Source organism: Alcaligenes faecalis (assembly GCF_009497775.1).
In the GTDB taxonomy this organism is placed as follows: domain Bacteria; phylum Pseudomonadota; class Gammaproteobacteria; order Burkholderiales; family Burkholderiaceae_B; genus Alcaligenes; species Alcaligenes faecalis_D.
On record NZ_CP031012.1, the window covers coordinates 344258 to 401312 of the forward strand.

At 58.6% G+C, this 57055-nt stretch carries 56 protein-coding genes (2 of these 56 cut by a window edge); 33 read left to right on the plus strand and 23 right to left on the minus strand.

The genetic code is table 11. The features are described from left to right. The 6 genes from DUD43_RS01560 to DUD43_RS01585 form a co-directional block, all read right to left on the minus strand. A protein-coding gene (locus tag DUD43_RS01560) for a 3-hydroxybutyryl-CoA dehydrogenase (RefSeq protein WP_153228857.1) crosses the window boundary here: on the minus strand, positions 1-869 show its 5' portion. The gene continues 148 nt to the left of window position 1, outside the view; the window shows 869 of its 1017 coding nt (coding positions 1-869); the start codon lies at positions 867-869; its stop codon lies beyond the left edge, outside the window. Further along, a complete protein-coding gene (locus DUD43_RS01565) occupies positions 869-1951 on the minus strand; it encodes an NAD/NADP-dependent octopine/nopaline dehydrogenase family protein (RefSeq protein WP_153228858.1) in 1083 nt (360 codons plus the stop codon). The genes DUD43_RS01560 and DUD43_RS01565 overlap by 1 nt, the downstream gene beginning before the upstream one ends. 164 nt (positions 1952-2115) lie before the next feature. Next, positions 2116-2895, minus strand: coding sequence for an alpha/beta hydrolase (locus tag DUD43_RS01570; RefSeq protein ID WP_153228859.1), 780 nt, complete (start codon positions 2893-2895; stop codon positions 2116-2118). 6 nt (positions 2896-2901) lie between these two features. Next, positions 2902-4035: an ABC transporter substrate-binding protein gene (locus DUD43_RS01575; protein ID WP_153228860.1), complete on the minus strand. Its 1134-nt coding sequence runs from the start codon at positions 4033-4035 to the stop codon at positions 2902-2904. 13 nt (positions 4036-4048) lie between these two features. Continuing rightward, a complete protein-coding gene (locus tag DUD43_RS01580) occupies positions 4049-4834 on the minus strand; it encodes an ABC transporter ATP-binding protein (RefSeq protein WP_153228861.1) in 786 nt (261 codons plus the stop codon). A gap of 3 nt (positions 4835-4837) precedes the next feature. Beyond that, positions 4838-5890 carry a FecCD family ABC transporter permease gene (locus tag DUD43_RS01585; RefSeq protein WP_153228862.1) on the minus strand — a complete coding sequence of 351 codons (1053 nt, stop codon included), beginning with the start codon at positions 5888-5890 and terminating at the stop codon, positions 4838-4840. 98 nt (positions 5891-5988) lie between these two features. Between DUD43_RS01585 and DUD43_RS01590 the strand changes: the two genes are divergently transcribed. The 3 genes from DUD43_RS01590 to DUD43_RS01600 all read left to right on the plus strand — a co-directional run bounded on the left by DUD43_RS01590 (position 5989) and on the right by DUD43_RS01600 (position 11461). Beyond that, entirely contained in the window at positions 5989-6729 is a 741-nt protein-coding gene (locus tag DUD43_RS01590; RefSeq protein ID WP_228125869.1) for an alpha/beta hydrolase, read from the plus strand. Between the two features lie 157 nt (positions 6730-6886). After that, a complete protein-coding gene (locus tag DUD43_RS19160) occupies positions 6887-10087 on the plus strand; it encodes a helicase-related protein (protein ID WP_228125870.1) in 3201 nt (1066 codons plus the stop codon). A gap of 180 nt (positions 10088-10267) precedes the next feature. Continuing rightward, a complete protein-coding gene (locus DUD43_RS01600; protein ID WP_153228864.1) occupies positions 10268-11461 on the plus strand; it encodes a multidrug effflux MFS transporter in 1194 nt (397 codons plus the stop codon). Between the two features lie 6 nt (positions 11462-11467). Here DUD43_RS01600 and DUD43_RS01605 read toward each other — a convergent pair whose 3' ends face one another. After that, entirely contained in the window at positions 11468-12037 is a 570-nt protein-coding gene (locus DUD43_RS01605) for a DMT family transporter (RefSeq protein WP_153228865.1), read from the minus strand. A gap of 89 nt (positions 12038-12126) precedes the next feature. On the opposite strand from DUD43_RS01605, the gene DUD43_RS01610 reads away from it, so the two are divergent. Next, positions 12127-13023 carry a LysR family transcriptional regulator gene (locus tag DUD43_RS01610; protein WP_153231509.1) on the plus strand — a complete coding sequence of 299 codons (897 nt, stop codon included), beginning with the start codon at positions 12127-12129 and terminating at the stop codon, positions 13021-13023. Between the two features lie 169 nt (positions 13024-13192). Beyond that, positions 13193-14167, plus strand: a complete 975-nt coding sequence (locus tag DUD43_RS01615) for a FecR family protein (RefSeq protein WP_153228866.1) — start codon at positions 13193-13195, stop codon at positions 14165-14167. 33 nt (positions 14168-14200) lie between these two features. Here the strand turns inward: DUD43_RS01615 and DUD43_RS01620 are convergent, their stop codons facing one another. From DUD43_RS01620 to DUD43_RS01630, 3 genes are all read right to left on the minus strand, one after another. Continuing rightward, on the minus strand, positions 14201-15760 hold the full coding sequence (locus DUD43_RS01620) for a TerC family protein (RefSeq protein ID WP_153228867.1): 1560 nt from the start codon (positions 15758-15760) through the stop codon (positions 14201-14203). 71 nt (positions 15761-15831) lie between these two features. Continuing rightward, complete coding sequence (locus tag DUD43_RS01625; RefSeq protein ID WP_153228868.1) at positions 15832-16182, minus strand: hypothetical protein; 351 nt, start codon at positions 16180-16182, stop codon at positions 15832-15834. A gap of 145 nt (positions 16183-16327) precedes the next feature. After that, positions 16328-17191 carry a pirin family protein gene (locus tag DUD43_RS01630; RefSeq protein ID WP_153228869.1) on the minus strand — a complete coding sequence of 288 codons (864 nt, stop codon included), beginning with the start codon at positions 17189-17191 and terminating at the stop codon, positions 16328-16330. Between the two features lie 191 nt (positions 17192-17382). Here DUD43_RS01630 and DUD43_RS01635 point away from each other — a divergent pair, with 191 nt between their 5' ends. The 4 genes from DUD43_RS01635 to DUD43_RS19080 are packed head-to-tail and all read left to right on the plus strand — an operon-like array spanning position 17383 to position 21886. Then, complete coding sequence (locus DUD43_RS01635) at positions 17383-18120, plus strand: sterol desaturase family protein (protein ID WP_153228870.1); 738 nt, start codon at positions 17383-17385, stop codon at positions 18118-18120. Further along, positions 18117-19031, plus strand: coding sequence for a fatty acid desaturase (locus tag DUD43_RS01640; RefSeq protein WP_153228871.1), 915 nt, complete (start codon positions 18117-18119; stop codon positions 19029-19031). The genes DUD43_RS01635 and DUD43_RS01640 overlap by 4 nt, the downstream gene beginning before the upstream one ends. 14 nt (positions 19032-19045) lie before the next feature. Continuing rightward, positions 19046-20956 carry a beta-ketoacyl-ACP synthase III gene (locus tag DUD43_RS01645; RefSeq protein ID WP_153228872.1) on the plus strand — a complete coding sequence of 637 codons (1911 nt, stop codon included), beginning with the start codon at positions 19046-19048 and terminating at the stop codon, positions 20954-20956. A gap of 3 nt (positions 20957-20959) precedes the next feature. After that, positions 20960-21886 carry a DUF6999 family protein gene (locus tag DUD43_RS19080; protein WP_194273429.1) on the plus strand — a complete coding sequence of 309 codons (927 nt, stop codon included), beginning with the start codon at positions 20960-20962 and terminating at the stop codon, positions 21884-21886. A gap of 115 nt (positions 21887-22001) precedes the next feature. Here DUD43_RS19080 and DUD43_RS01660 read toward each other — a convergent pair whose 3' ends face one another. Both DUD43_RS01660 and DUD43_RS01665 read right to left on the minus strand, forming a co-directional pair. Continuing rightward, complete coding sequence (locus tag DUD43_RS01660; RefSeq protein ID WP_153228875.1) at positions 22002-22295, minus strand: DUF1330 domain-containing protein; 294 nt, start codon at positions 22293-22295, stop codon at positions 22002-22004. Positions 22296-22312: 17 nt separating this feature from the next. After that, positions 22313-23155, minus strand: coding sequence for a branched-chain amino acid aminotransferase (locus tag DUD43_RS01665; protein WP_153228876.1), 843 nt, complete (start codon positions 23153-23155; stop codon positions 22313-22315). A 108-nt stretch (positions 23156-23263) separates the two neighbouring features. Here DUD43_RS01665 and DUD43_RS01670 point away from each other — a divergent pair, with 108 nt between their 5' ends. Further along, the gene (locus DUD43_RS01670; protein ID WP_153228877.1) at positions 23264-24184 is read left to right on the plus strand and encodes a LysR family transcriptional regulator; all 921 of its coding nucleotides are present in this window, start codon (positions 23264-23266) and stop codon (positions 24182-24184) included. Positions 24185-24270: 86 nt separating this feature from the next. Here the strand turns inward: DUD43_RS01670 and DUD43_RS01675 are convergent, their stop codons facing one another. Both DUD43_RS01675 and DUD43_RS01680 read right to left on the minus strand, forming a co-directional pair. Continuing rightward, positions 24271-24762: a GNAT family N-acetyltransferase gene (locus DUD43_RS01675; protein WP_153228878.1), complete on the minus strand. Its 492-nt coding sequence runs from the start codon at positions 24760-24762 to the stop codon at positions 24271-24273. A gap of 36 nt (positions 24763-24798) precedes the next feature. Further along, positions 24799-25902, minus strand: a complete 1104-nt coding sequence (locus DUD43_RS01680; protein ID WP_153228879.1) for a DUF418 domain-containing protein — start codon at positions 25900-25902, stop codon at positions 24799-24801. A 78-nt stretch (positions 25903-25980) separates the two neighbouring features. On the opposite strand from DUD43_RS01680, the gene DUD43_RS01685 reads away from it, so the two are divergent. From DUD43_RS01685 to DUD43_RS01705, 5 genes are all read left to right on the plus strand, one after another. Further along, positions 25981-26592 (plus strand): TetR/AcrR family transcriptional regulator, encoded by a 612-nt coding sequence (locus DUD43_RS01685; protein WP_153228880.1) that lies wholly within the window; start codon positions 25981-25983, stop codon positions 26590-26592. A 72-nt stretch (positions 26593-26664) separates the two neighbouring features. Further along, positions 26665-27279, plus strand: coding sequence for a GrpB family protein (locus tag DUD43_RS01690; RefSeq protein ID WP_153228881.1), 615 nt, complete (start codon positions 26665-26667; stop codon positions 27277-27279). Positions 27280-27344: 65 nt separating this feature from the next. Next, the gene (locus tag DUD43_RS01695) at positions 27345-27782 is read left to right on the plus strand and encodes an acetyltransferase (RefSeq protein ID WP_153228882.1); all 438 of its coding nucleotides are present in this window, start codon (positions 27345-27347) and stop codon (positions 27780-27782) included. Positions 27783-27860: 78 nt separating this feature from the next. Further along, positions 27861-28631: an APH(3')-II family aminoglycoside O-phosphotransferase gene (locus DUD43_RS01700; RefSeq protein ID WP_153228883.1), complete on the plus strand. Its 771-nt coding sequence runs from the start codon at positions 27861-27863 to the stop codon at positions 28629-28631. Between the two features lie 125 nt (positions 28632-28756). Next, the gene (locus DUD43_RS01705; protein ID WP_153228884.1) at positions 28757-29506 is read left to right on the plus strand and encodes a GNAT family N-acetyltransferase; all 750 of its coding nucleotides are present in this window, start codon (positions 28757-28759) and stop codon (positions 29504-29506) included. Positions 29507-29713: 207 nt separating this feature from the next. Here DUD43_RS01705 and DUD43_RS01710 read toward each other — a convergent pair whose 3' ends face one another. From DUD43_RS01710 to DUD43_RS01750, 9 genes are all read right to left on the minus strand, one after another. Then, the gene (locus DUD43_RS01710; protein WP_153228885.1) at positions 29714-30484 is read right to left on the minus strand and encodes a 2-keto-4-pentenoate hydratase; all 771 of its coding nucleotides are present in this window, start codon (positions 30482-30484) and stop codon (positions 29714-29716) included. A 6-nt stretch (positions 30485-30490) separates the two neighbouring features. Continuing rightward, entirely contained in the window at positions 30491-31156 is a 666-nt protein-coding gene (locus DUD43_RS01715) for an aspartate/glutamate racemase family protein (RefSeq protein WP_153228886.1), read from the minus strand. Between the two features lie 7 nt (positions 31157-31163). Beyond that, positions 31164-31802 carry a flavin reductase family protein gene (locus tag DUD43_RS01720; RefSeq protein ID WP_153228887.1) on the minus strand — a complete coding sequence of 213 codons (639 nt, stop codon included), beginning with the start codon at positions 31800-31802 and terminating at the stop codon, positions 31164-31166. 1 nt (position 31803) lies between these two features. Beyond that, the gene (locus DUD43_RS01725; RefSeq protein ID WP_153228888.1) at positions 31804-33066 is read right to left on the minus strand and encodes a Zn-dependent hydrolase; all 1263 of its coding nucleotides are present in this window, start codon (positions 33064-33066) and stop codon (positions 31804-31806) included. Further along, the gene (locus DUD43_RS01730; protein ID WP_108728256.1) at positions 33063-34430 is read right to left on the minus strand and encodes a dihydroorotase; all 1368 of its coding nucleotides are present in this window, start codon (positions 34428-34430) and stop codon (positions 33063-33065) included. The genes DUD43_RS01725 and DUD43_RS01730 overlap by 4 nt, the downstream gene beginning before the upstream one ends. Before the next feature lie 122 nt (positions 34431-34552). Further along, positions 34553-36061, minus strand: coding sequence for an amidohydrolase family protein (locus tag DUD43_RS01735; protein WP_153228889.1), 1509 nt, complete (start codon positions 36059-36061; stop codon positions 34553-34555). Between the two features lie 2 nt (positions 36062-36063). Continuing rightward, positions 36064-36882 carry an ABC transporter permease gene (locus DUD43_RS01740; RefSeq protein WP_153228890.1) on the minus strand — a complete coding sequence of 273 codons (819 nt, stop codon included), beginning with the start codon at positions 36880-36882 and terminating at the stop codon, positions 36064-36066. After that, on the minus strand, positions 36882-37643 hold the full coding sequence (locus DUD43_RS01745) for an ABC transporter ATP-binding protein (protein ID WP_153228891.1): 762 nt from the start codon (positions 37641-37643) through the stop codon (positions 36882-36884). Before DUD43_RS01745 ends, DUD43_RS01740 begins: the two co-directional genes overlap by 1 nt. A 67-nt stretch (positions 37644-37710) precedes the next feature. Beyond that, entirely contained in the window at positions 37711-38724 is a 1014-nt protein-coding gene (locus DUD43_RS01750; RefSeq protein ID WP_153228892.1) for an ABC transporter substrate-binding protein, read from the minus strand. 150 nt (positions 38725-38874) lie between these two features. On the opposite strand from DUD43_RS01750, the gene DUD43_RS01755 reads away from it, so the two are divergent. The 18 genes from DUD43_RS01755 to DUD43_RS01840 form a co-directional block, all read left to right on the plus strand. Then, positions 38875-39783, plus strand: a complete 909-nt coding sequence (locus tag DUD43_RS01755) for a LysR substrate-binding domain-containing protein (RefSeq protein ID WP_009462734.1) — start codon at positions 38875-38877, stop codon at positions 39781-39783. 253 nt (positions 39784-40036) lie between these two features. After that, positions 40037-40996, plus strand: a complete 960-nt coding sequence (locus DUD43_RS01760) for a substrate-binding periplasmic protein (protein ID WP_153228893.1) — start codon at positions 40037-40039, stop codon at positions 40994-40996. A gap of 87 nt (positions 40997-41083) precedes the next feature. Next, complete coding sequence (locus DUD43_RS01765) at positions 41084-41815, plus strand: amino acid ABC transporter ATP-binding protein (protein WP_259672655.1); 732 nt, start codon at positions 41084-41086, stop codon at positions 41813-41815. A gap of 8 nt (positions 41816-41823) precedes the next feature. Beyond that, complete coding sequence (locus tag DUD43_RS01770) at positions 41824-42495, plus strand: amino acid ABC transporter permease (RefSeq protein ID WP_153228894.1); 672 nt, start codon at positions 41824-41826, stop codon at positions 42493-42495. Between the two features lie 12 nt (positions 42496-42507). Continuing rightward, a complete protein-coding gene (locus DUD43_RS01775) occupies positions 42508-43176 on the plus strand; it encodes an amino acid ABC transporter permease (RefSeq protein WP_153228895.1) in 669 nt (222 codons plus the stop codon). 14 nt (positions 43177-43190) lie between these two features. Further along, positions 43191-44096, plus strand: coding sequence for a dihydrodipicolinate synthase family protein (locus tag DUD43_RS01780; RefSeq protein ID WP_153228896.1), 906 nt, complete (start codon positions 43191-43193; stop codon positions 44094-44096). An 849-nt stretch (positions 44097-44945) separates the two neighbouring features. Further along, on the plus strand, positions 44946-45503 hold the full coding sequence (locus DUD43_RS01785) for a methylated-DNA--[protein]-cysteine S-methyltransferase (protein ID WP_153228897.1): 558 nt from the start codon (positions 44946-44948) through the stop codon (positions 45501-45503). 125 nt (positions 45504-45628) lie between these two features. Then, entirely contained in the window at positions 45629-47119 is a 1491-nt protein-coding gene (locus DUD43_RS01790) for an aldehyde dehydrogenase family protein (RefSeq protein WP_153228898.1), read from the plus strand. A 64-nt stretch (positions 47120-47183) separates the two neighbouring features. Further along, positions 47184-48056: a transporter gene (locus DUD43_RS01795; protein ID WP_153228899.1), complete on the plus strand. Its 873-nt coding sequence runs from the start codon at positions 47184-47186 to the stop codon at positions 48054-48056. A 31-nt stretch (positions 48057-48087) separates the two neighbouring features. Next, positions 48088-49260 carry an amine dehydrogenase large subunit gene (locus DUD43_RS01800; protein WP_153228900.1) on the plus strand — a complete coding sequence of 391 codons (1173 nt, stop codon included), beginning with the start codon at positions 48088-48090 and terminating at the stop codon, positions 49258-49260. A gap of 1 nt (position 49261) precedes the next feature. Next, positions 49262-49804 carry a MauE/DoxX family redox-associated membrane protein gene (locus DUD43_RS01805; RefSeq protein WP_009462709.1) on the plus strand — a complete coding sequence of 181 codons (543 nt, stop codon included), beginning with the start codon at positions 49262-49264 and terminating at the stop codon, positions 49802-49804. 9 nt (positions 49805-49813) lie between these two features. Further along, entirely contained in the window at positions 49814-50455 is a 642-nt protein-coding gene (gene mauD, locus DUD43_RS01810) for a methylamine dehydrogenase accessory protein MauD (protein WP_009462707.1), read from the plus strand. After that, entirely contained in the window at positions 50439-50990 is a 552-nt protein-coding gene (locus DUD43_RS01815; RefSeq protein ID WP_153228901.1) for a methylamine dehydrogenase light chain, read from the plus strand. Before mauD ends, DUD43_RS01815 begins: the two co-directional genes overlap by 17 nt. Positions 50991-51097: 107 nt before the next feature. Next, a complete protein-coding gene (locus DUD43_RS01820; RefSeq protein ID WP_153228902.1) occupies positions 51098-51598 on the plus strand; it encodes a cytochrome C in 501 nt (166 codons plus the stop codon). Between the two features lie 119 nt (positions 51599-51717). Next, the gene (locus DUD43_RS01825) at positions 51718-52668 is read left to right on the plus strand and encodes a helix-turn-helix domain-containing protein (RefSeq protein WP_153228903.1); all 951 of its coding nucleotides are present in this window, start codon (positions 51718-51720) and stop codon (positions 52666-52668) included. A gap of 115 nt (positions 52669-52783) precedes the next feature. Next, a complete protein-coding gene (locus DUD43_RS01830) occupies positions 52784-53587 on the plus strand; it encodes a hypothetical protein (protein ID WP_153228904.1) in 804 nt (267 codons plus the stop codon). A 31-nt stretch (positions 53588-53618) separates the two neighbouring features. Continuing rightward, entirely contained in the window at positions 53619-54695 is a 1077-nt protein-coding gene (gene hemE / locus DUD43_RS01835; protein WP_153228905.1) for a uroporphyrinogen decarboxylase, read from the plus strand. 285 nt (positions 54696-54980) lie between these two features. Then, positions 54981-57055: the 5' portion of a primosomal protein N' gene (locus tag DUD43_RS01840; protein ID WP_153228906.1), read on the plus strand. The gene runs 19 nt beyond the window's last position; only the first 2075 of its 2094 coding nucleotides appear in the window; it begins with the start codon at positions 54981-54983; its stop codon lies off the right edge, out of view.

Sequence of the window (57055 nt, forward strand, 5' to 3'; positions counted from 1 at the left end):
AGACCGTTGCGTCCACTTTCCATATAACGGGTGATGATGTCGGGTACGGCGTAGCGTTCCGGGTCCAGGTTCTGCGATAGATACTGTCCGGCGTGATACAGAATGTCGTTGCCGCCGTAGTCGATGAACTCCAGTACGCCGATGCTGGCAAAGCGGAAGCCCAGGCCGTAGCGGGTGGCTTTATCAATATCAGCAGCACTGGCCACGCCTTCCTCCACCATGCGAGCGGCCTCGTTCATGATCAGGGTTTGCAGGCGTGGAACGATGAAACCGGGGTGGCAGCCACAGACCACAGGCACTTTGCCGATGGACTCCAGATTGCTTTGCAGACGACTCAAGGTCTGCTCGCTGGTGCCGGGGTGGGCGCTGATTTCCACCAGTGGAATCAGAAAAGCCGGGTTGAGCCAGTGCGCGTTCAGGAAGCGCTCGGGATGGCTCAACATGGGGGCCAGATCCGAGGCCAGCATGGTGGAGGTCGTGGAGGCGATCAGTGCATCGGGCTGGGCCAGTTCACCGATACGTCCCAGGGCGTCGGTCTTGGCTTCCCGTGTTTCGGGCACGCCTTCGTAAATCAGATCGGCCTGGCCCAGCACTTGCGCGGCGTCGCTCAAGGGGGCGACGCCGATGCAGGCCAGATAGCCATCGATCTGTTCGGCGGCGAACATGCCCAGGTCGGCCAGCTGTTCCAGCGTGGCACGCAATTCCTGGCGTATTTCGGCTTCCAGACGGGCGCTATCAGCAGGCTGACGGGGTTTGAAATCCAGTAGGGTCACGGCTTGGCCGCGCAGCGCATAGGCCAGGGCGATGCCCCGCCCCATGCGACCTGCGCCCACCGCAACGATACGTTTGATCGGGGCGGGCGCGTTCATCAGGCTCTCCCGGCTTGCAGCATCTCTTGCAGTTGCTCGCGGCTCATCTTGTCCAGACCCAGGCTGGCCAGAGTGCGTTGGCCCTGGCGCAGATCTTCACCCACGATGGCACCGGCAATCGCCAGCAAGCCCTTGGTGACGGGGGCGTCCACACCGGCCCAGTCGGCTACGGAAGCGAAGAAGGCCAGACCCAGCATGGTGTCTTCACGCATGTAGCGGTGCTCGTGCAGGTCGATCTTCTCGCGCCAGTCGCCGCTTTTTACCAGCTTGGAGTGCGAGGAACGGTCGCCATACATCCACTGGTCGTTTTCGTAGTGGTCGGACAGGGGGAAGTGCGGGGCACCGTAGCCCAGCGCTTCACGAATACGCATGCGTTCATTGTCCAGCTGCGTGGTCACGGCACGTACCGAGGGCTGAGTGCCTTCGTTATGAATATCCCAGGCCGGGAAGTGCTCCAGCGGGCCTGCGTTCATCATGATCAGTGGTGGGTGGATGATGGGGCCAGCATTCATCAGGGCACCGGACAGGGCATCTTCGCAGCGCTCCACGCTGGGGAATACCTTGCCAATCACCTCCAGGGCGTGATCGGTATTGCGTGCGGGGTACACGCCGGTAGGCAGGCGGGTGGCGCGGGTGGTGATGTTGATGACGGTATCGCCATGCTTGCGGGCCAGCCAGGGCAGGGTGCCGGTTTCAGCCCAGCTGACGTCGGCCTTGTTGCCGGTGCCGCGCACGATCTCGCTCATGATGAAGGAGCCAAAAGTGCCTGGTGGCAGGAACACGACCTGGCCGTCCGTCAGGTGGGGAGCCATGACGCGGGCAATATCGGTTTGTGCAATAGCGGGCGAAGGAATCAGCACCAGGTCGGCACCGGCGATGGCCTCGCCAATATCGGCGCAGACTTTGGCAATGGGGATGTCGCGCTCGCCCGCTTCGTCTTTCAGTGTCATGACCGGACGGTCCAGCAAGGGTTGCAGCTGAGCCGTATCACGACGCCACAAACGTACTTCGTGACCCTGTTCGCTCAAGTCTGCCGCTGCCGCGTAACAACCGTGCCCGCCACCTAATACCGCTACCTTCATATTCGTCTCCAATCTCTTTTTTTGATTTCTATGCACTTGCATATAAATACAGACTAAAAGATGTTGAGGCCTAAAACAAGAGGAGGAATGGGGGGAGTTACCCTAGGGCGGGAAAACTTGGATAGGGGCTGAAAAGGCGCAGGATGCGCGCAGAGAAAATGCGGCTAAGCCGCGCCGCAGGCCAGTTCCAGCGCCCGCAGGGTGGCTTGGGCCAGAACATGGCCGTGACCGGCTCCGGGCAGAACATGCAAGTTTGCCTGCATGCCTTGAGCTTGCAATTGCGCTTGCAGTTTTTGCATGGCGGGCAGGGTAGGCACGCCATTTTTGCGTCCTTCCGGTCCCGCTGCCTGAGCGCTAAGCGGATACCAGGCCTCGGAGGCACCGGCCAGAATATCCACCTGCACCGGCTTGCCCAACTGCTCCAGCAAGGTCCAGATCAGGGGATCGCGCCACCACAAAGAAGGGCTGGCGCACAGGTAGTGCTGGATGGGCAGACTGTGCTGGCTAAGGGCATACAGCACGAACAGACCGGCGTAGGAATGGCCGTACAGGCTGATGCGCGAACGGGTCAGTGCGGGCTCCATTCTTTGGGCCAAGGCCAGCGCCATGCGCACTTGTTCGATCATGGCGGGCGCGCCACCCGCTTGCCATTGGGGAACGCGCGGGTCTTCCCATAAACCACCGTCCGGGCCGGGCGGGGTGTAGTCCAGGGCGCGATACCGAGTGATCTGATCGCGCTCGCCCTGGTAGCCCAGCGACAGAATCGCACAGTGCTGCAAGGCGGGGTGACCGCTTTCTTCCAGCAAGGGCAAGGTCCACTGACCATCGAGCAGGCACAGCAAAGGCAGGGGGCCTTGTGCAGGCTTTTCGTCCGGCAGGCGCAGCAAGACGTGATGGGGATGGCCGCCTGCAGGCGGCAGTTCCAGTGGAAGCAGACGAGACATGAAGGCTTAGGGGGCGGGCTTCAGATCAATCATGTAGGTGCCTTCCATGGGTACGGTCAGAAAGCGCTGGTTCACCTCTTCCAGCGTTTTCAAGGCCGAGACCCCTTCAAAACGATCCGGGTGAATCCAGGTTGCCAAGGCCTCAATGAAAATCATGTGCAAAGGCGAATCGTTGAAGGCGTGCCAGATGCCGTGGCTATTGCCGCTGCGCACGGCTGGCAAGGCTTGCAGACGGTTGCCATCGATAATGGCCTGTAAGCTTTTACGGGCCTGTTCTTCGCTGACGCCTGTGCCAATGGCCAATCCACCGGAGGTGGTGCGCTTGCCTGCGCCTGTGCCCGTGGCCACATAGACCACAGGAGCGCGGGAGTGGATGTACTCAAAGTTCAGCTTGCCGGTGGAGCTTTTCAGGACATCCGCGCCAATATTGTGGCCGCCTGCATAGCTGATCATGTCGTTAAAGGTGCCTGCACCGGGAGAGTTGCAGCAGTCCGTGCTGCCTGCATGGGCGTGCACGAACACAGGCGGGTGATCTTCCTTGGGGAGATCGGCCAGTCGCTGGGCCACGCCTTGCATGTGTTCTTCGTAGAACTGAATGAATTCGTCGGTGCGTTCTTTCTCACCCACGGCGTAACCCAATGCGCGCAGGCTGGGCACGGTGTTTTCCAGTGGATTTACAAAGAAGTCGATCACGATGACGGGCACTTTGGCGGCGGTCAGACGCTGGATCAGTGCCGAATCGCGTGTGTCCTGACCGGGTGTCAGGCCGGCAAAGGCAGCCGTCAGCACCACCAGATCCGGGCGCAGGGCCAGGGCCTGTTCGACCGAGAAGGTATCCGCGGTATGGCGACCCACAACAGGAATATTGGCCAGTTGCGGGTAGCGCTTCAGATAGGTGTTGTATTCGTTGGAAAAGGAGGTCTTGAACTCGTCTGACCAGCCTGCAATCAGGGTGGCTGGTTCCGGGTGGACCAGAGCCAGCACCTGGAAGTGGCGTGCCTGGGTCAGCACAACGCGCTTGGCCGGGCCGGGCAGGGTAACGGTACGACCCATGGCATCGGTAACTTCGATGGGCTGGGCCTGCACGCCCAAAGGCAAGAGCAAGGTCAGCGACAACAGCAGGTGGCGCAGGATGTTCATGGGTTCTCCGAGGTCACAGCACAGGCTCTTGCAGCCCGTCGATAATGATTTGCAAGGTGCCTTGCGAGCAGCTTTCCACGCGGGCACGGACACCATAGGCCTGGGCCAGCGAGTTGGGGGTAATTACCTTGGAAGGCTCGCCTTGTGCCAGCAGACCACCGCCTTCGATCATCAGCGCATAGTCGCTGTGGCGCAGGGCCACGTTCAGATCATGCAGCACGATCAGGGTGATCAGATTATTGTCGTGGGTTTCCTGGGCCAGCAAATCCATCACGTGGAATTGGTAGTTCAGGTCCAGAGCAGACAAGGGTTCGTCCAGCAGCAGCAAGGTCGGCTTGCGGATCAAGGCCTGTGCCAGGCCCACTAATTGCTTCTGGCCACCCGAGAGCTGATCCAGATAATGCATGGACAAGTGCGCAATGCCCAGACGCTGCAGAATGTGCATGATGTGGTCGTGATCCACATCGCGGGCATGGCCGCCGGGGGCCGAGGCATTGGCCGCTACCAGTACGGATTCAAACACACGCAGGTGGACCGAGGCGGGCAGGGACTGGGGCAGGTACACCACTTTTTGGGCGCGCTGCTCGAAGCTGACGCCGCTCAGTTCCTGGCCGTCCAGCAGGATCTTGCCGGTGGTGGGCTTGAGCAGCCCCGCCAGGGACTTGAGCAGGGTGGATTTGCCGCTGCCATTGGGGCCCAGCAAAGCCACCAGCTGACCGGGCTGCAAAGGCTCGATGGTCAGCTTGGACAGGATTTCGCGTTTGCCGTAAGACAGGCTCAGATCGTGGACTTCAAGCATGGTTCACTTTATTTGGCGTCGCAGCACAACGCCCAGGAAGAAGGGCACACCCACCAGCGAGGTGACAATGCCGACCGGAATAATAATGCCGGGCACAATGTTTTTCGAGGCAATCGAGGCCAGCGACAGAATCACGCCACCGACCAGCGCACTGCCGGGCAGGTAGAAACGGTGATCTTCACCAAACAGACGGCGTGCGATATGCGGTGCAATCAGGCCCACAAAGCCGATGGTGCCCACAAAGGACACGGCCAGCGCTGCCAGCAAGCTGATACGCAGCAGGGACACCAGACGCAGGCGTGAGACATTGATACCAAAGCTGGTGGCTCGGTCTTCACCCAGACGCAGGGCGGTCAGTTTCCAGGTATCGCGCAGGGACAGCGGCAGAATCAGCGCAAACACCGCCAGCATGATGCCGACCTTGCCCCAGGAGGAGCGCGACAGGCTGCCCATGGTCCAGAACACCAGCCCTTGCAGGGCTTCGGCGCTGGCCACAAACTGCACCAGCGAAACCAGTGCGTTAAAGGAGAACACCAGCGCAATACCAAACAGCACCAGATTGGCGGTGCTCATGGCGCCCCAGCGGGCGACTGCGTCCAGCAGCAAGGCGGACAGCAGCGCAAAAATGAAGGCGTTGGCGGCAATGGTCCAGGCTTGCGGAATGCCGGGAATCGACAGGTCCAGCACAATGGCCAGGGATGCGCCAAAAGCCGCTGCCGAGGAAATCCCCAAGGTAAAGGGACTGGCCAGCGGGTTATTCAGGATGGTCTGCATTTCCGCGCCGGACAGGCCCAGCGCCAAACCAATGGCCATGGCCATCAAGGCATAAGGCAGGCGGATTTCCCAGACGATGACGCGCGTGGTCGGGTCGGACTGTTCCGGGTTGAACAGTGCGTGGCTCAGTTCTCCCAGGCTAAGACCCGAGGGCCCCAACATGAAATCGGCCACAATCGAGGCCAGAATCACAAGAACCAGGGCTCCAACCAGGAGCCAGCGACGTCTGAGGATGTGTTGATAGTCGGCCAGCGCAGGGGCCGGAACAGCAGATGTGGACATTAAGTGTCTGAATGATAACCGTTTACATAGAAAGAAAGTATAGTTCATCAGCCGGGCTTTGGCGCCCTTACCGCGATTCTTTTATGCAGCTTGAACATTTGGATTTTCTTTCCCCATTGGGCCGACAGTATCGTCTGACTTTGGCCTGGCCGGACGCGCCAGCGCCTGTAGATGGTTGGCCATTGCTGTGTGTGCTTGATCTACCGCAATTTGAAGCGGTGCAGGCCACCTGTGAAAAGCAGGCTCCACAAGCCTGTGCCGTGCTGGGGATAGGTTATGGCGGGGAGGTCTGGCGCGATCAGGACTTCACGCCCGCGCTGAATGGGGAAGCGGGCCATGCGCCGGATTTTCTGGCCATGATGCAGGACGTGTTCTTGCCCTGGGCTTATGCTCAAGCGCCCTTGAATGCGCAGCGGCGTCTGCTCTGTGGCCATTCCCTGGGTGGCCTGTTTGCCTTGCAACTGCTGTATCAGCAGCCGGAATTGTTCGATGCGCTGGTAGTGTCCAGCCCTTCGGTCTGGTGGGGAGAGGGCTATCTGGCTCGATTGCTGGCTCAACCCTTGCCTAAAGCTGCCTTGACGATGCCCGTACAGTTCTCCGTTGGCGAGTTCGAGCAAAGCCTGGGCCCGGCAGAAGAAGCCATGCCTGAGGACAAGCGCGAGCTGCGTCGTCTGCGTTTGCAAGAGCGCCGCATGGTGGATGGCACCCGCGAACTGGCGCAGGCTTTGGCGCAGCAACAAGGTGGTGAGCCGCGTTTTCGCATCGTGCCGGGCTGTAATCACAGTCAGTCCGGTTTGGCCGCCTTGCCGCAAGCTTGTCTGGAATGGCTGGCTGATTAGGCCTGTGTCTTCTTGCCCACAAAGACGTGCAGCACGGTGATTGCCTGTATCCTCTGAACGTCCCGGAGCAGACCCGTATAATGCTGCTCATGCTTGCTTGAACCGGCTTTTCTGCCCTTCTCGTTCTCTTCTTCCCGTATTTTCAGGTCCCCGCCCTATGGCTGCGCGTCGCGCTTCGTCTGTTTCCGATTCTCCCGTCCCCACTCAAGCGGGCTTGCTGCTCCATCCCCAATGGCTGGATTATCCGCGTCTGGAAGGTGTGGCTCGTCAGGTCGCCAAGAAAGCACGTTTTCAGGACCGGGCAGGCATACGGCGCGTATGGCTGAAAGCCTGGCGCTTGCCGCAGGACGCTGCCTTTTTCAATCAGATCATTGCGGCTGAGCTGGGCTTGAAGGATGCGGACCAGCGCCTGGAGTCCCAAGGTGTGCCCGAGGTCGTGATTCGGACCCTGCGCCTGCTGTATCAAATGAGCGCAGACAAGCTGGAAGCGGATATTTATGAAGTCCTGCGCGAGCAACTGCTTGAACAGCGTGGTCAATTGGCCGGAGCGATTGCCTCCCAGTCCTTGCCTTTAAGCGAGAACTGGCCCGAAGCCGAGCGCGCTCCGCGCTTGCAGGCTTTGGTGCAGGCCTGGCAATCCTTGCCCCTGGCCCAAACCTACCTATGGCAGTTGCAGGCCGAGCAGCGTGACCGTGATCAACGTGCCCAGCGCTGGGAGCAGGCCCAAAAAGAACGCGAACAAGCGCGCCAAAAAGAACAAAACGACAAGCAGCGCAAGTTCGATCAAGCCCAGGAGCGTTTGACAGCCTGGCTGAAAGAGCAGGGTTGCGAACCGCAGCGCATCACCCTGGAGGCCTTTGAGGGCCTGCAAGCCGGTGAGCCTGCTCATTGGTTCATGACGGTGTATGGCCGCAATGCCAGCGCCGCTGTATTAACCCAGGAATTCAAACTGGATGCTGAGCAGCAGGAGTTTTTGTTGCAGGCCCAGGCACAACGTCAGGAACGTCAGCGCGAGCAACGCCAGCAGCGCTGGGCCTGGGAGCAGGAGTGCATAGGGTCGGAAGAAACCATGGCCTTGCTGGGTATTACCCGGCAGGAATACGAGCTGTGGCTGGCTGATCGCCGTTTGCCCAGTACCAAGCTGGAAGTGCGTGGTGGAGCCGCTGGGGGACGTGATCGCGTTGCCCATCACCCGGATTTATTGGTGGCGATTGATCAGAACCAGATTGAACAATGGCGCGAGCAACATGCCAGCACCTTGAGCAATCGTGAACGTGCGCAGTACCAGCGAGCCGCCGACCGTGCCCGTACGCAATGGCGTCAGCAACAAGTGCTGAACCAGATCAAGAAGCAAGAAGAGTGCGATTACGAAATTGACCCGGAAGATCCACTGCGCCTGTGGTGGCACAAGGATTTGTGGCTTGCAGTGAATGTGCCCGTAGCGGGTGAACGTCAGCACTGGCGCGCCAATGTGCGTATGCAGGCCGCCGTGCCGTTGCCACGTACCGGCTCGGAGCTGGACCGATTGCCCGCCCGTGTCACGGTCTTGTTCAACACGGCGGCTCAAAACCGTTTGTCCCAGCGTCTGGAAGATTCGCTGGATGCGTTTTTGCAAACCCAGCGCCCTCTGATTGATGGCTCGTCCTTTCTGGAATTGGCCAAAGCCTTGCGCATGGCTCTGGAAGAGGGCATCGAGCAAAAGGAAATCGAGGCCGGGGATTTTGAAAAACGCCTGCTGAATGGCCCGGTGCGCCGCATTCTGGAAAGTGTAGAGCAGCAGCGCGCTCAGGACTTGATGCGTCTGGGCGACTTCCCGGAAATGTTCAGTCTGGCCCGTGGTATCCGCCGCCATCTGGTATTCCGCTTGGGGCCGACCAACTCGGGCAAGACGCACGAAGCTCTGGAAGCTCTGATGGAAGCGCGATCCGGTGTGTATCTGGCACCGCTGCGACTGCTGGCCATGGAAGTGCGTGACCGTCTGATGAATGCCGGTATCCCCTGCAATCTGGTGACGGGCGAAGAGCGCGTGATGGTGCCCGGTGCCCAGCACACCGCCTGCACGGTCGAGATGATGGACCCCACGATGGAAGTGCGCGTGGCTGTCCTGGACGAGATTCAAATGCTGCAAGACGAGCAGCGCGGCTGGGCCTGGACGGCGGCCTTGGTCGGTGTTCCGGCCCGTACTCTGTTTGTCTGTGGTGATGCCTCGGTCTTGCGTCCTTGCGAGCGTCTGGTGCGCTCCATGGAAGAGACCATGGAGCTGGAGTTTACCGAACGCAAAACCCCGCTGGAGGTCATGCCTTATCCGGTGGACCCGCCGCGTGCGACGGGCAAGCAAGGGCGCCAGGAAGCGCCGTGGCGTGGTCGCAAAGACCGTCAACGTGAAGCCCAGGGCGTCTCCAAAGGCGATGCGGTGGTGGCCTTCACCCGTAAGGATGTACTGACGCTCAGTGCTCGCTATCGCGCCCAGGGCTGGAAAGTCGCCACGATTTACGGCGCGCTGGCTCCCGAAGTGCGTCGTACCGAGTCCGAACGTTTTTCCCAAGGCGAGGCCGATGTGTTGGTCGCCACCGATGCGATTGGCATGGGTTTGAATCTGCCGATACGCCGCGTCCTGTTCTCTACCGTTCACAAGTTCGACGGCCGCTCCATGCGCGCCCTGAACGCCACCGAAGTGCGCCAGATCGCCGGACGGGCAGGCCGCTACGGTCTGTACCCCAAAGGCTATGTGGGGGCGATGGACAAGCAGGACTTGAACCATGTCCGTGCCCAATTGCAGAGCGACGCCCCCAGCGTGGATTTGCGCTTGCCCATTGCACCCAGCCCCGAGCACGTGCAGGCACTGGCGTCTTTATTGGATAACAACAATATTGGCGCGGTGCTCCAGTACTTTGCGCAGAAAGTGGCTTCCGACAGCCCCTTGTTCCAGACAGCGGGTTTGAAAGACGCTATCGAGCTGGGCTTTTGTGTAGACCGTCTGGCTCCCAAGCTGGACCTGCGCGAGAAGTTCACCTTTGCGTGTGCGCCGGTGTCCGTGGATAAAGATACGGAGCTGGATTACTTCAAGCGTTGCCTGTCGGCCTATGTGGCACAACGCCCCATGGCCTTGCCACCGGCACCGTCCTGGTTGAAATCCGCCAGTCCCTCCCGCCTGGAAGACGCGGAATTGCTGAGCAAGCAGATCAGCCTCTACGCCTGGTTCAGCATGAAGTTCCCGCAAGTGTTTGACCAGGGCCCGTGGTTGCCGGAAGTGCGCTCTCAGGTCAGCCGCTTTATTGAGCGCAGTCTGCTGCATCAAAGCGGTTTCGGGCAGACCAGCCGCGAGGCTTTTGGGACGCCGTCGCCGGGCAGACGCTGATCCTTTTTTCAGACAAGTGGTTACCGGACCGGCCTGCACGGAAACAGGCTGGCTCGATCCGCTTTATATCGTTTGATACACTATGCCCTGTGCGGACGTGTCCGTACGGTCCGGTTAAGGGGTACCATGCCCCTATCCCTGCGCCGATTCTGGCGCCCTCCCTGTTTTCCAAAGCTATCTATGAATTACCGCAAGCTGACCTTGGTGTTGGCGGCGTTGGCGATGCTGGGGCCTTTTGCTACCGATGCCTATCTGCCGTCATTTCACCGTATCGGTGTTGAATTTTCCGTTGACCAGTCAATGGTTCAGCAGACCTTAAGTCTGTATCTGTTTGGCTTTGCCTTCATGAGCCTGTTCTGGGGCATGTTGTCCGACAGTTTCGGGCGGCGTCCCGTGATTCTGGCCTCCCTGATCCTGTTCCTGATCGGGTCCGTGGGCTCGGCGCTGGCCCCCAGCTTTTCCTGGCTGTTGTTCTTTCGTTTGATCCAGGGCTGTTCGGCTGGTGCAGGGCGGGTCGTCGGTCAGGCCCTGGCGCGCGACTGTGTGCAAGGGGTGCAGGCCCAGCGCTTGTTTGCCCACATCACCATGGTGTTCAGTTTGGCGCCCGCGCTCGCTCCGGTAATGGGAGGCTATTTAAGCAGCTATTCGGGTTGGCGTTCTGTGTTCTGGATGCTGACGGTGCTGAGCGTCGGCCTGATTGCGCTGTGCTGGCGGCAACTGCCTGAAACCTTGCCCGTGGCCTCGCGCCAGCCTTTGAAGCTGTGGGTGATTCTGGCCAATTACGCACGCGCCTTGAGCAATGGCCGCTTTGTGCTGGCCATCTCCGCAATTGCCTGTGCGTTTGGTGGTTTTGCCTTGTACATTTCGTCCGCTGCCAGCTTTGTGATTGGTGTGCTGGGCCTGACAGAAACCGCCTTTGCCTGGCTGTTCCTGCCCTTTATTGGCGGTATGTTGGGCGGTTCTATCCTGAATGCCCGCTTTGCCGAGAAGCTGGCCCCGGCACGCATGATTCGTCTGGGCCTGTCCATCATGCTGGCTGGAGCGACGTTCAACACCGTGTACAACCTGCTGTTCCAGGCTGAAGTGCCTTGGGCCGTGATGCCGATTTTTGTGTACGCCTTTGGCATGTCCATGGCCTTGCCGGGCATGACGGTGGTGACCTTGGGCACCTTCCCCACCATGCGCGGCCTGGCCTCTTCGGTACAAAGTGCCTGGCAAATGCTCTTGTTTGCCACCGTGTCCGGTGTGGTGGCTCCGCTGCTGTTCGATAGCGGCTTGTTGCTGGCCCTGGGCATGTTGTCGGCGGCTGCCTTGTCGGCCGGGTTCTGGTGGTGCAGCCAGTTCCGCTCCAAATCTACCAAGGCGTCCGCCTAAGCCTTATCAAGAGCGGGTGCTGCTTTCAGCGCCTGCGCTTTGAGCCACGCTTGGATTGCTTTCCAGAGCGCCACTGTGATCTGCAGTGGCGCTTTTGTTTTCAGCCGCAGCAGGCACCGAAGGCGTAAACCATTGCACCAGGCCCATGCCGGCCAAAATCAGCAGCACGCCCACTATGCGTCCCATATGCACAGGGCGCGGGGTCAGGCCCATCAAACCGTAGTGGTCGATCAGCATGGAGCTGAGCATTTGCCCGGCCACCACACAGACAATAAAGCTGGCGGCGCCCATGCGTGGCGTCAGAATCAGGGCGGCGCTGATGTAAATGACGCCGCCAATCCCGCCCGTCCATACCCACCAGGGGGCGTGCGCCAGTTGTGCAGTCAGGGGAGCGGGGGCGCGCATCAGCCAGATTGTGGGCAACACCAGGGCTGCACTGATACAGAGCGAGACCAGCGTGGCCCATAGCGGATGCCCCAGGACTTTACCCAGAACGGCATTGCTGGCGGCTTGAAACGGCACGGCTGATCCAGCAAAGACAGCCACCAACATACTGAACAAAGCGGTACCGGGCATGAGCGCATCTCCATAAGAATCAAAGCTCTATCTTGCACTATTCGCGATTCTTATTGAAATTAATAGTGTGCACAGTCATTATTCGTTCTATGGATGAACTGCGCCGTATAGACCTGAATTTGATGCTGAGCCTGCATGCCTTGTTGACCGAACAGCATGTGACGCGGGCTGCCCAACGCTTGCATAAAAGCCAGCCTGCCGTGAGCCACGCCTTGGCGCATTTGCGGCAGGTGTTCAACGATCCCTTGTTGATACGCCGTGGCTCCCGGCTGGAACTGACCGCGCTGGCCTTGCAATTGCAGCGCCCTCTGGAACAGGCATTGCAGCAGTTAAATGGCCTGCTGGATGCGGGTGGCTTTGACCCGGCCAGTGAAGAGCGTGAATTTCGCTTGGCCATGTCGGATTACGGCGCGCAAATCGTCTTGCCACCGTTGATGCGCCGCCTGCGTCGTGATGCACCGGGTATTCGGCTGGCGGTTAGCCAGGCCAGCCGGGAAGCCATGCAAGGCCAACTGCGTGATGGTGAGATTGATCTGGCCTTGAGCGTGTTCTCGGAAATTCCGGCCAACCTGCAGGCGCAGACCTTGTTTGAGGAACACCTGATCTGTATTGCGGATCGGGCCAGTCTACGCGGTGGGGAAGTGCCTGCTCTGGAAGAGTGGTTGCAGCGTCCGCATGTGCTGCTGGCCATGCGTCCGGGAGGGGAAAGCGAGGTCGATAATGTCCTGAATCGGCTCGGTCTTAAACGGCAGATTGCCCTGTCCTTGCCGCACTGGAGTGCTGCGGCCCAGGTCCTGGCAGGCACGGACCTGATTTTGACGGTATCCAGCCGTAGTGCCGAGCATTTGCGCGAGCAGGCCGAGCTGGTGTTTTTCCAGCCTCCCTTGCCCATTCCCTCGGTTTTGTTTCAGCAAGTCTGGCATAGCCGTCGCCAGGCGGACCCGGCCCATGTCTGGCTGCGCCAGCAGTTGATGCAGTGCTGTTAAGGCCCGTCTTTACCCTTTATGACGGGCTATGGCTTGACGATAGGGCCTGCAGTTTCCGACAATTTATGTTTGCTTTTGAATTTCAGCTTTTATCTGTTTAAACGGATAGATAAAACGTTTTGGATTGCGATTGTCAGTCCCTGTGTAGTGCTTTTTGAATTGATTGTTGATGAACCCTGCCAATGCCTTGAATCTGGATGAAGACACCTTGCACAAGGAGGCACGAGCCTGGGTCAGCCGCCTGAAAACGTCCTCGCTGACCTCTCGTCAGGCTCGGGAACTGCGCCGCTGGTGTGGGCGCAGTCCTTCTCACGCATCCGCTTTTGCGCACGCGCGCGAAATGTGGGATGCCATGCCCCAAGATCGTGAAGATTGGCTGCGCGAAGCCAAGTTGATGAAAAAACGCGGTCACCAGCCTTTGCGCCGTGCCTTGCTGGGCGGTTTGCTGGTGGGCGGCGGTCTGTACCTGGTCGCCAAACCCCCCATGCAGTTATGGCCCTCGCTGGCTGATTTGCGTGCCGACTACCGCACGGGTGCGGGTGAGCAGCGGCGCGTGCAGTTGCTGGACCATGTCTGGCTGGATATGAATACACGCAGTCGCCTGAATGTCAGTGACGACCCGCATCTGGGCCGGATCGTGGCCCTGCTGGATGGTGAAGTGGAAGTGCGTCAGTCCGAGCGCTCGGCCTCGGTGTGTACGGTGTTTGCCGGTGCTGGCTCCATTCAGACCTTTAATGGCCGTACCAATATTCGCTATCTGGATGGCAAGACCCAGGTGACCTGTTTGTCCGGCAGTGCCCAGGTGGATTTTGGTGGACAGGGATACCGGCTGGCGGCGGGTGAGCAGCTGGTGTATGGACGCCATGCAATCAGCTCGGTGCAGACGGTCGCGGCGGAGGATTTCCCGTCCTGGCGTCAGCGCCAACTGGTTTTCCACGAACAGCCCTTGTCTCAAGTGCTGGCTGAGTTGAACCGCTATTGGGCGGGACATCTGATTTTGCGGGACGGCTCCTTGGGCCATGTGCTGGTCAGTTTTGCGGTCAGCCTGGATAGCCTGTCCGAAGCGCTGGATATTTTGCAGCAGCTCTATGGCGTGGATGTGATGCGCCTGCCCGGTGGAATTGCTCTTTTGAGCCGTGCCTGATTGAAAAAGGCCCGCTTTGCAGCGGGCCTTTTTTTACTCTTGTGTCAGCTCCGGTGCCTGCAAGCGGCTGACGTGTACCGTCGCAATACGGCGCTGGCTGACTTCGGTAATCTCGAAGCGCAAGCCGTCTGCTTCAACAACCGTGCCCACTTTGGGCAAAGAGTCCAGACGCTCCAGCAAGAAACCGGCCACGGAATTAAAGCTGCTGTCTTTCAGGAGCAGATCGTCCGCTTCCACCGCCTGGGCCAGCAAGAGCAAGTCTATGCTGCCATCTACCTGCCACAGATTGGGGCCAATTTGCTGAATGGCGGGTTGTTCGTCCTCGTCGGGGAACTCGCCGGCAATGGCTTCCAGAATGTCGATGGGGGTTAGCAGGCCTTCAATTGCGCCGTATTCGTCGGTTACCAGCACGAACTGGCCATTGGACTGCTTCAGCATGGCAATCGCGCTGAGTACATCGGTGTGCTCGTGCACGATGATGGGCTCACGCAGATCCGGCCACAGTTTTACTTGCGGATATTCGTCCAGATCGGCCAGCAAGTCCTTGGCGCGGGCCACACCCACCACCTGATCCAGATCGCCCTGACACACAGGCAAGAAGCTGTGCGGGGTAGAGCGCAATTGCTGGCGCAGGGTGTCGGCGGAGTCCTCAATATTGAGCCAGGTAATTTCCTGACGAGGGGTCATTAGAGAGCGGATAGGGCGTTCTGCCAGGCTGAGCACGCCGCTGACCATATTGCGTTCTTCGGTGCGGAAAGCCTGCTCGTCCAGTTCCAGCTGGCCATCGCTGCCGCCGTCGTCCTTGTCTTCATTCTTGCGGTTGCTCAGCATGCGCAGCACGGCTTCAGCGGTACGGTCACGCAAAGGACGGCGTGACTGCGAGCGTTGCAGGCTGCGGCGGGCAATCTGGTTGAAGAACTCGATCAGGATGGAGAAGCCAATGGCCGCGTACAGATAGCCCTTGGGAATCTTGAAGCCCAGGCCTTCGGCAGTCAGCGTCAGACCAATCATCAGCAAGAAGCTCAGGCACAGCACCACCACGGTGGGGTGGTTGTTCACGAAGGTGGTCAGTGGCTTGGAGGCCCAGATCATCAAACCGATGGAGATGATAACGGCCGTCATCATGACGGGCAGTTCGTCCACCATACCCACGGCGGTAATCACCGCATCCAGGGAGAACACGGCATCGAGCACCACAATTTGCGCCACGACCACACCGAAGCTGGCGTAAGCCTTGTTGGTGCTGGCGTGGTGGCTGCCGCCTTCCAGACGTTCATGCAGTTCGCTGGTGGCCTTGAACAGCAGGAACAGACCACCCAGCAGCAGGATCAGGTCGCGCCCGGAGAAACTAAGCGGGCCAATGGAGAACAGCGGCGTGGTCAGGGTGACCAGCCAGGAGACGATGGTAAGCAGACCCAGGCGCATGATCAGCGCCAGAGACAGGCCGATCAGACGAGCACGGTCGCGCTGATGTGGGGGAAGTTTATCGGCCAGAATCGCGATAAAGATCAGGTTGTCGATGCCGAGAACAATCTCCAGCACCACCAGAGTTAATAAGCCGACCCAGATGCTGGGATCGAGTAGCCATTCCATGATGTTGTCCTGTTAGACAGATAAATAAGTGCAAAAAAGCAAAGAGACAGGGCGCCGCAAAGCGTCAGGGGTCAGACGCGGGGCGGGCGGTGCTCCGGGGCAAATTCGCAGCAAATTGCTGGCAGGGAATAGGGCGGACACGCCGAGGGCCAGGCATGCAGCCAGAAAGACTGAACCGGGCAGGGCAAGGGGGTATCCGCGTGATCGGCATACTGTTGCATGGGCGTGTGCGCCAGAATGGCGCTGAGCTGCTGCAAGGGATGATTCCCCGATAGGACACGTTGCTGTGCAGGCTCGGTCGCATTGGCTTCGTGTTGAACGAACAACGCGGATTGACCACCTTGCACGGTTGCGTGGTAGTGGGAGCTGTAAGCCTGCAGGGGAAGGATAAGAAGCAAGACGACGACGAACCAGCGTCTCATAGTGTCTAAGGGAAGTCGATGACGGTTCAGTATATCGTATGCGGGCTGGCTCAATGCAAGTGTGCGGTGATGATGGATGAGGAGGGCCGGGTGGCAGGGCCTGCCATCGGGGCGTGTGGCGACCTTGAAATCGCAGAGGGAATGTTCAGCCCAGACAGCCAAACCGGCCCTGATCAAAATCGGCAATTGCCTGGGTAATTTCCTGTTGTGTATTCATCACAAAAGAGCCGTAGGCCAGGACAGGCTCATCAATGGGCTCGCCGCCCAGTAAAAGCAGGTGGGCGTCGCTTTGGGCATTCAGTCTGATGCTCTGGCCTTCCAGGCTCAGCAACACAACCTGGGCGGGGCGGACCCGTGTTTGCTGGTTCACCTGTACCTCGCCGTCCAGCACCAGCAAGCTGGTGTTCCAGCCCTCGGGCACTTGAAAACAGGCTTGATGCCCGGCCTTGATCTCTATGTCCCACAAGAGGAGCGGGCTGTGATGTCGGGCCGCGCCGGGCTGTTCCAGGTACTGACCGGCAATCACTCGTATCTGTCCTGCCTGATCGGGCAGGGCCAGGACGGGAATGTCTACGCTGGGCAGAAATTGCTGGCTGGGGGGCAGGGTTTTCGCACAGGCTGGCAGGTTGACCCATAGCTGCACCATCTCCCACGTACCGCCCTGGCGGGCGAAGGGTTCGGAATGGCTGGCCTTGTACAGCAGGCCGGAGGCCGCGCTGAGCCATTGCACATCGCCCGGACCCAGAATGGCGCTATGGCCGGTGGAATCGCGATACTCCAGTTCGCCCTGATACACCAGTGTGACGGTTTCAAAACCGCGCTGCGGGGAGCCATGCACCTTGTGTCGACGGCTGCGGGCCGGGTAGTGGGTGGGGGCGGCGTAATTTAAACGCAGAAAGGGGCTGTGTTGATCCGCGTGATCCTGATGGCTGAACAAAGTACGCGCCGCCAGGCCATCGTCACCCGCCAGAGAGGGGCATGGACTGAGGATGCTGGCGACCTTTTTCATGGCATGGGTTCCGATTGAAAAACGCATGCTTTCAAGGATAGGGGCGAAATCCCGCTATGATTAGCCCCCGCTATTGCAAAACTGTATTGCTTTGGCGGGCTGGACGAATGTGAGCAATTAGTAACCAAATTAACAAACGTAATCTCCCTGACCGCGCTAGCATTAGCGCACTTTGTTACGTAGAGAGTGGAATGGGGCAGGCTTTTCAGGCCTTGAGCGTCTGGCAGGTAATGGGCGTGGGCTTATTGTTCTTCGGCGGCATTTACGTGCTGTTTGCACTGGGCACCTTGGCGCTGACACATTGGCTTTTACCCGCCTTGGGTTGGGGACGCCCCCTGGACACGCGCCCGCTGCGCCCTGGTCAGTTGCGCCGGGAATTGAAGCAATCGGGCACGGCCATTCTGATTTTTGGCACAGGCATGATTTTCCCCTGGGGCTTCTTGCAGCTAGGTTGGGCGCATCTGACGCCCAATGCCAGCGCGACCCGCATTGCTCTGGAAATTCTGGCTCTGGTGATCTGGAACGACGTGCATTTCTGGATCAATCATCGTCTCTTGCATACCCGCTGGCTGCGCCGTTACCACGGCCCGCATCATTCTTCCGTGGTGGTGACGCCATTTTCCACCTACAGCTTTCACCCTCTGGAGTCGATCATGCTGGGCAATGTGATCTTGCTGCCCATGGTCGTGCATGATTTCAGCTTCTGGTCGCTTTTGTCCGTGCCCTTGTTCAGCCTGTTTTTCAATAGTATCGGCCACTCCAATTACGACTTTTTCCCCAATGTCTCCAGCCGCCATTGGCTGGCGGCCAGCCGTCGTCACCAGCGCCATCACGCGCAATACAACGGTAATTACGGTTTTCAATTCAGCTTTATGGACCGCCTGTTTGGCACCCGCCTGCCCGATCGCCCCGAGGAGGCGCGGGGATGAGCGCTGCGTGGCGTTTGCGTAAGCCGCGCGATTGGCAAAGCCTGCTGTATCTGATTGCCTACCCGGTGCTGGTGGTCGCGCTGTGGCGGGGTGGTTTCTCCTGGATTCTGTACGGCTTGCTGCTGTTTCTGACGCTGGGCATAGGCGTCATCAACCACAACCATCATCATCTGCGCATGTGGCGCGGCCGTCTTCCCAATCGCTTGACGGATTTCTGGCTGACGCTGGTGCAAGGCCACCCCGCTTGCGTGTTCTGGCCTGCGCATGGGCGCAATCACCATCGCTACAAACATGGCGAAAAAGATGTGGCCCGCACCTACCGTTTCTGGCGGGGCGACACCAACGACACGCTGGGCTGGCTGATGCACCCCTTTGAGGCCGTGCCTGCGCTGTACCCCACGATTTTTGGTTGGCTGGGCAGTCTGCGCCGCCATTGGCCGGGTGTCTGGGCCTATTGCATGGCGCAATACGGCGTGTGGTTGGGAAGCTGGGGCCTGGCCCTGGCGCTGGACCCGATGAAAGGCTTTTTGTACGTCATCCTGCCGCAGCTGCATGGCTTGCACTGGCTGCTGACCACGAATTATCTGCAACATGCTCATGCCGATGGCAGCCATGAAGGCCGGCATGGCGAGCAACTGGCCTATGCCCGTAACTTCGAGGGCCTGGTCAATCCCTTGCTCTTTAATATCGGCCTGCATGTGGCCCACCATGAACATTCACGTGCGCACTGGTCCGAGCTGACACGGCTGCACGATACCGAATACCGAGCCCGCACCCCGGACGCCTTGAACGAAGGGGGGCTGGTGCCTTATATGCTGCGTGTTTTTGTGCTGGGCCTGTTTGTGCCCCGCTACCGCAGTCAATCCTTGAACGCCGTGGGCCAGACGGAGCGTCGGCGTGATTCCGTGTAATCAGGAGTATTTCTATGCCCGTGGCCTTTGAGCACGTTGTTATCCATCAGGCCCAGTGGTTTATGCCCGGCGAGCCGGTCGATAACACCACCATGGATAACTTTATTGCCCCCTTGAATCGTATTTCGGGGCGCATCAAGCAGCGCATTCTGGCCGAAAACGGTATTCAGCAGCGTTACTACGCCATTGGTGAAGATGGCAGCACGCGCTGGAGCAATACGGCCATGGCCGCCAATGCCATCCGCAGTTGCCTGGAGCAGGCGGGGCTGGGTATGGCCGATATTGGCCTGCTGGCCAGCGGCTCGTCGGGTGGCGATTTGCTGATGCCCGGTTTTGCCAACGCGATTCAGGGTGAACTGGCGGCTCCCCCGCTGGAAGTGCATTCCGTACACGGGATTTGCGCCGCGGGTGTCACGGCTTTGCAGACAGTTGCCCAAGGCATCGAGCTGGGGGCGCATCGTCATGGCATGGCCGTGGCCAGTGAAATGCCTTCGCGCCTGTTCCGCCGCTCGCGCTTTGCCTCGCAGGATTATCAAGCGGACTTTGATGCGCACTTCCTGCGCTGGATGCTGTCCGATGGCGCGGGTGCGGCTTTGCTCAGCCATCAGGATCAGGTGCTGCCCACCACCCAGCCCGGTGTGCGTTTGCGCCTGCGCTGGATTCATCAGAAATCCTTCTCCGGTGACTACCCTGTTTGCATGCAGCTAGGTGCCGCACGCGACTCCACGCGTAGCCATTTGGATTACGATTCCTGGGCCGACGCCGAGCAGGCCGGTGCCTTGTCCTTGCGCCAGGACATTCGCCTGCTGCCGCATTTGTTCGACATCGGCATTCATGAGTACGTGAAACTGGTGCGTGATGGTTGGGTAGACCCGGAGCGCATCAGTCATTTCCTGTGCCATTACTCGTCCGAAAAATTCATCCCCGTGGTGGCCGATCTGCTGGAACAGGCAGGTCTGGGCATTCCTGCCGAACGTTGGTACAGCAATCTGCGTTGGCGCGGCAATACGGGCGCAGCCTCCATCCTGATCATGCTGGCCGAGTTCATGCGCGACCGGACCTTGACGCCGGGCGAGCAGATCCTGTGCTACGTGCCCGAGTCGGGCCGCTTCATGACGGCCTACATGCTGCTGGAAGTGGAAGCCTGCGATGCGCCGGCTCCCGCCGTGTCCTACCCGTCTGCCAAGCAATCGGTCGCTGCGTCCTCCGATCAGGTAGATATTGCTCCCCCGCATGACCCCGCCACGGCCCCGCAAGGCTTGCGCGATCTGCTGACGCAATTGGCTCCCATCTGGCACGACTATCGCTCCCAGGTGTGGCGCACTCCCTTGTTGCGCAGCCTGCACGATGGCTCGATTCGCATACAGGACTATCAAAAGTGGATGGCAGACTGGATTCCCCAAGTACGCGAAGGGGCCAAGTGGATGCGCGAAGCCTGCGACTCCCTGTCGCCCGCCTACGCACCGCTGGCCGAGCTGATTCGTCTGCATGCGGGCGAAGAACAGGACGACTTCAAAATTCTGTTCGAGGATTATCAACATGCGGGCGGCACTGCGACCGAGATCGAGCAACTGAGCCGTAATCCCGGCGGTCAGGCCCTGAACTCCTACCTGCATGCCCTGGCGGCCAGTCAGGACCCGATTGGCTTGCTGGGTGCGATTTATATTATTGAAGGCACCGGCCAGCGCATTGTGCCCGCCTTGTTGCCTCTGCTGAAATCCTCGCTGTCGCTGGAACCGAATATGTACCGTTTCCTGCACTATCACGGCATGAACGACGAGCATCACCTGGCCCGTTGGCTGGTGGCGGTGGAGCTGGCTCTGGATTGCGATGAAACAGGTCGCGCCGAGCAGATTATTATTGAAACCGCACGTCGTACCGCCGCCCTGTACCTGATGCAGTTCCAATACGCGAAAGAGTTTTAAGTCATGGATCAAATCCCGGATTTTTTAAGCAAGCCGCATGACCCGCAGGATCCCAACCCCTGGCGGGCCCTGTATCTGGATCGCAGCACGCCCCTGCCTGATGAAGTGAAGCAGGCCTGGCTGGCCGATTCCAGCTCTTCGTCACGCCAGTATTTGCTGCCGTTCTTGCGGCCACTGGCACGCTTGATGATTGTGCTGATTCAGGTCGTTAAAACCTTTTTGCCGCGCAAATGGTCGCACTCGGGCCTGTTGCACCGCATTCTGGTGTGGGGCTTGAAGCGTTTTGTCTCGCCCCAGGCCAACTGGCTGATTCTGCGTCACTTCCATCTGGGTTCACAGGTGCTGGCCTTTATTGCTGCCAACTCGCCCACCAAGGTGCCGACCACGCCGCTGACGCCCATGAACATCGACGAATTGCGCGATCACACCTTTGTGAAGCACGATTTGAATCTGTTCAATTTCGTGATCCGACTGAATCAGACCTTGCGGGACAATAATCAGGAAATCGGCCCGCCGGAGCGGGTGGACTTCTCCATGATTCAACCCGTGCCCCTGGCGCTGGACGATATGCCGCAAGGCCCGCTGAACAAGATGGACCTGCAAAGTGCCATTGAACTGTTCACGCCCTTGTACCAACTGCTGCTGACCGATAACGACTTCTGGCGTGCGGCCAATTCCTTGCAACTGGACGAGACGATCGGGATTTATGCCGCCAAGATTTTGCAGGCGCCCGAGCATCTGATTCTGGTGAACAATGGCCACCCTCTGGTGCCCATGTCGACCTTGCGAGCAGGCTACCGACTGGTGTTGCACGGCTTGTCGACAGAGATGCTGCATAGCCTGCTGAATCAGATGAAGCAGGCGCAAGCGCAGCAGGAAATTGGCCCAGCGCCAGACTTGGCGCAGGACAATAGCGCAGCTTCTCCTTAAGTGTGAGGCAGAAAAAAACGGCTCATACATGAGCCGTTTTTCTGAGCCACGGATTCCCTGCCAAAAGATGCAGAGTGGCATCGAAACCAGTTCTTATAGAGAACGCGGCTATTTCTTACGCTTCAAAACCCGGCACCACAATGAACTCAGCCTCGGAGGCGGGTTCACGGATGGCTTTGGCGGCCTGGTATTGGGCCGACTCGTAAAAGGCCTGGGCCTGGGCCACATCAGGAAATTCCACCACCACGGTGCGGCGTGTGTCGGCAGGACCTTCCAGAGTGATGGGCGCTTGGCTGCGGGCCAGAAAACGGCCCCCGTGAGCCTTGATGATGGCGGGACTCAGCGCCGTGTAGTTGGCGTAGGAGTCTGGGTCATGGACGTGTACGCGGGCGATCAGGTAAGCGGGCATGGCGAGATATCCGTGAATCAGTTGCGTTCGGTGTAGGCCATGTACAGCTCGTGGGCACGGGTTTCAATCGGGCCGCGCGCGTAATGGCGATCGTCAATGCGATTGCAGTGCAGAACCTTGCCGTAGTTGCCGGTACTGAAGACTTCGTCCGCATCCAGCACGTCTTGTGGTGTCAGGCTGGCTTCACGCACTTCAATGCCATCGTCACGCAGCAGTTGCATGACACGTCGGCGGGTAATGCCGTTCAGAAAGGTGCCGTTCAGCTCGGGTGTCAGCACTACGCCGTCCCGCACAATCCACAGATTGGCAACAGCAAATTCGGCGATCTTGCCTTTGGAGTCCAGCACGATGGCGTTGTCAAAACCGCGTGCACTGGCCTCGCGCAAGATGCGCTGGGTATTGGGGTACAGGCAGGAAGCCTTGGCATCGGTAGGTGCCATGGAGGGGTCCGGGCGCAGGAATTCACTGAAAGTGGCGCTAAAGCCGCTGTCGTCCGGCATGGGGGATTCAAAAATATGAATGGCTAACTGGCTGGTGGCTGGATCGGGCTGGATGAAACCGCCGGGCGCGAAATACAGCAGCTTGATGTAGTAATCCGTGGTGTGGGACAGCTTTTTCAGGCCTTCGTGCACCAGGTCTACAGTTTGCTGGGGCGTCATCACCGGCTCCATGCCCAGGGTGACGGCAGAACGGTTCAGGCGCTCACAGTGCAAGTCCAGATCCGGAGTATGGCCCTGAATAGAACGGGCACCATCAAAGACAGTGGTGGCCATCCAGAAAGCATGGTCCGTCGCGCCAATCAGGGGTGCGCTGGTGCTGCTCCATTGACCGTTGGACCAGGTGATTTCATTTTTACTCATGGGGCTTTCCTCCTAGTTTTGTTGGGACGTAGTGGCAATTTATCTTGCCGTTGTACTATTTCCAATACACATAATAGAGAGCAAAAAACGACTTGAGGTGGTGTCAGCGTGCTATCTGATATTTACAAAACATATAACTGGACGCTGGCCGAGCTGCATGCTTTCTGCCTGATCTGTGAGTGCCAGAATCTGAGTCAGGCGGCGCTGCGCATCGGGATCAGCCAGTCGGCTATTTCCTTGATGGTGCAGCGTTGGCGACAGGCTTTGGGCGACCCTTTGTTTGTTCGGGCGCGCTATGGCGTCGCGCCCACGCAGATCGCCATTGCGCTGCGCGAAAAGCTGCAACCTTTGCTGGAAGAGGTAGGCATTGCGCTGACCCAGACCCAGGGCTTCAATCCTGCTCAGTCTACGCGCGTTTTTAAAGTTCATATGACGGACATTGGCCAGTTGGTCTTTTTGCCCGGTCTGAACAACTTTGTGGCCAAACATGCGCCGGGTATTCGTCTGGTGATCAAGAACCTGGGCTGGGAAGCGCTGGAAAGCGGCTTGAGTTCGGGTGAGATTGATGTGGCGATTGGGTCTTTGCCCATGATTAAAGGCCGGGTGCATTCGCGTGCATTTCGGCACGAGCGCTATGTGACAGCCATGCGCAAAGGCCATCCACTGGCTAAAACCGAGCTGGATCTGACCGCCTTTGTGGCGGCAGATCATTTGGCGATTGATGCCACCAGCAGTGGGCATTCTCTGGTGGAAAATGCCCTGCGCGCTCTGGATATGCGCCGCAATATCAGCCTGACGATTCCGCATTACTTGGCGGCCGAGCAGATTCTGGTCAACAGCAATTATTTGCTGACCGTGCCCAATGTAGCGGTGCTGTCTTTTCAGGACCCCGCCGCCTTGCGCATCGTGCCTACGCCGCTGGCTTTACCCAGCTTTGATGTGCGCGTGCATTGGCATGAGCGCAGTCGGCAGGATGAAGGCGTGCGTTGGCTGCGTACGGCTATTTCCGATTTGTTCGAGCAGCGCTAAGCCTGGTTGGCGATTGGGATTCGGTTTGCACAAGGGCTGTACGCGGTTTGCGAAGGCCGTCGCTCAGCCCCTTGCCCATTTGCTTATCAATCAAACTTCAACACGGCTTCCAGCTCGTGTTCCCCATAGGTGCCGCCTGTCAGCTCAAAGCCCAGTTTGGTGTAGAACGCTTCTGGGCTGCCTTCGCCCCGGCTATAGCCCAACCGAATTTCCTTGTAGCCCTGATACTTCAGATCATGGATCAGCAGCGCGATGGCTTTGCGCCCGAAACCCAGATTTTGGAAGGGGGCGGCAATCATGAAACGCCATAAAAAGGCACCGGGATACAGAATGCCTTCGTCGTGGTCAGCACCGATGTGCAGCATGATAAAGCCCACCATCGTGTCATCGGCGTAGATGGCACGGAACCAGGCATTCTCGGAGAAGTGAGCCTCTGCAATGGAAGTGCCATTGTCGGCAATCATGCTGCGCTGTGCGGGAGAAAGGGTCTCGCTGAGCTCGCACACCTCGTAGATGATTTTCGAGTTGATGCGACGAAAAGAGACGGTGGCGTCTTTGGAAACGGTGTGTTTGCTCATATGAATTTAAGGTTTTATGTTCAGAGAAGAGGCGGTTCAGCTGCGCTTGGACCCATAGGTGATACGTCGTAGCACCGCCTCCAAGGGGCCTCGTCCCCAGCGCTGGGCGATCAGACCTGTCAGGCTCATGGCCAGCAGAGCCAGGCCAATGGCGATGACTAGCAATGCCGCATTGCCAAAGGAATCAAACAGGTCCAGGCCATAGCTGCTGAAAATCAGACCAGCCAGAATACCTTGGCTGACATAAGCACTAAGCGAATTGCGGCCCGCTTCAATCAGCACATTGGGCAGCTTGAACCATTGTCCGCAACGCAGCAGCAGGTACAGATACACCGTGGACAACAAGGGCGCGCCGATTGCGATGCTGAAAAGGCCTATCAAGCCCATCAGATTCTCTTCGTTGGACACGCTGGCGCTAAAGAGGTTGATGGCCAGAGCCAGTGGCAAGAGCCAGGGCAGGGCGCGGCCCAGCTGTTGTTGTCCAGGGCTATGGGCTTCAAAAAAGTTGCTTTTGGCCGCGGCCAAGCCCATCAACATGGCTCCAAAGGCCAGCGGACCCTGGTAAAGAAACAGGAAGAAAAAGGACTCCGGCCACTCGCTGATGCGTGCCAGTGTTGCTTCGGTGAAGGCGCCACCCAGTGAGTACACCGGGGCCATGTCTTCGGCATCCGCCAGCAAATAAGCGATCAGTGCCAGACTGACAATTTCCACCAGCACCATTAACAAGGCCACCTTGATCAGCCCGCGTGGAGCCAGTTTGTGCAGCGGCCAGATCAGCACACCCAGCACGGAGTAAAGCAGCAAGATGTCGCCGGTAAAAACCAGCGTCGCGTGCAGGCAACCCAGCACGGCCAGGCCGAGCATGCGGCGGAAATAACGACTGCTCAGGGGGACGCCAGCACGTTCAGCGGAACGTGCCTGGATTTCTATGCCCCAGCCAAAAATCAGCGAGAACAGCAGAAAGAATTTGCCCTGAAACAGAAATTCGATCAGGAAGGCCGCCATGTGGTCATAGGCGGGGGACGTGGCTGTCGGGTCACTGTCGGTCAGTGCCAGATAGGGCAGGTTCACTACACAAATGCCGATCAGGGCAGCGGTGCGAATCAGGTCGATGGAGGAGTTGCGAGTGGCTGAAGACATGGATGTTTATTGATTGAGCGCTTGTTCAATGCCATAATATTGAGCGCTTGCTCAATGTGTCAATAGGGAGGGAAGGGGATGAGTGAAAAAGAAGACAGTGCCACACGAATTCGACAAGCCGCTGTCGAGATCCTGCTGGAAGTGGGGGTACGTGCCGCCACCACTCGCATGGTGACCGAACGGGCTGGTGTGGGCCGTGGACTTTTAAACCATTACTTTCGCTGGTCCGAATTGCGGGCCGAGGCCTGGGGGCAGATTTTTGACCAGTTGCTGGATCAGGAAGCACAAGGCTCGCAAGAGCCGCAGGTCTTGATGGAAAGCTACCTGAGCACCGCCTTTGAGCAGAACAATCGCATTTACTGGTTCTTGTGGCTTGATGCCACCGATCTGGCCAAAACCGATGCCGCCCTGGCGGTGGTGATTACACGGGTACACAGTCGAATGCTGGAGCAACTGGCCTCTTATCTGCGACGAGGGGCCGAGCAAGGGCTGTGGCAAGCGCCCGATCCTGAAGGCATCGCGCTACGGCTGTCCGCCTTGTATGACGGTCTGGCCAATATGTTACTTACGGACTCGACGGATTTGAGTGCAGAGCAAGCCGAACAACATTTACGGCATTTGTTTTTTCTGGAAACCCGGCCGATTTCGGTGGGCAGTGCAGGCCAGGCAAAGTCAGTGCGTGGGCGATAGCCCCAGCCAATAAGGGGGATCTGCCCGGCTCACAAGGCTAAGGCAAGGTCCTTCGTATCAAGGAGAAGTTGTTTGAATAATCAGAACAAAAACGTGCCTGTACGGGCACTGGAACAAATCACCACCTTCGAGGATGGCGATCCCAATGAGAATCCCTGGGTGGCAGGTCAACCCAAGGCAGAGCTGATCGAGGTCCAGGCCTACGATGCGAACTGGCCTGTGCTGTATCAGTGCTTGAGCCAGGAGATTCTGAGGGCTTTGGGTAACAAGGCCCTGACCATTGCGCATGTAGGTTCGACTGCTGTGGTCGGCCTGCCTGCCAAGCCTGTCATTGATATTGATGTGCTGGTGGCGGACCCGGAACAGGAAGAGGACTATGTGCCTGCTTTGGAGGCCTTGGGTTATGCGCTCAGCATACGCGAACGCTCCTGGTATCAGCACCGTATGCTGCGTCAGGAAGAGCCGCGCGTGAACCTGCATGTGTTCGGCTCGGACTGCCCCGAGCATATTCGCCATATCTTGTTTCGGGATTGGTTGGGTACACATCCCGAGGATTTGCAACGCTACGCGGATGCCAAGACGCAGGCCAAAGAAGGGGTCAATAATGTGCGGGACTACAACCAGAGAAAGCAGGCTGTAGTTCGGGATATTTACCGGAAAATCTTTGAGTCTCAAGGTCTGCTGTAACTCCAGGTTGTTTTGTCGGGGGTGATCCTCCCGCTGAAAACCAGATGAACCCTTGAAAGGGAAAGATGATGAATATTCGCCATTCGCGCCCGGAGGACGGGCAACGTGTTGTTGAAATCTGGCGCAAGGCCGTTGATGCCACGCACGATTTTTTATCCGCTCAGGATCGTCAGGAGATTGATGAACTGGTATGTGGCTTTCTGCCTCAGGCCAGCTTGTGGTTGGCGGTGGACGAGGCTGACTACCCGTTGGCTTTCATGCTGATCGACGAAGGCCATATGCAGGCCTTGTTTGTGGACCCGGACAGCCGGGGAACGGGTGTAGGCAAGGCTTTGGTGCTGCATGGCTTGAGCCTGCATCCCACCATGACTACCGATGTGAATGAACAGAATGGGCAAGCCGTGGGCTTTTACGAAAAAATGGGCTTCAAGCGTATTGGGCGCTCGCCTGTGGATGATCAGGGCAAGCCTTATCCGCTGATTCATCTGCAACATCAGGCCTGATGTGCATCGCTGTTTGATTCCTTGGGTGTAATCCCCGCCCCCTGTTTTTAGCGACTGTTTTTAGCAAGGTTTTTGAGTATGAGTTTTCCTGCTGCCTGGCAGACCCGACTGGCCGCCGCCAAGGTGCAACGTCAAACCATTGGAGAGTCTGGAGCCGACGTCTGGCGTCTGGAGTGGCCGGATGGCTCCTGCCAGTTTGTGAAGGCAGAGGATGATCTGCCCTTGGCCGAACTGCCCGATGAAATCGAGCGCCTGCGCTGGATGCACGCGCAAGGTCTGCCTTGTCCTGAGGTGCTGGACACGCTGGTCGCAGATGGCCGCCATTGGCTCCTGATGAGCGCTGTTCCAGGGCGCGATCTGGCCTGCACAGAAGGCTTGTCTCCGCAGCAAACGGTGGAGTTATTGGCTTCGTCCTTGCAAAGCCTGCACCGCTTGCCGATTGAATCCTGTCCCTTCGATCATCGCCTGGAGCACCGTTTGGCCGATGCCAGCGCACGGGCGAAAGCGGGCCTGATTGATGAAGAAGATTTTGACGATGAACGCCAGGGCATGCCGGTTCAAAGCCTGCTGGATGAGCTGTATGCCAGCCGCCCCCAGCAGGAGGATCTGGTGGTCACCCATGGTGATGCCTGTTTGCCCAACTTCATGGTGCATCAAGGGCAGTTCAGCGGTTTTATCGACTGCGGACGCCTGGGCGTGGCGGATCGTTTTCAGGATCTGGCGCTGACGGCGCGCAGCATAGAACGCAATTTAGGCAAGGAGTGGCTGGCGCCTTTCTTTGCCCTGTATGGCGTGGAAATGGATGCCGAGCGCATCGCTTTCTTCTGCCTTCTGGATGAGTTTTTTTAAACCCGACTGGTCTGTGTAGACGGGCAAGTGCGTCAACCCCATCCGCTTGCTTCTCCTCGCATAAAAGATCGGCCAGCTCACTGTCGTGCGCTGGCTGATTGGCTACGTATTTTTGAGTGAGTTCAATGATGGTTACTTCCACTTCTTCCGAACAAAGCGTGTTTTCTCCCAAGGTCAGCCACTATTGGGAAACCCGCTTTGCACGCGGCATTCCCTACAGCAGCAGTGCAGAGCTGGTGCTACGCGTTGACGACAGTCTGGATGAGGGCGAAGCAGGCATGGTTTTGCAGCGTCCCGGCCAGCCTGTGTGGGCCTTGATCTCTCCTGCAATGGCAAAAGCCATAGGCCCTCGCCCCCTGACTTCCTTGGAGGATTTGCAGGCCGCGGTGCAGGAAGCGGGTGGGCGTTTTCATGGTGCTGATGCGCTGTTTTATTTCCCTTTGGCGGGTCAGGCAGGCTTGAGTGCTGCGCCGGCTGGCGGGCCGGTGCGTCAGTTAAATGCTGATGATGCCGCTGCGTTTGAAGCCTTCTCCGAGCAAGCTAGCGAAGAGGACCGGGACGCCAGTTATGTAGAGCTGGATCACTGGCTGGTCTTTGGTGCGTTTGATGGCGAAGAGCTGGCCTGCGCGGCCAGCATGTATGTCTGGGACGAGGACGAGTTTGGTCTGGCTGATCTGGGTGTGCTGACGCATGCCGACAAGCGTGGCCGGGGGTACGCCCGTTCTACGGTCCAGACCATGTGTCATTACGCCTTGCAACAAGGCTGGGAGCCGCAATATCGTTTTCAAGGGGACAACCTGGCCTCGGCCAGCGTCGCCCGTGGTGCGGGTCTGGAACTGTACGGCTATTGGGATGTAATTCTGCCGCCCGTATAAAGACGCCAAGCTATTCAGCATGGGCGCTGGAGGGATATGCAGCGCCTATGTTTATCTCAGCAATACTCTGACGATACAGGGGCAGTGTTTAGGGAGTTCTTAGGTAATCCCTGAACAATTCTTGGACGATATCCAGGTCGTTCCCAGGTGGCTTCCACATAGTTCCCAGGCAAAGCCAGCACCGTTTTGGACGCTGGCTTTGTGCTTTTATGCGCAGATGAAGTCCAGCTCACCGATCCCTTGAATGGCGGCCTGAATCCGGTCGCCGGGAGCGGCATACAGCATGGGCAGGCAAGTGCCAGTAATGATGACCTGACCCTTTTGCAGCCCACCAAGATGGTGGCTGCCCTGATTGGCCAGCCAGATCAGCAGCCGCGTCAGCCCACCAGCCGGATTCTGGTTCGGGCCTTGCAGCAAGGCTTGCTGTCCCACCTGCAGGCGCGCCCATTCAGGCTGTAGCAGTGCCATGTTCTGTGCGGCGGTACCTTGCGCCTGATAGACCAGCGCGCCGTGGCTGGCCAGATCGGCCAGGGTGGACAGACGGCCCACGGTGTCACGCTGCGCAAAACGCGATTCCACAATCTCGACTGCCACACAAACCTGGCTGACTGCCTGCCAGATTTGCTCCATGGAATAGGGGGCTTGGCCGGGCGGCAAGTCCTGACCCAGAATCAGGCCGATTTCCACTTCCATGCCACGCAAGGACAGGTCCTTACCGGCGGGAGTCTCCGGGCTGGCGTAACGAAAACGCTGGGGCAGGGGCGCGCAGGTAGGCGGGGCCACGCTATTGGCCGCGCCGACTTTCCAGCCACCTATGGGGCCCAAGGTTTCCATTTGCGCAGCCTGGACGCGATAGGCCTGATCAAAAGACACAGGGCGCAGCGATTCGGGCCAGTCCTCGATGGGGCGGTTCTCTTGGCGTGCCTGAAGCAGCCGCTGTGCGGTTGCCAGACAGCCGGGTTGCAAAGGGGCGTTCATCAAGGCTTACCAGCCTAACAAGCAGCGGCCCAAGGCTACTGCAACGGTGGCCTGCGTGGGCTCCACGACGGCAATGCCCAAAGCCTGCTCCAGTGCCTCGCGCTGATTGGCCATACCAGCGCAACCCAGCACCACAACGTCGGCACCATGCTCATCACGCAAGCGCTGGCCGACTTCTGTCAGACGTTGCAGGGCTTTTTTCTCGTCAGCCAGTTCCGACACGCCCATATTGATGGCCAGATCGGCCGCCAGACGATCCGTTACCCCCATCGCGCCAAAGTAGCGCAGGTGACGCGGAATGGAAGCCTGCAAAATGGACAGCACGCCAAAGCGCTGTCCCAGCGACAAGGCGGTCAGTACGCCGGTTTCGGCAATGCCCAGTACAGGTACATCCAGCGCTTCGCGCAAGGTGTACAGGCCGGGGTCGCTAAAGCAGGCCACTACATAAGCAGCGGCGTCTTCTTTGACGCTCAGGGCCTGGGCGCGCAGATGGGGAATCAGGGTGTCGATATCGGTTTGGCTTTGTACACCCGCCGGGCCTTGGGGCAGGCGCAGGCAGGAGATGGCTGGGCCATCGGCCAGACGCAAGGGCTGGACAGCACGGTCCAGGCCATCCGTTACGATCTGGCTGGAATTGGGGTTCAGAACGTAGATATGAGGGCGACGGTTCATGATGTTTTTATGTTTGGGTGGGCGGTAGCCCGTTTTGGTGGCTTAATTTTTCTGACTGAAAGCGGCCTTGCAGGCCGACATACCAGTCAGAACCATGCATGCGCCCAATAGGGTCGTAAGCGTCTATATCAATGCGCCCTTCAGGCGTCAGGATGGCGTCGTCGCAGTGCAAATGCAGGATTTCGCCAATGACGATATGGCGTAGCGGGCCCAGGTCCAGCGCAGTGTGCAAACGGCATTCAAACTGCACCGGGCATTGGGCGATACGGGGAGGTTGCACTTGTACGCTGGGGGCCAGATCCAGGCCCGCTTGCAGGTGTTCGGCCTGCCCGGTCGGGTAGGCAATGCCGCAGATATTCATGGCGCGTGCCATCTTGGCGCTGATCAGGTTCACCACAAACTGGCTGGTGGCCAGGATATTGCGGGTGGTGTCCTTCAGGCCATCGGCAGAGTGCGTATCGTTTTCCAGGCCCAGTGCCAGCACGGCAGGTTCTGAGCCCATCACATTGAAAAAGCTGAATGGGGCCGTGTTCACGCGCCCCTGCTGGTCACAGGTCGTGACCAGGGCAATGGGGCGCGGCAACACGGTGTTGACCAACAAGCGGTAGCGTTCGCGTTCGCTGAGCTGATCACAGGACCAGTCCATGTCAGTTCTCCAGACTCTGGTCCAACATGACAACGGTCTGATACAGAACCCGCGTACCGTCCAGAAGCTGCTCGGAAGTAATGGATTCTTCGGGGCAATGGCTGCGACCATTCAGGCAGGGAATGAAGATCATGCCCATGGGGCCGCTGGGTGCCATGTACACCGCATCGTGACCGGCTCCGCTAGGCATGACCATGCTCTGGTATCCCAACGCGCTGGCAGCTTGCTCGATGATGTTCATCACATCTGGCGTGCAGTCCGTGGGCTTGGCCAGGCTGACTTGCGCCGCGTCCAGACCCAGGCCCATGGCCTCGATTTCCGGGCGCAGTTGGGTCAGCAGTTCCTCGGTGAAGTTCTGCATCAGTTCCTGGCGGTCGCTGCGTACTTCCACCATCATTTCTACGCGTCCGGGAACGGCATTGGAGGCGTTGGGCGTCAGGTTCAGGTTGCCAATGGTGGCGACCAGATAGTCTGGCCCACCCAGCGCACGGCGGGCCTTGCGGTCCACTTCGCTGATGATCAGGCTGGCACCGACCAGGGCATCACGGCGGATGTCCATGGGTGTGGTGCCAGCATGGTCTGGACGGCCCGTGATGATGATGCGGTGGCGGCAAATACCCACGATGTTGCTGACCACGCCAATGGGCAGATTGCGCGATTCCAGCACCGGCCCTTGTTCGATATGCAGCTCGACAAAAGCGGCAGTATCACCGGGGGCGCGACGGGCCTGGGCCAGTTCCTGGGGGCGGCCACCGATGCGGGCAATGCCTTGCGCCAGTGTTTCACCCTGTGGATTGCGTTCGGCCAGCATGGCTTCGGACAGGACACCGCCCATGGCGCGGCTGCCTACGCAGGACACGCCATAGTCGCTAGGCTCTTCAGACAGAAAATCCACCACTTCAAAAGGATGGTCTAGCTGGATGTTCTGCTCGTTCAGGCAACGGGCGACTTCCAGCCCGGCCAGTACGCCGATGATGCCGTCGTAGCGTCCGCCATACATCACGGTGTCGCAGTGCGAGCCGGTGGTAATCGGTGCCAGGCCGGGCTTGCGCCCTTCGCGGCGACCGATCAGATTGCCTGCGGCATCCATGCGTACGCTCAGGCCTGCTTCCTCGAACTGTTTCAGCAGCCACTGACGCGACTGCAGAAACAGATCGGAGAAGGCGCGGCGTGTCCAGGGCTGGTCGGGCAGCGTGAACGCGGCCAGCTCCTGGGTGCTGCGCCACAGGCGCTCCTGATTCAACAAGGGCATGGCCAGACTCATGACAATTCGCCTGCCTTGTGCGGACGGATGAACTGACCGTCGCCCGCTGCGTTACGCACGGTTTTGCCGTCCCAGGCCAGTTGGCCGCGCACATAGGTGGCTTCCACACGCACCTGGAATTCACGGTCCTCGAAGGAGCTCCAGGTCACGGCGGACAGGCTGTTGGACGGATCAAAGCGGTAGGTTTCGGGTTTGACGATCACGATGTCGGCGTCTGCACCCACATTCAGCGAACCCTTGCGGTGTTCCAGCAGGAAGTGTTGGGCAGGGCCCCAGCACAATTGCTTGACGACCATGGTGGGGGAAATGCCGTGCTCGGCGCAGCCTGTCCAGAAGGCGGGCAGCAGGGTTTCCAGACCAGGGCCACCGGAGGAGTTCTGGAACACATTGTCAAACTGCTTGCGCTCCAGGCCCCAGCTCACGTGGTCGGAGGACACGAAGGTACATTCGTCGTTGGCGATGTGGGTCCAGAGCAGATCCATTTCCGCCTTGGGGCGAATGGGTGGGTAGTGCTTGGTCTTGGCACCGAAGCGGCGGGTGTGCTCTTCGTGGTTCAGCATCAGGTACTGCACGCAGGTTTCAATCGAGGCTTTGTGGCCTGCCTGACGGTACATATTGCAGATTTCAAAACCGCGCGACAGGGATACGTGCACGGCGTGGGCACGGGCGCCGGTCTGGGCACCGATTTCATAAATAGCGCTGGTGGCCAGGTTTTCGATCAAGGGGGTGTGGGCGCGCAAGAACGCGTCCCAGCCCGTATCACCGGCTTCGACCATGCGCTTGATGTTCTTGCGTGTCAGTTCCTGGTCCTGGTTGTGCACACCGCAGGCCAGGCCGGAGGGGGCGATCAGGCGGAAGGCTTCCATCAGGATGTCTTCTTCCACGCGCGGGAAGCGGTTGGGGCTGGCTTCAAAGGTAGAGAACTTGAAACCACAAACGCCGCCTTCAATCAGGCCAGCCGCGGCTTCCAGACCGTGCTGGTCGTTCAATGTGCCGTAGCAAGCCACGTCCACGTGGCAATCGCTTTCAATGCGGGCAATCTTGTCTTCCAGTTGGGGGCGGGAGGCAACGGGCTCGGGATCGTCGTAAGGCATTTCCACCATGGTGGTCACGCCACCGGCGGCTGCCGCACGCGAGGCCCAACCCAGACCTTCCTGATTGGCCTGACTGCCGGAGTGCACCTGGCCGTCCAGCACGCCGGGCATTACCCACATGCCACGCGCATCCACATGCTCACGGGCCGAAGGAGCCGCGCCAACGCCACGGGCCGCCACTCGGCCTTCACGCACGGCCAGCCAGCCGTCAGTGATGATGCGGTCGCGCTCAACAATATTTCCTCGTACTACCAGATCGAAGTCGCTCATTATCTTCCTCCTTGGATGGCTCGGACCCGCGCATGTCGCGTGTCCGTAATCGTGTTCGTTTCTATGATTGAAGCAAATCTAATCATGAATGTCGTATGCCTATTTATCGGTAAAACATAACGTCATGTTAAGTCTTGCTTGGAGTGCGCCCAGCGCTGCACGTGATAGCGGTCATGGCCCAGGCACAGGCAGAAAGAACCCACGGCTTTGGCCAGTTTTTCAGTGATGTGGCGCTTGTCGTAGGTATTGCGCGTGATGCGTTCCTGGGCCTGCTCCACTTGTTGGCGCAGGCGCGGCATATTCACTTGTGTTAACTGTCGGTCGCGCACGGCAAACTGGCCGTCGACCATTACATGGCGTAGCGCCAGGCCGTCTTCCAGATGCACCAGCTGATTGACCGTGTTGTTATGCGGAATCCAGTTGATATGGGCCAGATCCAGAAACACGATGTCGGCCTTGCGACCCGGCTCCAGACGTCCCAGTTGTTCGCCCATGCCCAGACAGCGGGCGCTGCCTTCAGTGGCCGCGTATAGCGCTTGTTCGGTGGTGACCCAGCGCTCGGTATCCGGGCCGCGTACCTTGGACGAGAAGGAGGCCAGACGCATGGCTTCGTACATATTCTGGTTATCGCCGCTGTTTGAGCCGTCCGTGCCCAGACCCACGGTAATACCGCGTTCCAGCATGGAGTTCACGTCGGCAATCCCATTACCTAAACGCATATTGCTGCCGGGGTTGTGGGCCACCATGGCTCCGCGCACCGCCAGAATGTCCAGATCGCGCTCGTCCAGCCAGATGGCGTGCGCCAGGGTGAAACGGGGCGAGATCAGGCCCAGCTTGTCCAGATGCTGGACAATGGTGGTGCCATAACGCTTCATGCCAGTCAGGGCTTGCACATAGGATTCACCGACGTGGCTGTGCAGGCCGATATTGCGCTCTGCACTGATTTCGCCGCAGGTTTGCAGGAACTCGTCCGAGCACAACATGGGAATGGTCGGAGCCAGGGCCACGCGAATGCGGTCGGAGTTGCGCTGCTGGTCCAGAAAGTCCGTCAGGCCCGATAGCGTGGCCCGGAAGGATTGTGGTGCCAGTTGGGCCACAAACTTCTGCAGTTCTTCCGGCAGAGCTTCGATCAGGCCGGGCACGGATTGGTAAAAGGACAGGTCCGCCATCATGGGGGCGACCGTGGCCCGCATACCGGCATCCACATAGGCCTGGGCAACGGCATTCATGCCTTCTGCTGTGGGCACGGGGACCTCAGAATACAGGTCGTAGCTGGCGGTACAGCCTTTCAGCAGCATTTCTGCGGCATTGAGCTGGGTGCTCAGGTACTTGTCTTCCAGATGGCGGTCGCCATTGATCCAGGGGCCCGCCGTCAGTAGCAGCTCCAGTGACCAGCGATCTCCCATGGCCTTGGCATAGGTGCCGTGGCCGTGGGTATGCGCATTGATCAGGCCGGGATGCAGCAGTTGGTCATCCGCTTGCACTACTGTGGCATCAGCAGGTGCGGGCAGGCCGGGCGGGCCCATGGCTTCGATCTCGCCATTCTTGATCAGAATGTCCAAAGGCTCGGCTTGGGCGTGAGCGTGGGCCAGCACCAGGCCCCCACGGATGACGGTATAAGGTGATGTCATGATCAGCTCCGATTGTCCTTGATCGCCCAAGGAAACAGGATGCGTTCAGCGGCAGAAATCACCTGGAAGAACACAATGCCCAGCACCGACAAGATCGCCATGGCGCCAAAGGCAACCGGTGTCTTGAAGAAAGCGGTGGAGGTGGTGATCAGATAGCCCAGACCTTGGTCGGCCGCCACAAACTCACCCACCACAGCGCCCACAACGGACAAGGTGATGGCTACTTTCAGGCCCGAGAAAATAAAGGGCACGGCAAAGGGCAGGCGGATACGGAAGAACTCTTGCAAACGGGTGGCGCGGCAGGCACGGACCAGCTCAATCAGTTCAGGTGGGGCGGCCAGCAGGCCAGCGGTCATGGAGATGACCAGCGGAAAAAACGCGACCAGAAAGGTGACGACGACGCGTGGTAGCTCGGTGGGGCCAAAGATAATGACAAGAATCGGAGCCAGGGCCACCTTGGGGATGGACTGGGTCAGAATCAGCAGCGGGTAGATAGCCTGCTCGAAAAAGCGCGAGTAGGTAATCAGCACGGCCAGCGGGAAGCTGATCACGATGGACAGAAAAAAGCCCAGCATGATGGTGCGTGTGGACACCAGCGTGTGCATCAGCATGGCCTCTTTCATTTGCATGGAATCGGCCCAGATGCGCGAGGGGGCGGGAACCAGGTATTCAGGGATATCAAACAGGCGGCTGGCCAGTTCCCACAGAATGACCACGGCAATCAGGGTGATGGCCGGGACGGTAATTTCATTGAAATCGCGCAGGTGCAGTCGTCGCTTGCGCACGGGCGCGGCGACCAGGGTTTGAGTTTGCTCGCTCATCAAGCCACCTCATGTTGGAAAATAAGTTCACGGACGGCAGCGGCACAGCGCGTAAATTCCGGCGTGCCCACCAGGGAAAAGTCGCGTTCGCGGGGCAGGTTCACGTCCAGAATTTCGGTAATCTGGCCGGGGCGCGGCGACATCACCACAATGCGGTGCCCCAGCATGACGGCTTCGGAGATCGAGTGCGTCACAAACACAATGGTTTTGGGGTCTTCGTACCAAAGGCGCAGCAGTTCCAGCGTCATGGTTTCGCGGGTCAGCGCGTCCAGGGCGCCGAAAGGCTCATCCATCAGTACCACTTTGGGGTTGTGGACCAGGGCGCGGCAAATGGCCACGCGTTGCTGCATCCCACCGGACAATTGCTTGGGGTGGTGATGCAGAAAATTGCCCAGACCGGCGGTAGTGAGCAGACGCGTGGCGCGGCTGCGGGCCTGATCGTCCAGACGACCCATGATGCTCGATGGCAAGAGGGTGTTGTCCAGAATATTGGCCCAGGGCACCAGGGTCGGGGCCTGGAACACAATGCCGGTGTCCTGGCGGGGGTGGGCGACAACTTCATCATCAATGCTGACGGTGCCGGTTGTGGGCATCAGCAAGCCTGCGATCAGGCGCAGCAGGGTGGATTTCCCACAGCCCGACGCGCCAACGATGGCAATGATTTCGTTGTCCTGGATGTCCAGATTGATTTGTTTCAGTGCCTGAGTCTCGCGCTCGGTATTACGACCGTAGATCAGGTTGACGTCTTGAATGCGTATCACAATGCGCTCCTAGGCGCGCGCTGACCCGCCTGGGCCAAGCCAGTGCGCGCGCGAAAATCAGCTCAACTCAGGGCTTGGCCGTGCCGTTGGCCTTGACGATGAACTGGGTGTCGTAGGCTTGGTGATAGTCCCAGGCGGGGTCCAGGTTCTGGGCTTCTGCAACCGCTTCGTACGTGGTTTTCATGCGGCCTTCTTCCAGGCTGCCGACCCCGTGTTCGGCACTGAAATCGGTGTAGATGTAGCCCAGCACCGCGTTCAGATTGCCCATGCAGTCATCCAGATCGATTTCAGGGTTGGCCTTCACGTGGGCCTGACAAGCTGTTTCCGGGTCCTTGCGGGCGGCTTCCCAGGCTTCGATGGTGGCATTCAGGAAGTTCTGCACCATCTGTGGGCGTTCGGCCAGCGTCTTGTCGGTAGCGAAAACGGACAGGGCGTAGATGTTGAAACCCTGGTCGCTAAAGGGCAGCACCACGATTTCCTTGCCAAAACGTTTGGCCTGCTTGTTCTGGTAGTAGTAGTTGGTGGCCAGGAAAGGGGCGGCGTCCACTTTGCCGTTGATTAGCAGCGGTGCCATGGAGGAACCATCCACGGTTACCCACTGAATCTTGTCGGGATCGGTGTTGGCTTTGCGCGCCACCATGGGGAAGTAGAGTTTGTGGCTATTGCCTGGCGAGACGGCAATTTTCTTGCCTTCCAGGCCGGAGAAATCGGTAATGCCCGAGTCTTTGCGCACAAATAGGGAGTGGGCCGAGTGCGAGAACGTGGAAGCAATGGCCTTGATGGGGGTCTGGCTGTTCTGACGCGAGGTCAGAATGGCGGAAATATCAGCCAGGCCAATATCGGCTGCGCCACCGGCTACTTTCAGAACCGTATCGCCCGAACCGGTACCACGGGTGATCTTCAGGTCTATGCCGTTTTTCTCGTAAATCCCGTTGGCAATGCCCGAGTAATACGGGGCATAGTCGCCGGTGGGGATGAAGTCCAGCATCAGATGAACTTTGTCAGCGGCATGGGCGGTGGGCGCAGCGGCGGCCAGTCCCAAGCCCAGCACCGCAAGGGTGCGTGTAAGCAGGGTTTGCATGATTTTGTCTCCGTGTCGTAGTTATGAAGCCGCTCTGTAAGCCCGTTGCGATCAAGGCGCGCCGGGATGGCAGCTTGAAAAAATTGAAACATAGGCAAATCAAAATGTCTTATGCTTATTTGTGCTCGAAACATAAGGCTACGTTAAGGGATGCTGCTCAATCTTCGTCAAATCGAGGTTTTTCGCGCGATCATGCTGACCGGCTCCATCAGCAAGGCGGCGCAATTGCTGAACGTGTCGCAACCGGCCATCAGCCGCCTTCTGTCCTATACCGAATCGCGTATTGGTCTGGTGCTGTTCGAGCGCATCAAGGGGCGTCTATACCCCACGCCCGAGGCACGTCGGCTCTATCAGGAAGTGGAGCAGGTCCATAACAGTGTGCAGCGGGTAAACGAGGTGGCCACCGACCTGATCGAGAAGCGCCACGGCAGCTTGCACATTGCCGTCAGCCCCAGTCTGGGACAGACCTTGATCCCCATGGCGGTGACGCGTTTTCGCCAGGCATTCCCGGATGTGAAGGTGTATGTGCGCACGCTGATCTCCAGTGATCTGGTGCAGGCTTTGGTCACTCAGCAGGCCGAGGTGGGTGTGGCCATCGTGCCGCTGACGCATCCCAGCCTGCATGCCCAATCCATTTACGAAAACCATCTGGTGGCGGTGTTGCCAGCCAGTCATCCCCTGGCCGACAAACAGGAGCTGGATGCCAGCGATCTGGAAGGACTGGACCTGATTGGTTATGGCAATGACACACCTTATGGGCAAATGGTGCAGCAGTTATTTGGTAACCGTCCGGGTGTGCCGCAACTGGCGGTAGAAGTGCGTTTGACGCACATTGCCTGTGCCATGGTGCAGGCCGGAGCAGGCATTGCGATTGTGGATGAACTGGCGGTAGCAGGCCGGGTCTGGCCCGATGTGGTGGTACGCCCCATCAACCCCCGCACCACCATGCCTTTGCACATGCTGCATTCCAATGTGGTGCCGGTTTCGCAGTTGGCGCACGACTTCATGGAAGTGGTGATTTCCACGGCCTCCCGAGGCATGCGGGCAGGCTGGGCCTGAGTTATTCACCCCTCAATAAACCGTTTCCCGCGCAGTGCCTTCGCCTGGCTGCCTCTCCAAGGGGGGACTTACCCTTAGAGGAGCCTGCGCGGGAAAACACGCTGTGTCCGTGAAGTCCGCCGTGTACAGGGAGCACGAGTATTCGCTTAACGCTGTGTTATGAAGAGTTAATAAAAAAGCATATGACATCAAGGTTTTGCCACCCCTAGAATTAAAAGCACTACAAACTAGAAAATGATGGCAAGGAGACCTTATGCAAGGCGTAAACACTATCGCCGCGTTGGCTGCGGCTGTTTCTCGCAAACACAGCGTTGCTCATTTAGGACGTGCCCGTCTGGGGCATACCCGCTTGGGACGTAAAGCTGGCTTGATGCTGGCTGCCGTGGCCGCTGGCCTGGCCTTGAGCCTGCCAGCACATGCTGACAATCCCAATCAGGGCAAGAAGTTCAAAGTAGCTGCTGACGTGGGCCTGGTGCCGTTTTTCATGCGTGGTACCGATGGCAAGATGGACGGCTTTTCCAACGACCTGACTCAGGAAGTGGCCCAACGCATGGGCTATGACGGTGCCGAGGTCATCGACACCCCGTTTTCCGCTATTTTTGCGGGCCTGTTTTCCAGCCGCTACGACATGGTGGCCGCGCCCACCAACACGACGCTGGAGCGCGCTCAACAAATGCTGTTTGCCGAGCCGTATATGGCAGGCGGCCTGAGTTTTCTGGCTAAAAAAGGCGCTACCGTCAATTCGCTGGAAGACCTGAAAGGCAAGACGATTGCCGTCAATAATGGCAGTTTCTCGGACCGCTGGTTGCAGGATAACCAGGAAAAATACGGCTACAAGATCCAGCGCTTCAACAAGAACACGGATGCCGTGCAGGCGGTGGCCATTGGTCGCGCCTTCGCCAATATGTCCGAAACTCCTTTGGCGCGTTATATCGCCACCCAAACCCCCGCGCTGGCTCCGGTCTACGACATGACCACCGAGGCCAACTACGCCTTTGCTTTCCGCAAGGACGACACGGCCTTGCGCAACCGCGTGGATGAAGTGCTGGAATGCATGAAGCAGGACGGCTCCCTGTCCAAGCTGCATGTGAAATGGTTTGGTACGGAGCCCAATGCCGGTACGGCCATGACGGTGATTTTTCCCGGCTACGGCGTGCCTGATTTCCCCGGCTACGAGCCCACCGAGCACACTCCCGACTGCTCCCGTCCGTAAAAGCGCCATCGCGCTGTTTCTCTAGCTATATGGCCCTGCAGGGGCCGGTCCCCGCCTGCCCGACTGGCAGGCGGACAAGGAGCGACCATGAGTGAAATTGTCCGCATCCAGGGCTTGCGCAAGTCGTTTGGGCAAGCCGAAATTCTTAAAGGCATAGACCTGAGCGTCAACACCGGCGAAGTCGTGGTGATGATTGGCGGTTCGGGCTCGGGCAAAAGTACTTGTCTGCGCTGCATCAACCGGCTGGAAACTCCCACCAGCGGCACGATTGTGGTGGCAGGCAGTGATGTGACCTGTCCGCGTACCGACTTGAATCAGGTACGCCAAAACATTGGCATGGTGTTTCAAGGCATACACCTGTACCCGCACATGACGGCGCTGGGTAATGTGATGCTGGCGCTGCGCAAGGTGAAGAAAGTACCCAAGGCGCAGGCCGAAGAGCAGGCCCGCCACCATCTGGAACAAGTGGGTCTGGCCCAGCGTATCGAGCACTATCCCAGCCAGTTGTCCGGCGGTCAGCAGCAACGTGTGGGCATTGCCCGTGCGCTGGCGCTGGAGCCCAAAGTCATGCTGTTTGACGAGCCTACCTCGGGCCTGGACCCGGAGCTGGTCGGTGAAGTGCTGAACGTGATGAAACGCACCCGCGATGCGGGCATGACCATGGTGATTGTCACGCACGAAATGCAGTTTGCCCGCGAAGTAGGGGACCGCATTGTGTTCATGGACCAGGGCGTGATTCTGGACCAGGGCAGCCCTGATGAAATTCTGAGCAAGCCGCGTCACAAGCGTATTCAGGATTTTCTGAGCCGCATGAACTGAGGCCGGCCATGGATCAGATTCTTTATTACTTCTTTAACTGGACGCTGATCAGTCCCCATCTGCCCGAGATCATGCAGGGCTTTTGGGTCACGCTGCAAATGGCCGTGATGACCGTGATTCTGGGCACTGTCCTGGGCCTGGGTCTGGCCGTGCTGCGCTGCTACGGCTGGCGTCCCGTCAATATTCTGATGACGCTGTATGTGGACGTATTCCGTGCGATTCCGCAGCTGGTCATTATTGTGCTGGTGTTCTTCGCCTTGCCGTCCCTGGGCATTGTGATCGAGCCTGTACCTGCCACGGTGCTGGCTTTGAGCCTGGTGCTGTCTGCCTTTGCGGAAGAAATCTTCTGGTCAGGTATTGCTGCGGTGCCGACAGGGCAATGGGAAGCGGGCCGCTCCACCGGCATGGGTTTCAGCCAGACGCTGTTTGCCATCATCCTGCCGCAAGCCGTGCGCCTGGCGATTCCACCGCTGACCAACCGCGCCATCGGGATTACCAAAGGCACCACACTGGGCTCAGTCATTGCCGTGCCCGAGCTGCTTAACGTATCCAGCAATATCCAGTCCAACATCGCCAACCCCACCGCCTTTACGGCCGGGGCCATTTTGTTCTGCCTGATTTTCTTCCCCTTCGTTCATCTGACGAGGGTGCTGGAACGGCGCTATGCGATCAAGTCGTAGGAGTGACACGCTATGGAACTGATCGATACCTTTCTGAACCCGAAGATTATTGCCGCCAGCTGGCCGCTGCTGATGCAGGGCCTGTGGCTGACGTTCAAGCTCTCCATCATCATCGTGCCGCTGGCGGCCTTGCTGGGCCTGATCATTGCCTGCCTGCATTACCAGCAGCATCGCTGGCTGAACCGCTTGATCCTGCTGTACGTGGATTTCTTCCGTGCCTTCCCGCCCCTGGTGCTGCTGATCTTCATTTACTACGGCCTGCCGTTCCTGGGCCTGCCCTTGAATGAGTTTTCCGCCACGGTGCTGGCGCTGGTCCTGAACAGTAGTGGTTATTTCGCGGAGATTTTCCGTGCCGGGCTGGAGTCGGTGTCCCCCGGCCAGAACGAGGCGGCGCGCTCGACCGGCTTGAACGCCCGTCAGGCCATGGCTTATGTGGTCGTGCCCCAGGGTGTGCGCAATGTGATTCCGGATCTGGCCAGCAACACGCTGGAAGCCATCAAGCAGACCTCGATTGCCTCGGCCGTGGCCTTGCCCGAGCTGCTGCGTTCGGCCCAGATTGTGCAGGGCGAGACCTATAGCCAGACACCGCTGGTGGCCGCTGCGCTGATTTACTTCATTCTTCTCTGGCCCTTGGTACGCATGATTTCGCGTATGCAAAAGCCGTTTGTTATTCCACGTTGAGCCTAAGCGTAACTATGAAAAATAAAGGTGTCTTTTCCATTTGCCCCACCCCTTTCAAACCGGGTGGCGAGCTGGATCTGCAAAGCCTGGTCAGTCTGGTGAATTTCCAGCTGGAAGCCGGTATTCACGGGCTGGCGATTTTGGGGGTGATGGGTGAGCTGCACAAACTCAGTACCTTCGAGCGTCGGCGTGTCATTGAAACTGTGGTGGCCGCGGTGCGTGGTGCGGTGCCGGTGTGGGTGGGCGTGCGCGCCTTGGGTACGGCAGCGGCTGTCGAACAGGCTCGCAGTGCCGAGGACCTGGGCGCGGATGCGATCTTTGTCGCCCCCTTGGCCGGGGCAGACGATGATATGCAGGTGTCCTATTACCGTCAGATCGTGCAGGCGATCCGTATTCCGGTGGTGATTCACGACTTCCCGGAACTGTTTGCCGCCCGCATCAGCCCAGCCTTGGCCGTGCGCCTGAAAGGCGAGGCGGGTGTGTCCATTTTGAACTCTGAAGATCCGCCCGTTGGTCAGAAAATTACTGCCGTGCGTGGCTTGTCCGGTGACGCCCTGCCTATCTTGAGTGGCCTGGGTGGCATGCATTTTCTGGAAGAGCTGCAACGGGGGGCCGATGGCGTGGTCACCGGCTTCTCCTTCCCGGAAATTTTGCTGAAGGTATATGCCTTGCACCGTCAGGGCGATCAGGAAGAGGCCGCACGTGTGTTTGACCGTTACTGCTCGCTGATCCGTTACGAGTTTCAGCCGCTGGTGGCACTGGCGCTGCGCAAATATTCCTATATGCGCCGTGGCATCATCGCCTGCGACGCCACCCGCGATCCGGCCACGGCGCTGGACCACATCAGCCGTGACGAGTTCGAGGCCGTGGTACGCCGCGTGGGCCTGGATTTGTCCGTCAAGGGAGTGCAAATCGTTTAAACCTTGCTGTTCTTGAGTAATTGCTGCATTTGTTGGATTTGCCGGGTAAATAACGTCTGGGGGGCCCCGGCGTTATTTACCCGGTTTTTTTGCTTCTTCTTCTTCTTCTTCTTCTTCTTTGGCCCTTGTAGAGTGGGGCTGTGTCCGAAGCGAGAGGCTGGCGAGATAAGGAAACAAGGAGCGCAAAAGTGGCTGCATGTGTAGATAGTGTCTCGTGAAAACGCCGGTCTGGGCCGGGGGGCCGTCCTCCGGGCTTGGCTCCTTGCCGGTGCTGCGCACCGGTACCCTGGTCAGGCTTGCTATTCGGGCGCATCCTGAACTCGCGAAAGTGCCTTGTCCCCCGGACAAGGCACAAGCATTTCGCTCAAACAACAGGACGCTTGAACCCCGAATAGCAAGCCTGCCTGCGGCAAGAAGCCTGAATCGCCCAGAGGACGGCCCCCCGGCCCAGACCGGCTCACAATGACTATTAATATGAGCCCTTCCTCCTTCTGGGGCCTGGCAGTATGTGGTTCTTTCGGCTGCTGTAGCGGCCTAAGGGGCTTGAGGGTGTCGAGGTTTGCGTGTTGATCGTCGCTCTCAACAGTTAGCGGTGGGTATGGGGAGATACAAAAGTAGGAGCCAGCTACTAACTATTGAGTGTCAGACGCTTAATGGAAGCATGAGCCTTGCTCGGGATATCCCGCTCAACAAACTGCCGTGCGTAATCTGGAGTTTGTCGTTTGTCGTTTGTCGTTTGTCGTTTTTCTTTGACGCTAAAGCCCAAGCTGTCTGGGTGTTGCCAGGGTTTTTGAAGTGGTTGGAGTCGCGCAGTATGATCAAACATTCTGCCCTCGGATTTGGACTGCCATGTTTGCCTATGTCGGGCTGCGTACTGCCTGCTTTGATACGCCTTTAGGCGCGATGCGTCTGTTAGTGGATGCCCAAGGCGCTTTGCTGCGTCTGGACTTCGAGGAAGAGACCGTGCACGGCCTGACGCCCGAGCAACTGGCCGGGCTGATCCCGGAACCTGCTTTGGCCGAGCCCGTGCAGGCGCAGTTGGATGCATATTTTTCCGGCAAGCTGCAACAGTTTGATTTGCCTTTCAGCCTGCAAGGCACCGAGTTCCAGCAGCAGGTCTGGCAGGCCTTGCAGACCATCCCTTATGGCCAAACCTGGACCTACGGGCAGATGGCTGAACATCTGGGCCGCCCTAAAGCGGTCCGTGCTGTGGGCCAGGCCTGCGGCCTGAATCCCATCAGCATCATCGTGCCTTGCCATCGCGTGCAGGGTGCCAATGGCATGTTGACCGGTTTTAGCTCCGGTTTGCATCGCAAAGCCAGCTTGCTGGACTTTGAACGCCGCGTGCATTTGACCGGCGTGGGTGACTTTCAGCTCAGCATGCCCGCCCAGCTGGATTTGTTCTAACGCAGGCCAGGGCTTACTCCGTACCCAAATCAACAAGCCCCCGTGCACAGAATCACAAGTCCGGGCTTGTCCTCGTCCCTATACTGGATTCGTTAAGAATCAACTATTCCGTGTGGAGACAGACTATGGGGCAGGACGTACAACCCGAGCGCAACGCGATTCGCGAACACATGATTATTGACGGCAAACCCGTCACTGAATCTCAAGGACCAACGATTCCCGTCTACGATCCCGCAACGGGACAAGTGATTGCGCATCAGCCAGAGGCCGGCGCTCAAGGCGTAGACTTGGCTGTTCGTGCCGCTCGCCAGGCTTTGGAGCAGGGTGAATGGAGCAAGATGCTGCCCGCCCAGCGCGAGCGCCTGCTGTTGCGCTTGGCCGATCTGGTCGAAGCCAATGCCGACGAGCTGGCTCGTCTGGAAACTCTGAACAACGGCAAACTGCTGTTCTTCTCCTACGGTCTGGAAGTGGCCGCCAGCGCACAGTGGCTGCGTTACATGGCTGGCTGGTCAACCAAGATCAGCGGTGAACTGCTGTCGCCCTCCATCGCTTTCCCTCCTGGTATCAATTACCACGCTTACACCCGTCAGGAACCTGTGGGTGTGGTCGGCGCCATCGTGCCCTGGAACTTCCCGCTGCTGATGGCCGTGTGGAAAATCGCCCCTGCCATGGCGGCGGGTTGCACCGTGGTTCTGAAGCCTGCTGAAGAGACCCCGCTGACCGCCATCCGTCTGGCCGAGCTGGCTCTGGAAGCCGGTTTCCCCGCCGGTGTGATCAACGTGATTACCGGTCGTGGCGAAAGCACGGGTGCCGCTTTGACGGCTCACCCAGGCGTGAACAAGATTTCCTTTACCGGCTCCACGGAAGTGGGCAAGTTGATTGGCCATCAAGCCGTCAACGACATGAAGCGCATGTCTCTGGAACTGGGCGGCAAGTCCCCCGTGGTCATCATGGATGATTGCGATGTGGACATGGCCATTCAAGGTGCGGCCAACGCCATCTTCTTTAACCAGGGTCAGGTGTGTACTGCCGGTTCGCGTCTGTTTGTGCAAAAAGGCATTTACGAGCGCGTGGTGCAGGGCGTGGCCGATCTGGCTTCCTCCATGACACTGGGCTCGGGCTTTGAGCAATCTACCCAGATTGCTCCGCTGATCTCGGCACGCCACCAGCAGCGCGTGCAGAACTACATTGATGTGGGTCGCCAGCAAGGCGGCCGCATGTTGGCAGGCGAGGGCGCTCGCCCTGAGCAGGGCTACTTTGTACGCCCCACCGTGTTTGCCGACGTGGCTCCCGATGCCCGCATCATGCGTGAAGAAATCTTTGGCCCCGTCGTGGTTGCGACTCCGTTTGAAACCGAGGCGCAGGCATTGGCATTGGCCAACGATACAGACTTTGGCCTGGGTGCCAGCGTCTGGAGTCAGGACCTGGCCCGCGTGCAACGTCTGACCGCCGGTATCAAGGCGGGCACGGTGTGGGTCAACACCCACAACATGCTGGACCCCAGCATGCCCTTTGGTGGCTACAAGCAGTCTGGCCTGGGCCGGGAACACGGGCGCGCTGCGGTAGAGGCTTACCTGGAGACCAAATCGGTCTGCATGGCCTACCCGGCAGCCTAGCTAGGGACAAGGGCGCGAACACAATAACGATACCGTTCGCGCCTTCTTCGAGGAGACAAAAATAATGTACGCAATAGTGCAGCGGACCGCTCTGGCCTTGGCCTTGAGCGGTATCAGTGCCGGGCTCGCCCATGCAGGCGACCCCAGTGCTCGGGATTGGATACCTGCTCCGGTGGGCACCAATGTTTTGGCCGTTTACATGATGGGCCTGAAGTCGCATGGTTTTTATGATCAGGGTTCACGAATTGGCGATAGCCCCAAGCTCAATGTGCAAGGCATGATTTACCGCCAGATGCACTTTCGCGAGCTGGCCGGTAAAACGGTGCAGTACGAGCTGATCGTGCCCGGTTTTCGCAACACGCTGGATATTCCAGGGGAAGACCGTGACCGCATGACAGGGATAGGTGACGTCACTGCGGGTGCCGCCGTCTGGCTGCACAACGATCCGGACAACCGTTTCTGGTTTGCGTGGGAGCCCTTTGTGACGGCACCCACGGGTCGTTATCACGGCTCGCACGCGGATGTGTCCGCGGGCAAGAACCGCTGGAGCACCATTCAGGACTTTGCGATTGTGAAAGGCTTTGGCGAATCCTCCTTTGTGGAAGGCGTGGCGGAGTTCGAGTTCTTTGGCAATAACAAGAACTACTACGGCCAGACCCTGAAAAAAGACACGGCAATCCGCCTGATGGCCCTGGTTTCAACCAACCTGACTGAAAAGACCTATGTGGGTCTGCGCTACCGCTACGAAACTGGCGGGCGCGAGCGGGTCAATGGCGAAACCACCGTCACGCGGGCGCGTAACCATCAACTGGCTGCCGAAATTACCCATCAGCTGACCGATGCCCACCAGGTGCAATTGCAGTACATCCATGATTTGAAAGTCGAGAATGGCCCGCGCATGCGCGGCCTGCAATTCCGTTATGCCTATGCGTTCTGACAGCGTGGACGCCCATGAGGAGAGACATCCAATGAAGTCTAAATTTAAATTAACGACCGCCGCCGCCATGTTGGGGCTGATGGTTCTGGCCGGTGGTGTGCAAGCCCAGGACAAGCCGCTTGAGGTCCTGACCGGCGGCCATAGCGTGTCTGCCCCCCAGGCAAACCGTATCTATGTCATGGACTCGGTGTTCAACCACCTGACCGAAAGCCGCGTGCATGTCTATGACTACACCAACGGCAAATTCCTGGGCATGGTGCCAACCGCGTTCAACGGCCACGTGCAGTTGTCCAACGACGGCAAGAAAATCTACACCATGACCACCTACCACGAGCGCGTCACCCGCGGTAAGCGCTCGGACGTGGTGGAAGTCTGGGACGCTGACAAGCTGACCTTCGAGAAAGAAATTTCCCTGCCGCCCAAGCGTGTTCAAGGCCTGAACTACGATGGCATGTTCCGTCAGACCACTGATGGCAAATTCATCGTGCTGCAAAACGCGTCGCCTGCGACTTCCATCGGTATCGTGGACGTGGCCAAGGGCGACTATGTGGAAGACGTCACCGCTGCCGCCGGTTGCTGGAGCGTGATTCCCCAGCCCAATCGCCCACGCAGCTTCATGACCATTTGTGGTGATGGTGGCTTGTTGAGCATCAATCTGGGTGAAGACGGCAAGGTCGCCAGCCAGTCGCGCAGCAAGCAGATGTTCTCCGTGAAGGACGATCCGATCTTTATCGCTCCTGCCCTGGACAAGGACAAGGCTCACTTCGTGTCCTACTACGGCAATGTCTACAGTGCGGATTTCAGCGGTGACGAGGTCAAGGTCGACGGCCCCTGGTCCTTGCTGAATGACGAGGACAAGGCCAAGAACTGGGTGCCCGGTGGCTACAACCTGGTGGGTCTGCATCGCGCCAGCGGTCGCATGTACGTGTTCATGCACCCCGATGGCAAGGAAGGCACTCACAAGTTCCCCGCTGCCGAGATCTGGGTCATGGATACCAAGACCAAGAAGCGCGTAGCCCGTGTGCCCGGACGTGATGCTTTGTCCATGACCATTGATCAGCAACGCAATCTGATGCTGACCCTGGACGGTGGCAATGTGAATGTCTACGACATCAGCCAGCCTGAACCCAAGTTGCTTCGCACCATTGAAGGCGCGGCAGAAGCTTCCTTGCAAGTTCAGTTCCACCCGGTTGGGGGTGTCTGATATGGACCCGGTCCTGACCTATGCCAGCCTGGCTTGCTTGGCCGTGCTGATGGGACTGGGGGCGCTGGATAAACTGCGTCACTTCAGCCTGTTCGAGGCAGCCGTTGGCGGTTATCGATTGTTGCCGGAAGTGTTGTTACGACCGTTCAGTGTGCTGTTTGTTGCTGCCGAGGCCTTGAGTGCGCCTTTGCTGCTGTGGCCAGCCAGTCGTTCGCTGGGAGCCGTTCTGGCCCTGTGCGTCCTGTTGGTTGCCACCAGTGGCATCGTGATGAACCTGCTGCGTGGCCGCCGCGATGTGGATTGCGGTTGCTCGGGGCTGGGGGAGTCCTCTGGTGGTCTGTCCTGGTGGCTGGTGGCTCGCAATGCCTTGCTGGCTGCGCTGGCCGTGGCCAGTGGCGACTGGGCTATCAGCAGCGCCCGTGAACTGGTCTGGGTGGACGGTTTGACCTTCTTTGGTGCCACATTGGCCTTGCTGGGCCTGTACTATGCGGCCAACCAGCTGATCGAATCCCATCTGAAATTCCAGAAAATGCAGAATTCTTAGGAGACCTAAATGACCGCTTTAATGATTTCCAACGTCATTTTATGGGTAATCGTACTGGCCCTGGTGCTGGTTGTACTTGCCCTGTCGCGCCAGATTGGCGTGTTGTACGAACGGGTTGCCCCCATGGGTGCCCTGACCATGGACAAAGGCCCGCAAGTGGGTGATGCCGCGCCCGTCATGGAACTGCAGGACCTGCGCGGTCGTGCCGTTACCGTGGGTGTGGCTGGCCCGCGCAGCCAGTTGATTTTCTTCATGTCGCCCACCTGCCCGGTGTGCAAGAAGCTCTTGCCGATTCTGAAGTCCATCCAGGGCTCGGAAGGTCAGTGGGTCGATATTGTGCTGGCCAGTGATGGTGAGATGCCCGAGCATCTGGCTTTCTACCAGAAAGCACAACTGGACGCCTTCCCCTACGTCCTGTCCACGCAGCTGGGCATGGGCTTTCAGATCAGCAAACTGCCTTACGCCGTTCTGATCGACGAGAACGGTGTGGTGCGCGGCAAGGGTCTGGTCAATTCGCGTGAACAGCTGGAAAGCCTGTTTACCGCCAAAGACCTGGGCGTGGCCTCGGCGCAAGAATACTTGGCCGGTGACTCGGGCATGAAGCAAGTGCAGGTATCACGAAAGGAGAACGTCAATGCGTTGGCTGGATAAATTTGGGGAGAGCCTCTCCCGTTCGGTGGCCCACAAGACTTCGCGTCGCAGCGTGCTGCGCTCGGTGGGCAAATTAATGGTCGGTTCGGCCTTTGTGTTGCCCGTATTGCCTGTGGCTCGCGCTGCCGGTGGTGGTGGCAGCAGCAGTAGTGGTGCCGATCACATCAGTCTGAATCCCGATCTGGCGAATGAAGACGAAGTGAACTCCTGCGACTACTGGCGTCATTGCGCGGTGGATGGGTTCCTGTGCTCTTGCTGCGGCGGCACAACCACCACCTGCCCGCCGGGCTCGACGCCCTCGCCCATCTCGTGGATTGGCACCTGCCATAACCCGCATGATGGCAAGGACTACCTGATCAGCTACCACGACTGCTGCGGCAAGACCGCTTGCGGCCGCTGCCAGTGCAACACGCAGACCCGCGAGCGTCCTGGTTACGAGTTCTTCCTGCACAATGACGTGAACTGGTGCATGGCGAACGAGAACAGCACCTTCCATTGCACGACATCGGTACTGGTTGGCTTGGCTAAAAACTAAAAAAGGCCCGTCGGGCTGCCCGTTCTTTTCTGTACAGGCAGCCCTCAGGGTTTGAATAAGGTGCCGGGCGGCCAGGATGGCGTCCGGTCACTCAAGGAGGCATCACTGTGTGGACATCTTTGCGCCTGGCCTGTTTGGGCGCCGTACTCCTGGCGTTTACGCCTTGGGCCCATGCCCAAGAAGAGATGGCCGGAACGGGCGATTACCTGCAAAGCTCCCAGGCTTTTAAAGACTATATGCTGCAATGTGCAGGCTGCCATCGCTACGATGGCCAGGGCCTGACGCATCGTGGAATCCCCAATTTCAACCAGTCCATTGGCTTGTTTACACGCTTGCCGGCTGGACGGGACTATATGATTCGGGTGCCCGGTGCCTCGCAGTCGCAGCTGGATAATGCAGATCTGGCTCGTGTGCTGAACTGGATTGTGGCCAAGTTCAGCCCTGAGGAAATAACACCCGATTACCGACCCTTTACCTCGGCCGAGGTAGGGGCGTCACGCCGTCACCGTTTTGATGATGTACTCAAGGCGCGTACGGAGTTAACCGCGAAGATGAACAGCATGGGTCTGGAGCCTGCTCCTTACCTGTACGGGTCCATGGATCGTTGATGCAGCGGGTTAACGACCGTAGACGCTTGGATTTTTTAGGGCTATAAGAAAAGGGAGGCGTATCATGCCTCCCATCCCGATCAATAGCGTTGGCCGCAAGGGCCCCTCAGGCAATGTCTATGTTATTGCGCACTCCCTCTGCTTCTTTCAAGAGCCTGGCTGCTTGGCAGGAAGTGGTGTGCGCGTATTTTGTGCCTTTGGAAGTCCAGCCGGACTCGCGCCGCGGTTTCTCCAACCGGGCGGCAACCGATCGCATGGGCTCGGTCGATGTCATGGAACTGTGTACCAGCGCGCAGCGCGTGCGGCGTACCCAGGCCCTGGCCAGCCGTTCCGAGCAGGCACTGTACAAGGTCACCTTGCAGATCAGTGGCAGCAGCCAGATTCAGCAGGATAATCGCAGCGGTATTTTGCACGCTGGGGAGTGGGGCATTTATGACACCACCCGTCCTTACGAGGTGGCCGTGCAGGATCAATCCCATTTTCTGGTCTTGCAGTTCGAGGAAGAGCGTTTGCTGCCTTGGCTGCCCTGGTTAAGTGATGCTGTGGCCCGGTCTTTTTCGGCCACCACCGGCCCGGCCCGGATTGCCATGGATATGCTGCGTCTTGGTTTGCAGGAACGTGGACACCTGTCGCCCTCGGCCTTGAGCGAACTGTCCCAGACCGTGATTCGCATGATGGCCCTGAGCCTGGCCGATGGTCGCCCGGTGACGACCGAGTCAGCTCTGGACGAAGTGCGGCGCGGACAGTTGCTGCAAATTCAGCAATACGTGCAGGATCATCTGGGCGATGCTGGCTTGAATGCACAGTCTTTGGCACTGCAATTTCGCATTTCCCGTCGTTATCTCTACAAGCTGTTCGAGCTGTGTGGGCAAGCGCCTGCCGACTACATCATGGCCGCTCGCCTGGAGCGCGCCTGTCAATTATTGGTGGATGGCAAACCCGGTCGACAGATCAGTGAACTGGCCTGGCAAATGGGCTTTTCCGATGCTGCGGTGTTCAGCCACGCCTTCCGGCGACGCTATGGCATATCGCCCAGCGAATGGCGTCGCAGCCGCATTTGCGGCGATTAAGTACAGCTACGTAGACGCAACTCCGACTTATCGCAGACAGGTCGGATTTCTATCCTAGAAGCTCATGATTTTGGGGCGGCCGGTGTGGTTCGCCCGGCTTCTCAAGGACAGTCTTATGCGTCTACACCTCGATTGCGCTTTGCTGCATACCCAGCCATCGTGGGCTCAGAATTTGCTGGCCATCATCCCGCCTTGCGAGCGTTTGCAACTGCATGCCTTGCAGGCCCCGCCTCCACCCCGTCCCGATCAGGAATATCTGTTCTTGCGCAGCGCATCGGCCTTGCTGCTGCGTTTTGATGCCTGTCTGATTCCCATCGAAGCCGCCACCCTGATCCACGTGCGCCGTGCCTTGTCGGCGGCCCAAGGTTATTTGCCGGTACCGATCTTCGGTTTGGTGCGTGCCGCCATCAAGGCGGCTGCCCTGACAGACCTGCTGGAACTGGGCCTGGCGGACTACGTGCGTGAGCCTTTATGCCTGGACGATTTGCGCGCCCGCATCAATCGTCAGCGTTTGCAGACGTCTTCCCACGCTTTGAATGAACCGGGGCTGTCGGGTCGGATACACTATAGGGTGCAGGAAAACCAGGATCTGGTCCTGCACCCCGGCCCAACGGAGCAGCGCCTGTCGCAAACGATCTTGCAACAGGAGGGGACAACGCTGGAAGCCTATGCCGCTGCGGTAGCCTCGCGCTATGCCAGCAGCCAGGAATCTTTCAAAGTTGCCAAGGGACGGATAGTGGCCCGCTTCGAGCAGGCCTATATCCACGCCGCCCTTGATCGCCATAGCGGCAATATCGCCATGGCGGCCCGCTCCGCGCAAAAGCACCGGCGTGCTTTCTGGGCACTGATGCGCAAACACCATATCGATGCAGCACGCTTTCGATCCGCGTCAAACCCAGACGACGAACACGATGGTTAAAATTAACAGGCATTTTTCAATAGGGATTGCCGTGTCTTTACCTCAATTAAAAAACGATGTTTTCCTGCGCTCGCTGTTGCGCGAACCTGTGCCTTACACCCCCATCTGGCTGATGCGTCAGGCCGGGCGTTATTTGCCTGAATACAATGCCACCCGTGCTCAGGCTGGCTCTTTCATGCAATTGGCTCAGAATCCCGAATTTGCGTGCGAAGTAACCTTGCAACCCCTGCGTCGTTTCGATCTGGATGCCGCCATTCTGTTCTCGGACATCCTGACCGTGCCACACGCCATGGGCCTGGGTCTGGATTTCGTCGCTGGTGAAGGCCCGCGTTTTGCCCGTCCTGTACGCAACGAAGCCGACGTCATGGCGCTGGAAGCGCCGGACATGTCCAAGCTGCAATACGTGTTTGATGCTGTCTCGCTGATCCGCAAGGAACTGGACGGCAAAGTACCCCTGATCGGTTTTGCCGGCAGCCCCTGGACCATTGCCTGCTATATGGTTGAAGGCCAGGGCTCGGACGATTACCGTCTGGTGAAAAGCATGATGTATCAGCGTCCGGACCTGATGCACCACATGCTGGAAATCAATGCAAAAACCACCTGCGAATACCTGAACAATCAGATCCGTGCCGGTGCACAGGCTGTGATGTTGTTTGACAGCTGGGGTGGTGTCTTGTCCGACTCCCTGTTCCAGGAATTCTCCCTGGCCTACACCCGTAAAGTGGTTGATGGCCTGATCCGCGAACATGACGGCAAGCGCGTTCCTGTCATCGTCTTTACCAAGGGCGGCGGCATGTGGCTGGAAGATATCGCTGGCTGTGGCGCTGACGCCATGGGTGTGGACTGGACAGTGAACCTGTCCCGTGCGCGCGCTCGTATCGGTGACAAGCTGGCCCTGCAAGGCAATCTGGACCCCATGACCATGTTCGGTGGCGAAGAAGCCATCCGTCGTGAGGCCCGTCGCGTTATCGACGACTTCGGCCCTGTGGGTCAGGGCGGTCACGTGTTCAACTTCGGTCACGGTATTTCGCGTTTCACCGATCCGGAAGCCGTGGGCATTCTGGTCGATGAAGTGCATTCCTACAGCCGTCGTCACCACAGCGTTTGATCGTGTTTGCGCACGGGCTGACGCAGCTTGTGCGCAAAGTTATGCACACAGATGGGACTGGGTTTGAGGTCTTTATATTTAAGGTTTAATTTCAATACCCAGTTTTAATTATTTGATTTCTCTGCGTTTTATCCTTATTTCAGAGATATTGAAAATTAAATTGTATCTGTGCTTGCTTCTTTGTATTTTTTGTTCATGCCATTTTCCCCAAAGTTATCCACAGGTCGCTAAGCTCTTGACTTATCAGGCTTTCAGCCAGGCCAGCCCTTTTTTGAATCACCATCCATGACCGCCACTCCTGACGCTATTTCTGCATCGGCAAGCACCGGATCTTTCTGGCTGCATGTGGCTTTGGACGTTCCTCTGGATGGGGTGTTTGATTATCAGCACCACGAACCTGTCCTGGTCGGGCAGCGTGTCATTGTGCATTTTGGGCGGCGGCAGATGATAGGTGTGGTGGTGGCTTTGCCTGAGCAACCTTCCTACCCGCCCGAGCAGGTCAAAGCGATTGATCAGCTGCTGGATGACTTGCCTCCCTTCCCGGAGGACTGGTTACGGATGGCGCGCTTTGCGTCCACCTATTACCACCGCCCGCTGGGCGAGGTCATGATGCCGTCCTTGCCGGGGCCCTTGCGCAAACCCTCTGCCTATCTGGGCAAGCGTTCCGCAGGTGGTCCGGTACTGCGCATGGCCAAGCGCAAGGAAAAGAAGGTGGAGCCGGTGGACAGCGATGTCCTGCCTGTGCTCAATGCCGAACAACAGGCTGCGGTGGATGGCATTTTGGCGGCCAAACCCGGCAGCTGCATGTTGCTCCATGGCGTAACGGGTAGCGGGAAAACCGAAGTCTATATGCGGGTGCTGGAACAAGTGCTGGCCGCTGGTCGGCAAGTCCTGTTCATGGTGCCCGAAATCAATCTGACGCCTCAGTTCGAGCAGGTCCTGCGTGCCCGTTTGGCGCGCGTCCTGCCCGGCGATGTGCTGGCCGTCCTGCATAGCGGCCTGTCCGAAGGCGAACGGTTGCGTTCCTGGTTGCGCGTTAACAATGGTCAGGCGCGTATTCTGCTGGGAACACGGCTGTCCATCTTTACCCCCATGCCCGAGCTGGGCCTGATTATTGTGGACGAGGAGCACGACGCTTCCTACAAGCAGCAAGATGGCTTGCGTTACTCCGCCCGGGATCTGGCTGTGTGGCGTGGCTACGATCTGAAAGTGCCGGTGGTGCTGGGCTCAGCGACTCCGTCGCTGGAAAGCTGGAATCATGCCCGGCAAGGGCGCTATAGCCTGTTGAGCTTGCCCAAGCGCGCTCGTGAGGTTTCCTTGCCGCGGGTGCGTCTGGTCGATACCCGCCATTTGCGGCTGGAGTCGGGCTTTTCTCCCCAACTGCTGGATGCGCTGGAAGCATGTCTGGAGCGCGGCGAGCAATCGCTGGTTTTCATCAACCGACGTGGCTACGCGCCTGTGCTGCATTGCGCCTCTTGCGGCTGGCTGTCTCAATGTCCGCGTTGTACGGTTTATACCGTGCTGCACCGGCAAAATGGCTTCAAGCACAATTTGCAGTGCCACCATTGCGGCTATCAGGCTCCCGTGCCACGTGCTTGCCCGGATTGCGGTGATCAGGATTTGCAGCCCATGGGCCGGGGTACCCAGCGTATTGAAGAGTTTTTGGGCGAGCGTTTTCCGAATGCTCGACTGGTGCGTATCGACGCGGACAGCACCCGCTTGAAGGGCAGTGCGCAGCAATTGTTCGAGCAGGTGCATGCGGGTGAAGTGGACATCATGGTGGGGACGCAAATGGTCGCCAAGGGCCATGACTTCACCCGCTTGAGCGTGGTGGGTGTGCTCAATGCCGATGCCACCTTGTTTGCCCATGATTTCCGCGCACCCGAGCGCTTGTTTGCCCAGTTGATGCAGGTGGCTGGGCGGGCCGGTCGCCATACCGAAGGGGCGGATGTCATCATCCAGACGGGCTACCCTGAGCAGGCGGTTTATCAAAGTCTGATCAAGCACGATTACATAGGCTTTGCTCAAAGCGCCTTGAACGAGCGTGAGTCCGTGGGCTTGCCGCCTTTTGCCTATCAGGTGCTTCTGTCTGCTGAAGCGCCGCAATTGGCAGATGCGATTCGATTGCTGACCCAGGCACGTCGTTTGCCTGAAGAATATCCGAATGAATTCCCGGGCGCAGATCAGGTTTTCCTGTACGATCCCGTGCCCTTACGTGTTTTGCGCGTGGCCAAGGTGGAGCGCGCCCAGTTGCTGTTGGAAAGCGCCCATCGTCCGGCCTTGCAAGCCTTTGTGCGCTATTGGGGACCCCAGGTCGCGCAGTTGGCCAAGCAGCATAAAGTGCGCATTACGATTGAGGT

Coding starts and splice junctions, on each gene's coding strand:
- DUD43_RS01805 (WP_009462709.1), top strand. CDS start 49,262: ATGGACCCGGTCCTGACCTATGCCAGCCTGGCTTGCTTGGCCGTGCTG.
- DUD43_RS01760 (WP_153228893.1), top strand. CDS start 40,037: ATGCAAGGCGTAAACACTATCGCCGCGTTGGCTGCGGCTGTTTCTCGC.
- DUD43_RS01770 (WP_153228894.1), top strand. CDS start 41,824: ATGGATCAGATTCTTTATTACTTCTTTAACTGGACGCTGATCAGTCCC.
- DUD43_RS01795 (WP_153228899.1), top strand. CDS start 47,184: ATGTACGCAATAGTGCAGCGGACCGCTCTGGCCTTGGCCTTGAGCGGT.
- DUD43_RS01800 (WP_153228900.1), top strand. CDS start 48,088: ATGAAGTCTAAATTTAAATTAACGACCGCCGCCGCCATGTTGGGGCTG.
- mauD (WP_009462707.1), top strand. CDS start 49,814: ATGACCGCTTTAATGATTTCCAACGTCATTTTATGGGTAATCGTACTG.
- DUD43_RS01575 (WP_153228860.1), bottom strand. CDS start 4,035: ATGAACATCCTGCGCCACCTGCTGTTGTCGCTGACCTTGCTCTTGCCT.
- DUD43_RS01815 (WP_153228901.1), top strand. CDS start 50,439: ATGCGTTGGCTGGATAAATTTGGGGAGAGCCTCTCCCGTTCGGTGGCC.
- DUD43_RS01830 (WP_153228904.1), top strand. CDS start 52,784: ATGCGTCTACACCTCGATTGCGCTTTGCTGCATACCCAGCCATCGTGG.
- DUD43_RS01765 (WP_259672655.1), top strand. CDS start 41,084: ATGAGTGAAATTGTCCGCATCCAGGGCTTGCGCAAGTCGTTTGGGCAA.
- DUD43_RS01750 (WP_153228892.1), bottom strand. CDS start 38,724: ATGCAAACCCTGCTTACACGCACCCTTGCGGTGCTGGGCTTGGGACTG.
- DUD43_RS01625 (WP_153228868.1), bottom strand. CDS start 16,182: ATGAGACGCTGGTTCGTCGTCGTCTTGCTTCTTATCCTTCCCCTGCAG.
- DUD43_RS19160 (WP_228125870.1), top strand. CDS start 6,887: ATGGCTGCGCGTCGCGCTTCGTCTGTTTCCGATTCTCCCGTCCCCACT.
- DUD43_RS01740 (WP_153228890.1), bottom strand. CDS start 36,882: ATGAGCGAGCAAACTCAAACCCTGGTCGCCGCGCCCGTGCGCAAGCGA.
- DUD43_RS01565 (WP_153228858.1), bottom strand. CDS start 1,951: ATGAAGGTAGCGGTATTAGGTGGCGGGCACGGTTGTTACGCGGCAGCG.
- DUD43_RS01645 (WP_153228872.1), top strand. CDS start 19,046: ATGCCCGTGGCCTTTGAGCACGTTGTTATCCATCAGGCCCAGTGGTTT.
- DUD43_RS01755 (WP_009462734.1), top strand. CDS start 38,875: ATGCTGCTCAATCTTCGTCAAATCGAGGTTTTTCGCGCGATCATGCTG.
- DUD43_RS01610 (WP_153231509.1), top strand. CDS start 12,127: ATGGATGAACTGCGCCGTATAGACCTGAATTTGATGCTGAGCCTGCAT.
- DUD43_RS01725 (WP_153228888.1), bottom strand. CDS start 33,066: ATGAGTCTGGCCATGCCCTTGTTGAATCAGGAGCGCCTGTGGCGCAGC.
- DUD43_RS01785 (WP_153228897.1), top strand. CDS start 44,946: ATGTTTGCCTATGTCGGGCTGCGTACTGCCTGCTTTGATACGCCTTTA.
- DUD43_RS01700 (WP_153228883.1), top strand. CDS start 27,861: ATGAGTTTTCCTGCTGCCTGGCAGACCCGACTGGCCGCCGCCAAGGTG.
- DUD43_RS01680 (WP_153228879.1), bottom strand. CDS start 25,902: ATGTCTTCAGCCACTCGCAACTCCTCCATCGACCTGATTCGCACCGCT.
- DUD43_RS01735 (WP_153228889.1), bottom strand. CDS start 36,061: ATGACATCACCTTATACCGTCATCCGTGGGGGCCTGGTGCTGGCCCAC.
- DUD43_RS01600 (WP_153228864.1), top strand. CDS start 10,268: ATGAATTACCGCAAGCTGACCTTGGTGTTGGCGGCGTTGGCGATGCTG.
- DUD43_RS01570 (WP_153228859.1), bottom strand. CDS start 2,895: ATGTCTCGTCTGCTTCCACTGGAACTGCCGCCTGCAGGCGGCCATCCC.
- DUD43_RS01730 (WP_108728256.1), bottom strand. CDS start 34,430: ATGAGCGACTTCGATCTGGTAGTACGAGGAAATATTGTTGAGCGCGAC.
- DUD43_RS01720 (WP_153228887.1), bottom strand. CDS start 31,802: ATGGACTGGTCCTGTGATCAGCTCAGCGAACGCGAACGCTACCGCTTG.
- DUD43_RS01675 (WP_153228878.1), bottom strand. CDS start 24,762: ATGAGCAAACACACCGTTTCCAAAGACGCCACCGTCTCTTTTCGTCGC.
- DUD43_RS01640 (WP_153228871.1), top strand. CDS start 18,117: ATGAGCGCTGCGTGGCGTTTGCGTAAGCCGCGCGATTGGCAAAGCCTG.
- DUD43_RS19080 (WP_194273429.1), top strand. CDS start 20,960: ATGGATCAAATCCCGGATTTTTTAAGCAAGCCGCATGACCCGCAGGAT.
- DUD43_RS01585 (WP_153228862.1), bottom strand. CDS start 5,890: ATGTCCACATCTGCTGTTCCGGCCCCTGCGCTGGCCGACTATCAACAC.
- DUD43_RS01825 (WP_153228903.1), top strand. CDS start 51,718: ATGTTATTGCGCACTCCCTCTGCTTCTTTCAAGAGCCTGGCTGCTTGG.
- DUD43_RS01605 (WP_153228865.1), bottom strand. CDS start 12,037: ATGCCCGGTACCGCTTTGTTCAGTATGTTGGTGGCTGTCTTTGCTGGA.
- DUD43_RS01790 (WP_153228898.1), top strand. CDS start 45,629: ATGGGGCAGGACGTACAACCCGAGCGCAACGCGATTCGCGAACACATG.
- DUD43_RS01775 (WP_153228895.1), top strand. CDS start 42,508: ATGGAACTGATCGATACCTTTCTGAACCCGAAGATTATTGCCGCCAGC.
- DUD43_RS01715 (WP_153228886.1), bottom strand. CDS start 31,156: ATGAACCGTCGCCCTCATATCTACGTTCTGAACCCCAATTCCAGCCAG.
- DUD43_RS01615 (WP_153228866.1), top strand. CDS start 13,193: ATGAACCCTGCCAATGCCTTGAATCTGGATGAAGACACCTTGCACAAG.
- DUD43_RS01665 (WP_153228876.1), bottom strand. CDS start 23,155: ATGAGTAAAAATGAAATCACCTGGTCCAACGGTCAATGGAGCAGCACC.
- DUD43_RS01630 (WP_153228869.1), bottom strand. CDS start 17,191: ATGAAAAAGGTCGCCAGCATCCTCAGTCCATGCCCCTCTCTGGCGGGT.
- DUD43_RS01620 (WP_153228867.1), bottom strand. CDS start 15,760: ATGGAATGGCTACTCGATCCCAGCATCTGGGTCGGCTTATTAACTCTG.
- DUD43_RS01660 (WP_153228875.1), bottom strand. CDS start 22,295: ATGCCCGCTTACCTGATCGCCCGCGTACACGTCCATGACCCAGACTCC.
- DUD43_RS01710 (WP_153228885.1), bottom strand. CDS start 30,484: ATGAACGCCCCTTTGCAACCCGGCTGTCTGGCAACCGCACAGCGGCTG.
- DUD43_RS01780 (WP_153228896.1), top strand. CDS start 43,191: ATGAAAAATAAAGGTGTCTTTTCCATTTGCCCCACCCCTTTCAAACCG.
- DUD43_RS01635 (WP_153228870.1), top strand. CDS start 17,383: ATGGGGCAGGCTTTTCAGGCCTTGAGCGTCTGGCAGGTAATGGGCGTG.
- DUD43_RS01580 (WP_153228861.1), bottom strand. CDS start 4,834: ATGCTTGAAGTCCACGATCTGAGCCTGTCTTACGGCAAACGCGAAATC.
- DUD43_RS01685 (WP_153228880.1), top strand. CDS start 25,981: ATGAGTGAAAAAGAAGACAGTGCCACACGAATTCGACAAGCCGCTGTC.
- DUD43_RS01695 (WP_153228882.1), top strand. CDS start 27,345: ATGATGAATATTCGCCATTCGCGCCCGGAGGACGGGCAACGTGTTGTT.
- DUD43_RS01705 (WP_153228884.1), top strand. CDS start 28,757: ATGATGGTTACTTCCACTTCTTCCGAACAAAGCGTGTTTTCTCCCAAG.